This is a genomic window from Ignavibacteriales bacterium (genome assembly GCA_026390815.1).
In the GTDB taxonomy this organism is placed as follows: domain Bacteria; phylum Bacteroidota; class Ignavibacteria; order Ignavibacteriales; family SURF-24; genus JAPLFH01.
Window position 1 is genome coordinate 1 of record JAPLFH010000055.1, and the last position, 57,671, is coordinate 57,671.

A 57,671-nucleotide genomic window follows, 5' to 3' on the forward strand; every position below is an offset into this window, starting at 1 on the left:
GATAGCAAGTTTATAAAATTCTCAGATTTTTAAGATGTTTTTTATTACTAATAATTGTATACGATGTTTGCTAATTCTATATTACTAACAGTGCACGATGTCTTGCTTATTTTGTGTTACCGATGTTGTGCTTATTCTCAAATAATGATTACTGCAAAATACTGAGTGTAAAAGTTACTATCCGTAGTGGGACTAAAAATTAGTTGTTGAATAGCGAAGGTTTTAAACACATGCCATAATATCTCAAAGTTTTCAATTATTTTTGAAGAAAGGCTTAAGCCTTTCCTCTGAACTAAAATGTCATTTACACCAAATATTTTACAGACTCATCCAATTTGATCCGTTTTCGTTACAATTTCGAACTTTTTGAAAAAGCTTTGTCATAATTTTGTTCTGAAATTTTTCTAAAAATTTAGTTATAGAATTCTCATCGCCTTATATCCCAACTAGACATTTAAAATTAAATGGTTATTCTTCACAAGCTTTCGACCAAGTTGTTTTTTTTGAAGGTGTAATACTCATCATTGGAGGGAAAAAAGGTTTTAGTTTTTTCTCTAATTCTTTATAATCCTGAATTCTTTGATTCATCGCTTTCCACCTCTTTGATTTATTTTGCGATATATTTTTCATATATCAGTCTCCTTTAATATTAATGTTGCTATAGAAATGATCATTCTTGGATTCTATTACTTTTGCAATATCTCTATTTAGTAAATGATCTGTTCTTAAATATAGTTCCCATATCTTATGCCATTGTTCACTATCTAATTCAATTTCGCTAACTTTCAATCCACAATCAATAGCTTGCTTGAAAAATATAGGTCTTCCATGTGATTTGGTTTCAAGCGGTGAGAGAAAGGGTTTTATTTTTTTTCTAATATCCCTTACACCTTCTTTAGACATCATTCCAAGTTTAAGATACTTTATTGCAATACTCTCTGAAAGCTCTTGCGCTCGACGTAAATCCTCAATAAGTCTGGAATCATATCTCTGGAGCTGTTGTAAATATGGTTCAACTCTCCCATTTATTTCCTTAGTAGCTTTTTTTAATAATGTTTCGAAGCTATTAATTATACCGTGAACTGAAAACACTTTTCGTGTTCCATCTTCAACTATTGTTACTTGAGGATCAATAGGACCTAGTTCTGATGTTTTGCTCATATAAATATGATTACTACCCATACAAATCATAGTTGCTGCGGATTTTGCCATATTTGGAACAACTACTTCGAAACAATCGTTTGAATACGCACGACATACATTAATTATTCTCTCCGCAGCAAGACCCGAACCACCAGGTGAATTCAATATCAAAACTAACCCATTAGAATTTAGTTCAGTATTTTGCAGTACTTCCTCGATCATTTTCGCATCTTCATCCTCAATCATGACAGGGAATGTAAAAGAGGTAAAAAAAGTAATTACAGTTTTATTAAAATAATTCTCTAACTCCTTAATTAAAGCTTGACGGACTGGTGGTGTTTGATGAATTTCGTTTAATAATTTTTTATAAGCAGCACGATTTTCATTATTTTTTTTTGACATCTCCTCTCTCCGATATGAAAAAATGTGAATTCATAAGGAATAAATAAAAGTCAGGGTAAAAATAGAATGATGGTAATAAAAAAGCAAACAGAGACTTTTATTGAAAAATACAAAAAGTAGGTTATTTAACCTGCTTTGCTGTTGCGGAGAGTCAGGGATTCGAACCCCGGAAGGACTTGCATCCTTAACGGTTTTCAAGACCGCCGCATTCAACCACTCTGCCAACTCTCCGTTTTCGCTGCCCAAATATAAAAAATAGACCGCTCTTAACAAAAGCAATTCTGTTGTACTTCTTAATAAAATGTTAAATTTGTAAAACATATTTTAGGTTTTTTGATGAATGAATTTAAATCCTTTGCCAATCTGCTTGCAAATGAAAGTGGTAAAATAATTCGGGATTATTTCCGCACACAAATTTCGGTGGATTCCAAAGCCGATCAATCTCCGGTAACAATTGCTGATAAAAAAGCCGAAGAAATTATGCGCAAATTAATAATGAAAGATTATCCTGACCATGGAATACTTGGTGAAGAATTTGGGAAACATAATGGTGATTCTGAATACCAATGGATTCTTGATCCGATTGATGGTACAAAAAGTTTTATTTGCGGAGCAGTTACTTTTGGAACACTCATCGCACTTTTAAAAAATGGAGAGCCAATTCTTGGAGTTATTAATCAGCCAATCTTAAATGAATTTTTAATTGGAGATAATTTAACTTGTGAATTAAATAATGTAAAAGTATCTGTAAGAGATTGTAGCAACCTTTCAGAAGCTGTATTATTAACTACTGATCATTTGAATGTTGAAAAGCACCAGAACGCAGTAAAATTTTATAAGTTGATTAAAAAAGTTAAACTCTACCGTAATTGGGGCGATTGCTACGGTTATTACTTAGTTGCCACTGGCTTTGCAGATGTTATGATCGATCCGATTATGTCAGTTTGGGATTTAATGGCTTTGATACCAGTAATCCGTGGAGCAGGTGGTTTAATTACTGATTACAACGGAAATGATCCAGTTAAAGGAAATAGTATTGTAGTAGCACAAAAAAAAATCCATAAAGAAGTTATAAAAATTTTAAATTAAAAATTTATTACTTCTTCTTTTTTTTCTTTGTTGTTTTATCGATTTCACTCTTGTTTTCACTTACCAAAGAATCAGGTTTAATGAATCCTTCCTTTAAAAGATTATCCATTGATTTGAAGAAAGTTATTTTTACTTCAGTAGAATTATAATAGCCTGTAGATTCAATTCTAACTCCGTAAATCTCCTTTTGAAGTCGTACTGAGGAAACCAAAATATCGTTCGCAATCAATTGATTTTCGATTTCATTTTTTTTATTCGGAATGTTTGATAAACACCAGTATACGCCTCTTTTTGCATTCAAGAATGCGGAATCGAGTTTTAATTCCGAAAATTCCTGGGCAATTACAATTGTTGGAATGAGAAATATTAGCAATGTTCTATTCATTTTACCCCTCTTGATTTTTTAGTTCCAATTTATAGAAAAAATAAATTAGAATACAGGTTTTATTGTTGCAACCATTTTAATCAACGAACATCATATTAATCAGAAACAGCAAATAAAACTAAAAAGGATACAAAAATGAATAACAGTATAATAAACGGTACCGATCTGAATTTTGATTCTGAAGTTCTATCATCTAACACACCTGTGCTTGTTGATTTTTGGGCTCCCTGGTGTGGACCTTGCAGAATGGTTGCCCCAATTGTTGAAGAAATTGCAACCGAACTTAGCGGAAAACTTAAAGTTGTTAAAGTTAATACTGATGAAAATTTTTCAGTTGCAACACGATATGGAATTATGAGTATTCCAACACTTGGAATATTTAAAGGTGGTCAATTAGTGGATTCTGTTATTGGAGCGGTTCCAAAACATCATCTGATGAGTAAAATTAAACCGCATATTTCAGCGGTTAATTAAAATTGATTTATTAATTGTTCAGTCCCTATTTAGGGACTGAACATAATGAAATGACTTCGTTTATTATTGTGGTTCTACAATCGCATCAACTGCACAAACTTCGGCACAAGATTTACAATCATTGCATAATTCTGGCGCTATGAATGTATGATCTTCTGAAATAGCCGGTTTTTCTTCTTCATTAAATTTATAAGATTCTCCAGCGTTATAAATTGCATTATTCTCGCATTCTTCAATACAGGCAGCACAGCTAATGCATTCTTCGGTAATCACCATTTTATATTCTCCCGTAAAAATTTTTATTAAGATCACTATTTTGTATCGGTGAAATTACAAATACGATGCCATCATTTTTACTCAGTGCGCAAGAATTGTATTTTATCAAATTGCGTTGATAAACTTTATTTATAGCTTAAAATCGAATTACAAAAGAAAAGTCATGGAGAAAAAATATTCAACATGATTGATTGCTTCCTAAATCTAAGAAAAAATATTATTCAATTTCTAATTAGCGGAAAGTGCAGTTGGTTAAATATCTGCAAAATATTATAATTAATTCCAAATCCTATTTGATTGTAAGTTGGCTAAAAAGTAATTTGAGAAACAAAAAATAGCTTTCAAAATCCTATTTATAAAAAAATGAGTACTTCCAGTACAACACTTAATATTGAATCAACATCAAAACGTGCGCGTGCACTGGATGCAGTTAGAGGTTTTGCAATCCTAACGATGTTTCTTTCAGGAAGAGTGCCATTTGGAGTTCTGCCCGATTGGATGTACCATGCCCAGGTTCCTCCACCGCTTCATAAATTTATTGATACACTTCCGGGCATTACGTGGGTAGATCTTGTTTTCCCATTTTTCCTATTTTCTATGGGTGCAGCAATTCCGCTTGCTCTTTCAAAAAGAATTGAGGAAGATGTACCAAAGTGGAAAATCTATTTTGGAATTTTTGAAAGAGGTTTGCTGCTTGTTGGTTTTGCAATCTACGATCAACATATTCGTCCTTATTCAATGAATTCAAATCCCACAACGATTACCTGGCTTACATCGCTGCTTGGTTTTGTTTTGCTATTTCCCGTATTGTGGCGAATGCCAAAAACATGGAAACCAGTAATTCAAAATTACGTTAGAGCTGCCGGTTGGATTGGTGCAATTCTTTTTATGGTTTTAGTAAGATTTCCGGAAACGAGTTTTAATGGTCAGTTCTTTTCTCTTTTCCGAAGTGATATTATTATTCTTGTTCTTGCTAATGTTGCTGTAAGCGGTTCAATCGTCTGGATTTTCACTCGTTCAAATTGGTATTTAAGATTTGGTTTACTGGGGATTTTGTTAGCAGTAAGATTAACTCACTTAGAACCGGGTTGGATTCAATTCTTCTGGAATGGTTCAGCAAACTGGTGGTTTAGATGGATTGGTAATATTTATTTCCAACAATATCTTTTTGTTATTATCCCCGGAACAATTGCAGGCGATTTAATTTTGCGATGGATGAAATCACCACAAGAAAAAATTTCTACCGAAATTAAAAGTTCTAAATCAAAATTAATTTACATTACATTGTTGATGTTTGGTTTCATTCTGGTTCTACTCGTTGGTTTGAAAGGCAGATGGGTAGAAGCAACAACTATAATTTCCTTTTCAATGTGCGCACTTGGTTGGTGGTTTCTTTCAGATCCGAAGAATGAAATGGAAAAACTATTTAAAAATATTTATACCTGGGGAGCATTCTGGTTAGTGTTGGGACTCATCTTTGAACCATACGAAGGAGGAATTAAAAAAGATCATCCAACGATGAGTTACTATTTTATTACCTCCGGTCTGGCGTCTTTTCTTTTTATTGGCTTTTCTATAATTATTGATATATTTAAAAGAAAATGGTTAAACCTGTTGGTGTACAATGGGCAAAATCCTTTGATAGCTTATGCTGGAATTACTAATTTGCTTCCACCACTTCTTGCATTAACAATGCTTGGTGAGTTTCTTAATTGGATAACTCCAACCCCATGGCTTGGTGTATTAAGAGCTTTGTTCGAAACATTCTTGTTGGGGTACTTTGTTAGTTTATTTACAAAACGCAAAATTTTCTTAAGAACATGATTTATATTGCCTGAAACTTAAAATCAATTTGTAAAATTTTAATATGGAAATTATGCAACAAAAATCTTTGAGAAATAAAACAATACTTTTAAATGAAAAAGAAAAATCTCGTTTAAAAAAGAAATTGATAAATGTTTTACCGGAAAATCATTTACAGTCTCCAATAACCGGAACTATAAACGGTGATTGTCTTACCTGGGCTGAGTATCTTCCAAATGATTTTGTTGATTTACTTTTTTTAGATCCACCATATAATCTAATTAAAGATTTTAATGGTTGGAAGTTTAGCAAAAGGAAAGTGGATGATTATTCCGATTGGCTTGATAATGTAATTATTAGATTAAAGCCGATGCTAACAAAAACAGCCTCTATTTATATCTGCGGCGATTGGTACTCCTCAACTTCTATTTTCCAAGTTGCATCAAAACACTTTATTGTTAGAAACAGAATTACATGGGAAAGAGAAAAAGGACGGGGTGCAAAAGCTAACTGGAAAAACTCCAGCGAAGATATTTGGTTTTGTACAATGTCTGATGATTATACTTTTAATCTTGACGCTGTTAAAATGAAAAGAAAAGTATTGGCTCCGTACACCGTTAATGGTGCGCCTAAAGATTGGGATAAAACCCAAATTGGAAACTTCCGTGTTACACATCCTTCAAATTTGTGGACGGATATTTCTATACCATTTTGGTCAATGCCAGAAAATACAAATCATCCTACGCAAAAAAGTGAAAAGCTGCTGGCAAAAATAATTTTGTGCAGCACCAATAAAGATGATTTAGTTTTCGATCCGTTCCTTGGAAGCGGAACTACTTCAGTTGCGGCAAAAAAATTGGGGAGAAAATATCTTGGGATAGAGTTGAATGAAGATTTCTGCCTGTTTGCAGAGAAACGCCTTGAATTAGCAGACGCAAATAAAAAAATACAGGGACTTGCTGATGGTGTTTTTTGGGAAAGAAATACTTTTTCGCTGCAAACAAAGAAAAAAAGTTGTTGACTTATCAATTACAAAATATTAAGTTAAAATCGAGATTGAAAAAGAAAGGAATTTGCCACAAAAAAAATCATTTCACATAAGTTCTAATTTATCATTTCAAAAAACCATTTAGGAGGATCTATGAAGAAAGGTTTATTATTTGTTTTCGTTCTTTTATTGGCTTCCACTATGTTTGCCCAGTGGACAGAGCAAACAAGCGGTGTAACGACAACGTTACAGCTAATAGTTGCTGTTGATGATAACGTTTTATGGGCGTGCGGATCAAGTGGCGTTGTTCTTTTAACAACTGATGGCGGCACTACTTGGGTAAAGAAAACCCCCACAGATGCAACTGTTACAAATTATTCAGTTGCACCATTGGATGCTACAACAGCTTGGGTAACTGGTACAGTTGGCGGTAGCGCAGACTGTATAATATGGAAAACTACAGATGGCGGTACAACCTGGGTTCAGCAATATCGTAATCCTACTGGATTCACCAATGGTATGGTAATGTTCGATGCAAATAACGGTGTATGCTGGGGTGATCCAGATCCTTATCCGTCCACTGCATGGGAAATAGTAACCACCACAGATGGTGGAACTACTTGGACAAGGGTTCCTCGCTCTAATTACACGGGAGCAGATAGCGCTAACGGCGAATATGGTTCTGCACGTGGTATTTGTAAATCTGGAAATACCGTTTGGTTTACTGGATATAGTGCTGTTGCAGGTACACCAAATTCTATCTATAAGTCAACAGACAAAGGTCTTCACTGGACAAGAAGCACTTTAAACAAAGTAAGCGGTACTTCTGGCTCAGGTTATCTGGCATTTGCTAATTCTAATCAAGGTGTATTTGTGGGTTTAGATGGAACAAGAGCTGTTACTATTGACGGCGGAACGACCTGGACAGTAGCTACAAATACAACTCCAGCATTAAGAGCCTTAACCTATGTACCGGGAACAACTTCCTTTATTGCTACTGGCAGTTCAGGTGCAAGTCTAATCTCCAGAGATTATGGAGTTACATGGGAAGCATTAACCGGTGCACCGGCAGTGAGCCTTTATGGAGTTACTGCCACTTCTAACAATGCATGGACTTGTGGTGCCACGGGTAAAATTGCCAAATTAGCAGGTACTGCTAACGTTCCAGTAGAACTAAAATCCTTTTCAGCAAAAGTTGTTGATGGTAAAGCAAATCTTGAATGGTTTACAGTTACCGAAACAAACAATAAAGGATTTGAAGTTGAAAGGAATATTTCCGGTGTTTGGGCAAAAGTTGGTTACGTTGATGGCAGCGGAACAAAAACAACCGGCACCAAATATACATTTGTTGATGATATTGCAAACTTGAAATCGCAAAGTCTTTCATATCGCTTAAAACAAATTGATCTGAGCGGAACATATGAATACTCTGCAGAAGTTCAGGTTAACAATCTAGCTCCGTCCAAATTTGATATGAGCCAGAACTATCCAAATCCATTTAACCCGGCTACAACAATTAAATATGCGCTTCCATTCGAAAGCATAGTTAATGTTACAGTATACAATTCGCTTGGACAAATTGTAAGCGAGCTGGTAAATAAAGTACAACAAGCTGGTTATTACGAAGAAAATTTCAATGCTTCTAATTTATCATCTGGTACTTACATTTACCAAATTAAAGCAGTTGGTGTAAATGGCGGACAAGAATTCAGCTCTGTAAAGAAAATGATTCTTGTGAAGTAACTCAAACATTTTCTAAATTTCTTTTTAACAGTCCTGGCAATTGCCGGGACTGATTTATTTTAAACTGTTCAAATTTCATCTTTACTTTCTTCTAAAAAGTTTTTCACTTAAATTGCTGTCAGATTATTCTTTCAATTCTTTTAAGTTAGTTAATGATGAGAAATATTTTAACATTTTTCCTTTTTTCCATTTGCACTTTAATCGGCTTTGGCTTATTTGATCTGAACCATGAAAGAGAATCATTTAATTACCAGCCAGCCGATTGGTTTTATTACCAGCGTGCGTATCCAAATAAAGAAATTCCTTTTCAAAAATATTTAGAAGCCGCACAGAAAAAGCAACAATTACTTGCCAAAGAAAATTCAAGCTTTGATGGAGCCTGGAAACAGATTGGACCTTCAAACATTGGTGGAAGAATAACAGCGCTTGCAGTAAATTCATTGGGAATTAAAAATATCATCGTTGCCGGTGCTGCTGCTGGCGGGGTGTTCACATCCGGAGATGGAGGAGTGGAGTTTCATCCGACTATGGATAACTACGCCAGTCTTTCAATTGGTGCTTTAAAAGCAGATCCTGGTGATCCCAAAATAATTTATTGTGGAACTGGTGAAGCAAACACCAGCGGTGATTCTTATCCAGGGTTTGGAATTTATAAATCATACGATAATGGTTCCTCCTGGCTTCAATCAGGCTTAACAGATGCAAGACACATTGCAGAAATTGAAGTACACTCCAATTTAGTTTTTGCTGCTGTTGCGGGCGGACTTTATTCCAAAGATAGCAACAGGGGAATTTATAGATCGACTGATGCCGGAGCAAGCTGGGAAAGAGTTTTATTCATCAGCGATTCTACAAGTGCAATTGATGTTGCTATCGATCCGTCCGATATCAATATTGTTTATGCAGCAATGTGGGAAAGACAGCGTGGTCCTTCATTCAGAAAAGTTTCCGGTTTTACTTCCGGAATTTATAAATCAACTGATATGGGAAACACCTGGACAAAACTTACAAATGGTTTACCCGTTTCATCAAATTATATTGGAAGAATAAGCATTGCAGTTGCTCCATCAAATTCTGATTTTGTATATGCACTTTATAAAGTTTCTACTCCGAGTGATCTATCGGAAAATATTTTTGGTGGATTCTATCGTTCTACAAACAAAGGCACAAGCTGGGAAAAAATGCCCGATGGCAAACTTGGAAATGAGTTCTCTAACTTCGGCTGGTACTTTGGTCTGCTTGAAGTCGATCCGAAAGATTACAATACTGTTTACGTTGGTGAGATTGATCTTCTTAAAACAACTGATGGCGGAAATTCCTGGAAGAACATTACTAATTCATACTCTGGTTCATTCGATCAGCAGCATCCGGATCAACATGCCCTTTACATTGATCCTATCAATACAAATAATTTAGTTGTTGGTAATGATGGTGGAATTTTTACTTCATCAAACGGTGGAACAAACTGGAAAAAATTATACAATCTGCCAATAACACAATTCTATGCATCAACAATTGATTATCTTCATCCGGATATCAAACTTGGTGGAACGCAGGATAACGGAACAATGAAAACAAGAGCCAGCGGAATTGATGATTGGGAAGTAATTTATGGTGGAGATGGATTCCATTGTAAGGTGGATTATACTAATTCAAATATCATCTATACAGAATTTCAGTGGGGCGGTCTTGGTAAAAGCACTGATGGTGGAGCTAACTTTTATTATGGCTCTACAAACGGTATTGATCAAAATGATAGAAGAAATTGGTCAACTCCTTTTACTTTAGATGTACTTGATCCGACTATTCTTTACTATGGAACTTACAGGATTTATAGATCAACAGATGGTGCACAATACTGGAGCGCAATTAGTCCTGATCTTACAAGAGGAAAAAATGGTAAACAAGGAACGATTACCTGCATTTCAACAAACGTATTGCCGGATAATAACAGAGTAATTTATACTGGTACCGATGATGGAAAAGTTTCAGTAAGCACTAACACCGGCATAAGCTGGAAAGACATTACTGGGAATCTTCCGCGAAGATATGTTACTGATATTCTTTGCGACCGCAGAGATGCAAGTGTAGCTTATGTTACGCTTAGCGGATACAATCAGGATTTGAAAAATCCACATATTTTTCAGACGACAAACTTTGGTGAAAGCTGGACCGACATTAGCGATAACTTGCCTGATGTTCCTTTAAACTCAGTTGTTCTTGATTATGAAGAAGGTTTGGGAATTTATATTGGTGGTGATTTGGGAGTTTATTACAAAAGATATTTAACTGATGGTTGGAAGTTGCTTGGTTCCGGTCTTCCAAACTCACCAATCAGCGATTTAAATTATCATCAGCCAACTAAAAAATTAGTTGCTGCAACACATGGCAGATCGATGTTTGAAATTGATCTTACCAATATTGTTAAAGTTGATGAAGAAAGAAAAAATATTCCTGAAAGCATTACACTTTACCAAAATTATCCAAATCCATTTAATCCAAATACGGTTATTAGCTTTCGGTTATTAGCTAATAATTTTGTTACTCTAAAAGTTTTTGATAATAATGGAAAAGAAGTTTCTACATTGGTTGATGGATACAAACCAGCGGGAATTTACAATTATAAATTTTCAGCGAATAATTGTTTATTACCAAGCGGAATTTATTTTTATCAACTAAAAGCCGGAAATTATTCATTAACGAAAAAAATGTTGCTGCTTAAATGACATTTAATGAATGAACTGAATTAAAGAAATTCATTCCCAAATTAATAAATTAAGTTGATTAACTATTTCAATTCAATTAAATTGCACGCAACCTTTTTTAAATCAAGGAGGGGTTCGTGCAAACTAAAATAGTTATAACGGTTATAATTTTATTGTGTGGAAGTATTTATCCACAACAGAACTTAAGGACTGCTGCCATCCAGTTTAACTCATCTCTCGATTTGACTACAGATGCAAGAAGCATTGCGCTGGGCGAAGGTATAGTGGCAGATCCAGTTGGTTTATTATCTTACAAAAATAATCCGGCAGCTCTTTCTGGTGTACATAAAGCAAATATTTTTTATAGTAACCGGAATCAGAATTTATCGGGAATCAATTTAGAACAAAGTCATGAATCCCGTCTTTATAATGTCGGCGTTATCTTTCAAACAAATTTTGGCAATTTTGCATTCGACTATTCTAAGTTCAATAAAAGTTATTACGATCTTCCTTTTCAGGCATCATCATATTTTGGAAAAATCAATAGTTCCGACTATACATTTAATTTTTCCTTTGCAAGAAGTTTGGTCGGTAATTTATCTGGCGGAATAAACTTTAAAATTTTCAAGCGGGATAGAACTATTGAAGGTTATCCTTATATGAACTTTAATACTAAACGAACATATCTTGTGGATATTGGATTGCTTTATGGTATTATCAATCTTGCTGATAAAGCCATTGTTGATGACAAACTTAGTCTTGGAATATCTTTACAGAACTTTGGAACTGACTATACAGAAAATTATGCAAGTGATTCTTATAGCGACTGGTTTAACTCAACGCAGGGTGGTTCGCATATACCAAGATATTTAAGAATCGGATTTTCATATATGGTTGATGTGCCGCAAAAAGCTGCGTCTAAAATTCAGTTATCAGTTAATATGGAATACCGGAATTATCTTAACCCGCAAATAGAACGAAGAAATGGGTTTACCTTAATTGATGACAGTGCTTTTCGCGATTACTGGGGATTGGGAATGGAAGCAGTGTTATTCAAAATTATTGCTTTGCGTGTTGGTGGTTACTCGCAACCTTTATCTAATATGTATGGAGCTAAAAGTGATTTGAATATAAGATATGGTTTTGGTATTTATTTGCCGTTAGAAATTCTTGGTCCAACTTCACCGCTTACATTCCGTTTTGATTATACAGTTATTCCTATAAACAAATATGGAGTAAAGTACGATCAGAATTATTTTGATATGTTTAATGCTCAACTTTCATTTAATTATTAAACGTAATTAGGTAAAGCCAATTTATTTTAGGAATGATTTATCCTGGATGTAATTCATTTCTTTTCAATTCCCACTGTGGAGTTTTAATCATAAATTCATCATTTTTAAGACAGAAATTTTAATTTACTTATAAAGGAATTTTTTATGGCAGTTATCCGCCTGTTTAAAGCGCTACGACCTGAATCCAAAGTTGCTCATCTTGTTGCAAGTGTACCATATGATGTTGTTAATCGTAAAGAAGCGGCGGAACAAGCAAAAGATTATCCGTTTAGTTACTTAAGAATTACCCGCGCCGAAATTGAACTAGATGTAAAAATAAATCCTTATTCAAGTGAAGTATATCAACACGCAAAAGAAAATTTAGAGAGAATAAAAAAAGAAGCTCCGCTGTTAGTTGATGAGAAACCCCACTTTTATATTTATAGATTAATAATGAACGAACAGACTCAGGTTGGAATTGCCGCTACATTTTCTGTAAATGATTATGATAATGATGTTATTTTGAAGCATGAAAAAACAAGGAAAGAAAAAGAAGATGATAGAACTAACCATATTGTAACTACGGAAGCGCAAACGGGACCGGTGTTTTTAACTTATCACGGAGTGAAGGCAATAAATGATGTTGTTGATGAAACAGTAAATAAAGTTGAACCGATTTATGATTTTACAGCCTCCGATGGAATTAAACATACGATCTGGATTTTACCAGAAGAATATAATGCCGTAATAATTTTGGAAATTGCCAGTGTGAAAAATCTTTATATTGCCGATGGTCATCATCGTGCTGCAAGCGCCGGCAGAGCACAAAAAGTTAAGAAAGGAAATAATACAAATCATACCGGTAATGAAGAATACAATTTTTTTCTTGCAGTCCTTTTTCCGGCAGAGCAGTTAAGAATTCTTCCATACAACCGGGCAGTAAAGGATCTTAATGGATTATCCAAAGATGAATTTCTTGAAAAGATTGGTGAAAATTTTTATATCGAGATAAATAATTTATCAGCCCCGAATGAGAATAAAACTTTTTCCATGTATCTTGACAGCAACTGGTATTTTATGAAACCGCACAATATTAAATCCGCTTCTAACATTGGAGAAAATTTGGATGTAAGCATACTTCAGAATTATTTATTAAAACCAATACTTGCAATTGAGGATCCGCGAACAAGTAAGCGTATCGATTTTATCGGTGGTATAAGAGGAACAGGGGAGCTTGAGCGTTTAGTAAATTCCGGTAAAGCCGCAGTTGCCTTTTCGCTTTACCCGGTTTCTGTTGATGACTTGATGAACTTATCTGACGCTGGTGAAATTATGCCGCCCAAATCAACATGGTTCGAACCAAAACTAAGAGATGGTTTACTTGTACATCTGATATAAATTGAATGATTGGATAAAAAAACAAAACTCATAATATTGGCAGAAAAAACAGACAAGACATTTATAAAAAAATTAACAAAAGGGAATAGCATGGAAAAACGAATTTATAATCTAAGTGCGGGTCCCGCTATACTTCCGGAAGAAGTATTATTGGAAGCACAACAAAATTTATTTGCATTGCCAGGTGTTGGTATGTCAATCTTAGAAATCAGCCACCGCTCAAAAACTTTTGATGCAATAATTCAGGGTGCGGAAAATGGATTAAAAACATTGCTTGGTATTGATGATAACTACCAAATTTTATTTTTACAAGGTGGCGCTACTCTTCAATTCTCTATGGTTCCGCTAAACTTAATGCCGCCAAAGAATAAAGCGGATTATATTGTTACAGGTGGTTGGGCAAAAAAAGCAGCCAAGGAAGCTAAACGAGTTGGCGTTGTTAATATAGCAGCTTCTACAGAAGCAGAAAATTTTGTTCGCATCCCAAAACAGGAGGAATTGAAATTAGATCCGGATGCGTCCTATGTTCATTTCACTTCGAATAATACACTCTACGGAACGGAATGGAAAACTGAACCGGAGGTTGGTAGTGTTCCATTAGTTTGTGATGCCTCATCAGATTTTATGCACAAAAAACTTAGCGTGCAAAAATATGCTCTGATCTATGCCGGTGCCCAGAAAAATTTAGGTCCTGCTGGAGTAACAGTTGTAATAATTCGTAAGGATATGCTGGTAAGAAGTTCTGATAATTTGCACACTTATCTTAATTACAAAATCCATGCAGAAAATGGATCTATGTACAATACACCAACTACATTCGGTATATACATTATAGATCTGGTTTGCAAATATCTTTTAAAGATTGGTGGACTTGAAGAAATGTACAAACGTAATGTTGAAAAAGCCGAAATTCTTTACAAAGCAATTGATAATAGCGATGGTTATTACAAGGGAACAGTTCATAAAGAGAACCGTTCGCTAATGAATGTTTGTTTCCGTTTGCCCAGCGAAGAGTTGGAAGCAAAAATAATTAGTGAAGCGACTAAAGCCGGTTTCTCAGGGTTGAAAGGACATCGCTCTGTTGGTGGTTTGAGAGCATCAATTTATAATGCTTTTCCAAAGCAAGGTGTTGTAGATTTAGTTCAATTCATGCAGGAATTTAAATCTAAGAATTAAAAGACAACCCCAACTATAATCCTTCTTAAAAAGGAAGGACTTTTTATCGGAGGTATAAAATGAATTTTAGAATTACAGAATCGGTAAAATCGTTATTCAATTTTAAAAAAGCCCCTCTCCTTGGGAGAGCCTGCCTTGCCGTCAGGCAGGGGGTTGGGGTGAGGCTGTTTATTATTTTTTTATTAGTATTTATTTCCTGCGGAAAAAAAGAAGAAGTGAAGCTGCAGACTTTTAGTGCGGAAGCCTTTGCATTTAGTTTGCCGGAAGGCTGGGAAGTAAATGCAACTATACGTGTTAAAGGATTTATGCAGAATAAAGTAAAGGATACTTTCATTGCAAAACTTGAGTATTCAGTAGATCTTGTAAAACCAAATGGTGAATCCATAAAAGCTCTTGCAAAAGATATTGCTGATGAAGAGAACACAGAAGAGTTTTCCGATCTTCCCATCGAAGTGCAAATTAATTTAGATGCAAAATATCTTCCAGGTAAGTATAAACTTATTTTTAATATTAAGGATGAACTTTCCGGGCAACAAATAATATCTGAAAAGGAATTGGAGTTAATTAAACAATAAAATTAAGAAATGCCATATTGTATTGGTATGGCATTCCATTTTCAAAAATCAAATCCCAAAATTTGAAATGCAAAGTGCAAACTTAAAATCAAATTTAAGACTTACATGCTCAATTTAAGTTTAGAAATTAATATTCCTTTTTTTTAATTCTGTAACTAGTTGATTATAATTTTGGAATTGAATTCCATCCCATCCAATTGCTTTGGCTCCATCTACGTATTCTTTCACATCATCAATAAAAATATGTTCTGCTGATGGAACTTGAGTAAACCTTTCTACCGCTTTGTATATCTCTGGTTCTGGTTTTATTGCTCCAACTTCGTGGGAAAGAAAAAGTTTATCGAAGTGTTTAAAAAACTCATACTGCTTATATCCAAACTCGCGATGAATTGAATTTGTATTTGAAAGCAAAACTAGTTTATAATTCATTTTCAGTTTTGGAAGAAGAGAAATAACATCCTGATTCAAAGTGAATATTTCAGAAAAAATTTTACAAAAAGTAATTTCATCTACTGCACCTTCACATGCAACATTCATTTTAGAAAGAAAATCTTTTTCATTTATTTCGCCTTTTTCAAAACTACGGTGAATATGATAATTGTCTTTATAAAATTGAGTGAATCGTTTCCCCAGGTCTGGTTTAATCGCATCAAGACGCGCAATCATTATGCTGTAATCAAACGGTATTAAAACATTCCCAAGATCGAAAACTACAACGGAGTATTTGAATTGAATCATTATTCTATTATTTCCTAAATGGTGATTGAAGAAGGAACGCTGAGGGTGAAAATATTAAATCCCCAGTTTGAATTGATTTATTTCTCCACTTCAAATAATTTATCATCCAAGTTTTGATTTACTTTTATCGATGTTACTGTTGCTTCAATTTTTTGTGATCCCATAGTTTGAATAATTTTAAATGGATACTTTACTCCATCAACTAATTGATAATCACTGAAATCAGAAACCTGCTCTACAGAACCATTTTGTGATGCAAGAGTTTTAATCTGCTTTATTTTTAAAGCGCTTTCGGGATCATAGAATTCATAATATTTTTTACCACCTGGTAATTCCATTTCAAGCTTAAAAACATTTTTATCGTTAAGCTTTTCTACTCCAACAAGTGTTGCTTTTATTCCGTACCGGGCATAATCTACAACAGCATTTAGATTTGATTCTATCTTCATATCTTCAAGTGCAGCGCCAGAAATTTCATGTTTGCCGGCAGCGGTTACTTGAAATCCTTTTTCACCATTGAAAATTATTTTTATTTCCATTCCCCCCGAATTTATAACCTGCAATAATTTGTTTGGTTCTTTCTGATAAATAGTTAAGGTTAATTTTCTTTCTTGAACCGAAGCATTCATAAAAGTAGTTCTGTCTTTAACTTTAAGTATGTTTTCTTTACCGCCAATTGCAGAAATGTAATTTTGAATTACCGTATCTGCTGTAACACCCTCTGGAATTTTACTATATTGAGCTCGTAGAAAAGCCAATGGTGTGAATATAAAAACGATTATTAAAAATACTTTATTCATTGTTATAATCGGAAAAACTTATGAAAGACGGAATTTTACGCTGTTATTATAAGTATAAACGATTTTCTAAACAAATCGAAAACTACATCGATAATTTAATTGGAGAAAAATAAATTTTAGTTAATTAAAAGAAAGGAAATATGAATCCTGATTTACTTGAACAAAAACAAAAAACAGAAGCGACACTTAAATCGATTAAAAATCTACCGCTAATTCCAAAGGTTGTTTTTAATGTTACTAAGCTATTAAATGATCAAGCAGTTTCCACAACAGCTCTCACAAATGAAATTGGAAAAGACCAGGGATTAACTGCAAAAGTGTTATCAATTTCAAATTCCCCTTTGTATGGATTGCAACGGAAAGTTACTTCGCTTGAATTTGCAATTATAGTTTTGGGCTCCAAAGAAATATCAGATATAGTTACTGCAATTTCTCTTGCCGATGTAATGAAATTTACCAATGACAAATATTTTAATCAGGATGAATTTTTAGCACATTCTCTTTTAGTAGGAACTGCGTCTAAAAATATTTGCCAAACACTTGGCTACTTTGATATTGGCAGCGATGCTTTTGTGGCTGGTGTATTGCATGATATTGGGATACAAATCTTATATAAATTTTTTAATACGCAGTTTAAGCTTGTAGTTAATTTAGTAAAAGAAAAAAAAATAAAATTCGCTTTAGCAGAAAAAGAAATTTTTGGGTTAACTCATCAAGAGGTTGGAAAATTTTTAGGAGATAAATGGAATCTTCCCGGAAGTTTAGTTGATGTTCTAAATTATCATCATAATCCGGGTATTTCAAATAACAACAAAGCAATTCCAGCGATTGTACATCTTGCAGATTTCATGACTCAGAAATTTCAAATTGGTGGATTTTACTGGGACGAAGGAATAGAGTTGGATGAAAGTGTAATCGAAATTTTAAAATTTGAAAAGATGGATGGATTAGAAAGTTTTATTAAAAACTATCAGGATTTGTATTATCAATCAGCAGCAGCAAGCAGATATTAATTATCAATTAAAAAAAACATTCCGATCAACTTGATGATCGGAATGCTTGGTAATAAATAATTGATTTAATTATATAATTTAAAAGGCGTAGCTAACAGAAATATAACCGAATGTTGCTCCACCACCACCAATGTTGTTCAAACCTTGTCTAATAACATCTTCGTTAACAGTTGCATCCAAAGAAAAAGCATCAAACTTAAAGCCCAAACCAAGCGTAGCTCCGCTGATTCCTGACAAGGAAGTAATAGTCTCGTTAAATTTCTTTGAATCTGCTGCGGATTGAGATGTTGTTTTTCCTGATACAGCAAGGTAACCTAATCTTCCAGTTAACCAACTCGCAATTTTAAATTCAGCGCCAAGATTCCAAACAGGGAATAGGAATATAGAATTTGATAATTCTGGTGAAACATTGTTTACTTCGGGTGTGGTTACAGATTGCATTACCATTGCAATACCACCAGCTAAAAGTAAGTCGTCTGTTTTATAATTAATTCCAACACCACCAAGTATTTGAGATGTTGATTGGAGATCTGTAGATTTTGAACTGATTGTTCCAGTTATCGGATCAGCTACTGGAATATCCATAGAACCGCTTGTTAAATTTACTGCTACGATAGGAACCAAGGATACTTTTTCACTTAACCCTAAGAAAACCCTGCCGGTAACAGCAATAATTGTCTGCGAAAATTTAGTTTCTGTTCCTTTATCAGGTTTTACAGATGTACTTGGAAGAAGCAAAGAAGCACCAACATCAATTTTAAAATTTTGTCTGTTCATTAAAAAACCGAAGTTAAAACCAATTTGACTTGCAGAAGCTACTCCGCCGCCGCCTGCTGCTGGTTTACTTTCATTTGTTGATGAAGCATAAGAAACCCCAAAACCAAGTGAATTGCCACCACCAAAATTAAATGATCCTAATACTTCTAAATTATTGTTGATTGGAACAACTGTACCTGCACCTACAACGCTGTTTGTTTGACCAACAAGCGAGCTGCAGGCAGATAAGGATCCGATAGAAGCAAGTCCATTAAAGTCGCCTCGAGTTAATAATGCTCCAAGAACAAGCCTATCATTCAGCTTGAAATTGAAACCCGCAAATTGTCCAACACCACCTTTACCAAAATTAGTTCCAGTTGATGAGCCTAAATCGCCCCAGACAAAATCGCTATAAACAGTTGTCCAGGCTGGATTAGAAGTCATCTGGTAAGGATCTATCAAATATGGGTTGCTTCCCATACTTAGCAACCGCGCATATCCACCGGTTCTTTCAATCCCTTTTTGCTGTGCTAAGGATAGAGTAGAAATTGTTAGAATAACAAGAAATAAAGTAAAAATTTTTTTTAGCATATGTCCTCCTGCTGTAAAAAGTTTATAAAAACGGAGGTATAATAGAATAAAAGATACTTAAAAGCAAGTATAAACTAAACTTTAAGGGTTTTGAAATGAAAGAATTGCAAATTTGCCGGAAGTAAATGATTTTTATAAAACCTCAAGCATAATAATTTTTAAAAATTAAATTACCGCACCATGCAGATTCTTTTATCTAAAAGCGAAATCTATTCCGATTCTCATTATCACACCAGAAGAATTCAATGATGTGAATTGATTGTATTTTTCTTCTTTTTCAAAGTAAGCTGCATTATGAATTATTTCTAACATCAAACTGGAATTAGGTCCGATTCTATAGAGAATACCACCACCAACCTGCCATACGAATCCATTGTATGTTAATGAAATGGTTTCTGACTCATTTGAAAAGCTATTATAGGATTCATACGATATACGAGTTAATCCATAACCAATTCCCCCGACTACAAAAGGACTAACCGGTGCTCTATCCATAGGAAATTCTACTCTTAATTTAGCAGTAATTGGTAAATGCCAGCCGACCCATTCGTTCAACTTTTGACCGGTTCGGATTTTAACGCCAAGCTTTTCCTCATTATTCAGGTAGGAATCATTCCTGATGCTTCTGTAGTATAAATCGCCACTGATTAAAAAAGTAATATTTTCATTTAGAATTGTTCCGTAGTCAATGCCATAAATAGCTCCGTTTTTCAAATCGTATGGTGTATAAACACCGGCTTTAAAAGAAAAACTTTTCCATTGTGCAATAGAAAGTATTGGTAGTAAAAGTAAAAAAGTTAAAATTTTATTTTTCATTTTAATATTCCTTGTTCTATAATAAGTAGAATAGATTAGCCAAGGATTGTGCCATCGACTTAATTGCAATAAAAGAAATCATTTTAATTTCACTTGCCATATCTGTATAGTTTTGTAAACTCAAGTGGAGTTTTTAGACAACTATAAAATAGAGAGGCAGTTATCACTGCCTCCCTGAAAGAATAAATTAAAATTAGCTGGAAGGAAACTTGTTTGGGTTAAATGGAATTATTTACTATTACGGCATTTGTCGTTATTTAAGCAGAACCATCTTTTTTGCATCTGTAAATTTCTCTGTCTGCAATTTATAAATATAAATTCCACTTTCAGCATTTGCCGCATTCCATTCAACATTAAAATTGCCTGCAGGTAGGTTACCATTTACGAGTGTAGCAATTTCTTTTCCTAAAATATTATAAATCTTAATCGAAACAACACCTGCTTTTTTTATACTGAAATTGATCTGTGTAGTGGGGTTAAAGGGATTTGGGAAATTTTGTTTGAGAGTATAAGTATCTGGATTTAAAGAATTTTCTTTTTCTACTTCTGATGTATTTGGCCATTGAATATCGAAGAAGTTAGTGTTATGGGTAAAGTTCTCCACATAATTCCCCAGATTTCCAGAATTAATTGATAATCTCCAAGCATAATCAGTTGGTGGAGAGTCAAATAAACCATTGTTATTATTATCGGCAAAGAAATCAATTAAATAATCATGGTTTACCTCTAAACCAGGTAAACTGATTGCAAAATCTGAAGTTGGAACAGGAAACAATGCAAGTTTACTTATTTCTGATTGACTACCTGCATCTAATAATCGTATTCCCATCATCTCGCCTATATGAGGAACCATTTCGGAAAGATTAAGTGTAAATAGATATTTCCAATTGATGTTTGTAAAATTTGTATTATGTGCAAAGTTAACGGTTGCATCATTAAAGCTGTTGTTGAACTTTATCTCCCAAGCGTGGTCTGTGGGTAGTGCGTCGTACAAACCATTATTATTAAAGTCTACATAGAATTCAACTTTGTAATTAGCGCGGTCTGACCAGAGTACAGGAAGATTAATATTAAAGTCAGCGCTTGGTATAGATTCAATTCTCGTTCTACCAAATTCAATTTGTGTTGAATCATCAATAACACGTAATTCCAAAAGTTGACCAATATGAGGTGTCATTCCTGTGAATTGCATTGTAAGCAAATACTTCCATTTGATATCTGTAAAATTTGTATTATGAGCAAAGTTTATAACATCATTACCAACTGCATTGTTCAACTCAAGTCTCCAGGCATGATCTAATGGGGGAGCATCATATTTGCCATTATTATTGTGGTCCACATAAAAATCGATCCAGTAGCTATGACCAATTTGAATATTATTTATTGGAATATTAAAATCTGCAACTGAAATTGGATTTACAACCGAACGACTAACCTCCATAAAATCAGATTTATCAACAACACGTAGTTCTAATTTTTCTCCAATATGCGGAGTCATTTCTGTAAACTGAACTGTAAGAGTTGTGGTTTGCATGCTTGCAGGATCACCGGGTAAGGATATTAATGAAGAATTGCCCGGGTTCGATTGTCCGGTTGCCCATTTTCCGGAAGGATCCTGTAATTCGTCGCCGTTAGATATCCCATCACCATCGGCATCGTAACTTGCAAGTATTGGTCCCCACATTACTTGCCCGGTTGCACCCGGTATGGATAGGAATTTTGTTTCAACCATTTTTCCAAAAGAATTTCTTGGTCCACCTCCGTTTGGATCTACATGACAGTTTGCACAGGCATTAACGTTTCCATTTGGTATCTGGTCCACCCTAAACGGTCGCGCTAAAACTGGATTTATTAAAAGTAATGATACAACAATTATAATTAGATGCTCAGAAATATTCATTTATTTTCTTCCTATTTATGTTTTATTAAGTATTAAAATTTTAACAACCTTGTTATATTAAATCCAATATGCCAGTCCCCGGAGTTAAAGGAATTATCAGTTCCTGCTAAATATTGAGAAGGATTTAATTGAGAACTATTAGTTAATATAATTTTAAAGAAATGTCCGCCGGTATTTAATTCAAACCCAAAAGCAACCGGATTATTTTGTTGCCTGAATCCGGTAACAGTTGGATTCCATTCGAATAACAATCCGATGGAATTGGAAACATAATAAGTAATGTAAGTTCCAAATGTAAATGAATATTGTTTTGCATTAGTATAGATATAACTGTTATATAAATAAGATGGGACTAAACCTACGCCTAATTTTTTTGCAAAGAGAGTATTAAAAATCAACTGACCATAATATTGAAAGTTTTTAGAATCACCATCTGAGCGCCCTGGTACCGGGTTTTGCAGATTTGAATTCCAGGCTCCTCCAACCCTGCCTCCAATAATTGTTGGCAAGATATCATTTGGAATTTGTACAAAAATCTGCTTAACCCATAAATCAACATTGTTGTTTAAATTACTTCTTCCAAAGCAAATGAACATACTGTTAGTTGGTGCATAACCGAAAGCAATTCGCATATTTACAGGTCCATCAAATCCATAGAATTTTTTATATCCACTTTTAATAGTTGGAATAAATCTGTGCGATATTTCAAATTCAAAATCCCCTTTTTGCAATGTTTCAATTGTTGGAAGATTAATTGATTGAGTTGATCTGAACAAATGCAAATCAAGTTCTTCCTTTGGTTCACTCTTTTGCCAAGATGGGTGATCATCCTGTCCAAAACTAATTATTGGCAGGAGAAATAAAATTGTAAAAATATTTTTTAATAAAGAGAGAAAATTTTTCTGTTTCATTAATGTCTTTCCTTAATTTATTTTTTTACTTCCTTTATATAGAAATCCAGAACTAATTTCATTGTGTTACTTATTTTCATGAACATTAACTTGGGTACTTCAATATTGTAATCAGTAAGTTGAACTTCAAAGTAAGCTTTGACTCTGTACCCTCCATCCACAGGAAACATATTGGCATTAACCTTTAATGGTTTTGTAACGCCATGAATAAACATTGCACCATCAAGTGTAACTTTAATTTCATTCTCAGAAATCTTATCAACATAGACGATTGACCCTTTGAAACTAGTCATCGGAAAACGATCAGTTTGAAGATAATTTTCGCGCATATGCCTGTTACGCAGCCCTATTCCAGTATCGATAGTTCTTAAATCAACTTCAAAGTATAATTCGTTTTTGTTAAGAATATCTGATCCCTGGTAGAATAAATAGCCATCAATATTATTAGTTACACCTTCAAAGTCTTCAATGGAAGCGTTTGAAATAAACTTAACTAAATTTTTTTTCGATTTATCAACCTGATACTCGGTAGAAAAAATCGATGATGAAACTGCAAACAGTAAAATAGTGGTTAAGAGAGTTTTCATAATTTTTCCTTTATTCATTAAGAGCACCTTTATTTATCCATACCCCAAGTGAATCAATTAAATACTGATTTATTTTTCCTGCTGCCGGCATTTGAAATGAATAGTTGTAGCTAAGCGCTCTATAAACAAGGCTTCCGTCTTTGTTGCCGGGTACTACTCTTTTAAATGAAGGGTAGAGAACACTCAATTTGTTTACTAGGTTTGAATACGCCTTACCTTCAGACAGATCTAAATTTCCCTGGGGATTTAATCCTGCATGGCAGCCTGCATAAGCACACAAAGGAGTGAAAATATTTTTTTGTAATTCGCTGAACTTACTTAGCTGAACGGTTTGTGGGATAACTGGTTTCATATCATTTTCAGATACAATTTTATCTGCGCAGCCTGAAAAAAACAAAGTAATAAGGCTGGTAAAAAACAAGGAGCTGAAGATATTTTTTTTCAGTAGCATAATTCTCCATTCTAAGTGATTAAATATTTCCTTTAGGAAAAATGTATTTGTATTATAAAACAAAATGCAAGTGATATTTCTATAACAATAATAATTCCCAAAAAGTTTGATAAAAATATAAGTTGTGATAAATATTGATTAAGCTAACATTAGCAGCTGAAGTAAATTTATACTTTAGCCACAAAAATAATTCTGAAGTTGAATCAAATTTGTTAACACAAATCCGAGAAAAAATCTGAAATTAATTTTAAATAAAAAAAAGAAATGCTTTACAATGTAAACTTCATTTACTAATTTGCCGTACCGAAAATTATATTTCAATGTTAAATTGAGGATGAACGGAAATTAGAAACTGGTTAATTGCTTAATTAAGCATAAGAACTCTTAATACTCCAAAATTAAAAACAGTTGAAAATTCAAATAATTTATGAATTAATTAAGCAAAGAAGATACTGAACGTTCACAATTTTTTTTCTAAAAAACTCTTGCGAATGATTTTCTTTAAATCTATTTTTAAGCCATCTAAATTCTATTATATCAAATAAGGAATTTACAAAATGATGAAAAAGCTACTACTGGGTCTTACTGTTCTACTGTTTGTTTTTGCTGGTTGCAAGAATAATGATTTGAGCACATCGAACGATACTGATTTTGATTCTGATATTGTTCTTAATCTTCAAAGCATCCCCACCTTAAATGACACACTTAAATACCAGGTATGGTTTTACTTTGATGATAATGGAGCGACCAAACCTGTAAAAATTGGTGTACTAAAACCTGATGCAAATGGAAATGTTACGGATGCAGCTTTCTCTGCACATTTATATGATGTAAAGAGAGCAAAGTATTTTGTTCTATCTGTTGAACGAAATGTAAATGATACCTTAATAACATCTCCAAGTGCCACACGTATTTTAGGTGGCACTATGCTTGGTAATGATGCTGAACTTGTTTTTACCAGCAACCTCTCAACTCTTCCTAATTTTAATAATATATTAGGTAAGTACACATTGTTTACTCCAACCGATGTAACTAAGAATAAATTAAACGGTGTTTGGTTTCTTGATTACAAAAGCGACAGCTTAAAAGAAGGTTTAAAACTTGCAAAGTTACCTGCTGGTTGGAAGTATGAAGGTTGGGTTGTTAAAGATTCCAAAGTATTATCAACTGGACCATTCATTGCATCTAATGCTAAAGATGATAGCAATAAGTATTGTGGTGCTGGAACAGTACCATCATTTCCCGGAGAAGATTTCTTAACCAACGCTCCTGCTGGATTTACTTTTCCATTAGATTTAAGCGGTGCATCAATTTATATTTCTGTTGAAAGCGGTATTAAACTATTTGCACCTGGCAGCATAAAGATTTTAAGTGCAGATGTTCCAACCTCTGCAACACCGCAAACTACTTATGATCTGAAGGTAACCAAGGTTAATCTTCCAGCGGGAAGTGTTAAAATAAAAGTAAAAATATAGTTTTTGTTTTTACGGTTTTAATTTGAAAATAATAAATTTTAGGTCGATGCAGAATTTTTTAGAAAAATCTAATTTAATTAAGCCCTGTTTCCAAAGATTCTGCCAGAAATAATCTTCTTATAAATAGGAGAATGAAAAGATGAGATTATTGTTACAAACCTTGTTGATCGCACTCATACTAATAACTGCTGATGTATTTGCACAATATGGAAAGATAGCCGGATATATAAAGGATGGTAAAACCGGTGAGGCTTTGGTTGGTGCAAACGTTATTGTGGAGGGCACACCATTAGGTGCTGCTACTAATCTTGATGGATATTATGCAATAGTGAATGCTACACCGGGTACTTACACAATAAAAGTTTCACTTATTGGATATAATTCATCATCAGTGGTTGGAACCAGAGTCAACATCGATCAAACAACAGAATTAAATGTTACGTTAAATGAATCTTCAATAACAACTGCAGAGGTTGTTATTGTAGCAACTCAACCTGTTGTTCAAAAAGACGTTTCTTACAGCAGAGTTAACTTAAATATTGAAGAGATCCAAAACCTGCCAGTAGTTAGTGCAGCAAGAATAATTGGTTTGCAGGCTGGTATTCAAGCTGGTGCTTCTGGTCCACTTATTCGTGGTGGCTCAGCAGATCAAAGTGCATTTATGTTGAATGGTTTAACTCTTAGAGATGAAAGAGATAACACACCATATACCGGTATTAGTTTTACTTCAATTGAAGATATTCAAATCCAGACTGGTGGTTTTAATGCTGAATATGGAAACATCAGGGCTGGTCTAATAACTGCAACAACTAAAGAAGGTAAAAAGGATAGATATTCGGTAAGCATTCTTGGAAGGTATAGCCCGATCGCACAGAAACATTTTGGACATTCGCCAAATGATATCGAATCCTACTGGGTTAAACCTTACGTGGATCCATCAGTATGTTGGACGGGGACTCAAAACGGTGCCTGGGATGAATTTAAACAAAAACAATTTCCACAATTTGAAGGCTGGATTTCTATTGCAGAAAAAACTTTAAAAAATAATGATCCTAATGATGATCTTACTCCTCAAGCTGCCCAGCGTGTTTATCTTTGGCAGTTTAGAAGATTGATTGATATCAGACAGCCAGATTATGATATTGATGCAACAGTTGCCGGACCTGTGCCTGGTGGAAAATATTTAGGCGATCTTAGATTTGCCGCCTCTTACCGTCAGTCTCAAAACATGTTACTAATACCATTAGCAACAGATTGGTACAGAGACTTTAACTTCCAGGGTAAAGTAACTTCTGATATTTATAAAGGGATGAAGTTATCATTCGACATTTTATTTGGCGAACAACGCGGAACCAATATTACTCGATCCGGTGGTCCTGGTATTTTCTCTTCAACCAGCGGTGTTGCTTCTGTGATGAATAACGAGCAATATACAAATTCCAGAATTTTTTCACCTTCATATTTTTCCCCTTCGGTAGTTAAGAGAGATATGCAAGGACTTAAATTTACACACGCACTTAGCTCTACAACATTCTATGAATTTTCTTTAAGCAGATTTGCATCTAACTACAGCACAGTTACTGATAGATGGCGCGATACTTCTATGATTTACAAGTTTGGAAATAATTATTACATAGATGAAGCTCCATTTGGAATGTTTGATGGATCTTACAAAGTTGCAACTGGTATAAATGGATTGAGAACTACAATCGGTTTTGGAGATTCCAGGGACACCAGTAAAACTGCAACTTATACTGCTAAATTCGATTTTGTTAGCCAATTAGATAAATATAATCAGATTAAAACTGGTTTTGAATTTGTATATAGTGATAACAATGTTAACTATTGGACTTATGATAAATTTTTGCCAACATCAATCTCTCAATCCACCTGGCATAAGTATCCTGTTAGAGGTGCTATTTATGCACAGGATAAATTGGAATTTGAAGGTATGATTGCCAACGTTGGTGTTCGCTTGGATTACGCAAATGCAGGTGGCGATTGGTATGATTATGATACTTTTACAAGCGCCTTTTCAGCAGAAAATTCAAGCAATATAAATGAATTATTAACTAAATCTCCCACAAAAAAAATACTTAATGTAAGTCCGCGTTTAGGTGTTGCATTCCCTATTTCAGAAAACAGTAAATTATTCTTTAACTACGGACATTTCCGTCAAATGCCGGATCCAAACAACTTGTACTTATTAAGAATTCCTGCATTCTTAAAAAATGTTACCCGTATTGCAGATCCTAATAATCCTTTACCAAGGACAATTCAATATGAGTTAGGTTTCGAACAAAACTTGATAGATCAATTCTTAATTCGTCTGGCTGGTTTTTATAAAGATAATTCACTTCAATCATATTTAGTTAGTTATGTTAGCAGAGATAGCAAGGTAAGTTACTCTGTTTCCAGACCAAACTCTTATTCAGATATTAGAGGCTTTGAAGCTACAGTAACAAAGAATAGAGGTAATTGGATCCAGGGTTTTGTCAATTATACTTATCAGGTTACTACTTCTGGTCATTTTGGTTTTGCAACTTATTATCAAAATCAAACCGCACAAAGAGCTAATGAAGCTTCATCGCTTGACAGTTATGTAAGTAAACCAAAACCATCTCCCTATGCAAGGTTTAATGTTGATCTCTTTACTCCACGCGAATTTGGACCAAAGTTCGCCGGTTTCTATCTTTTAGAGGATTGGAGATTGAATTTGCTTGGTGTTTGGAACTCTGGTGGTTACGATACTTGGGTTGGTGGAGGATCTCTTCCAGGAGTTGTTAATAACGTTCAATGGTTAGATTTTTACAACCTTGATTTAAGATTGAGCAAGACTTTTAATATTGGTCCCGCTAATATTCAATTCTTTGTTGATGTGAGCAACGTATTTAATTATAAAGATATGAATGATTACGCCTGGTTTAATGGTAATGATAGACAAACATATTTCAACTCATTACATCTTTCTAAAGATGCATTTGTTGATTTTCCTAAAAATGCTGATGGTACGGCAAAGGTTCCCTGGACAAATTGGACCAGTAAATTAGAAGACGGAACTCCTACTGCGGGATATGAATATGGTGACGACAGACCAGGCGATTATCGGAAAGGACCTTACATTCCATGGGATCCGAATGCATCTGGACCACAAAAGGAAGAATGGAAGAAAAATAAATCTTATATCGATATGCCTAATCAGGAATATCTTACGTTCTTAAATCCCAGAGACATTTTCTGGGGAATAAAAGTGAACTTCGAAATATTTTAGTAACCTCCCCTTCAAACCCTCTTATCATAAAGAGAGGGTTGGGGCGGTAAGTAAATATAAAGTTTGAAAAATTGTAGAGGAAAAAATGAAAATAAGTTTTACTAAAAGAATTATCCCGATGTTAAGTTTGTTGCTATTAGCTGTATTCTTAATGCCGGTTAGTTCCAAAGCTCAAACCGTGGAAACCAAATGGTTAACGGCTGGCTCGCTTCATAACTGGTATTCATCTATTGGATGTGAAATTGAAGAAGGGCTGCGATTGGAACAACAATATGGAATGCGCTGGCCTGCAGTTTATGAACACACAGATAACCAGGCTGCAAAAGCATTATGGATAGCAACTACAAATTTTACAGATGAAACCGGGGATGTTTATCCCTTCAAAGTAGTTCACGTTGGTCCTCGTGTTAAAGGTTTTGTAGAATTTACTCCAATAAAATTTGAGTTAGTAAGTAAATTTGAAGCACCACAAGCTTATACAGATGGGCTATTGAGTGAAATTGAACCATCGGATGTAAACCGTGTCGATCCAACGCTTCCGTGCGATAGAATGCTGATTAATGTTACTAATACAAAAACCGGCATTACAATGACACGAAAGATTATGCAATGGAGTCAGGAGTTTAATGATAACTACCATATTTTTGAATATACATTAAAAAATACCGGCAATATAAATGCGGATGATGTTATTGAATTACCGGGTAAAACTTTAACTGGTGTTTATCTTTATCTTCAATGGAGAATTGCTCCTTGTGCAAACTCCAGATACGAAATTGGAAACGGCACTGGCTGGGGAATGAACACGATGATGGATGCCAGGGGCGATGGTGTTAAGGTTGATCCGGATAATCCGGATGGATTAAGAGCTCAATTTGCATGGCATGGTCCTTTCCCTGCATTTACAACGTATGATAATTTAGGTGGACCGCTCTGGACAAAAGCTGTTGATGTTTCTGCAGCAGATACAATTGGAAGACTAGCAGCTCCTCAGTTTGTTGGTGTTGTTACTATTCATGCTGATAAATCAGTTACAGATAGATCAGATGATCCTAATCAGCCATCAACAACTTCCTACGAAGGTTCAGATGAACCAAATACATCGGGCAATAATGAATATGATAAAAAGAAAAATGAAAGTGAATATGGTTGGATATCCAAAGGACACAAATCACCTCGTCATGCAGATAAAGCTGATGCTGATGGTGATTTTTCAACAGGAGCTGGAGTAGATCCTGCACTTGGAACACCTGGTGGTTTCTCCTATGCTAATGGCTACGGTCCATATACTTTAGCACCTGGTGATAGCGTTGTAATTGTAGTTGCAGAAGCTGTAAATGGATTAAGCTGGAACAAATGTGTTGAATATGGAAGAGAGTATAAAAAAGAATTTACTGCTGCAGGTAGCAACCAGGGATTAAAAGATGCGGCTAACTTGAAAAAAAATAAAAGAGTTCTTTGGGGAAAAGATTCTTTATTTCTTACTTTTCGCCGTGCAATTGCAAACTACAAATCCGGCTACAATATTCCGGCTTCTCCATTACCTCCTAAAATATTTAATGTAAGCTCAGGTGGAGATAGAATTATTCTTAATTGGGAAGTTTTTGAAAGTGATCCGAACCTGCGTGGTTTTGAGGTTTGGAGAGCAGCCGGTAGATACGATAGCATTTATACAAAAATATTTGAAACATCAGATGTAAGTGTTAGAAGCTACAACGATTTAACTCCGGTTCGCGGTTTTTCTTATTATTATTATTTAGTTTCAGTCGGAGATGTAATTCCAGCGGATCCTAACTTAGGAATATGGGCTAAGAAGTTGACAAGCAGCCGATATTATTCTCAAACATACGATCCCGCTAACCTAAAAAGACAAGCTGGTACAAGCTTAAGCCAGATTAGAGTTGTTCCTAATCCATTCCATTTATCATCAAGTATTAACGACAGACTTAGATTTAGTGATCTTGAAAGAGATAAATTGGCATTCTATAACATACCTGGTGTTTGCACAATAAAGATATACACAGAATTAGGAGAATTGATCGCCACCATCGAACATACTGATGGAAGCGGTGATGCTTACTGGTATTCTAATACGTCATCAAACCAAATTGTGGCTCCTGGTGTGTATATAGCCATAGTTGAAGATAAAACTACAGGCGAAAGAGAAATTATTAAATTCGTTATTGTTAGATAAAGAGAAATTTTCACTATTAAACGGGTGTGAAATAATGAGAAAATATATTATATCAATTGGCATTAGCTGTTTATTCTTTACAATTCTAACAACAGCTACATTCGGTCAGCAACAAAAATTAGCCCAGACCGGAATGAAATTTTTAAGCATTGGCAGCGATGCACGAGCAAGTGCAATGGGCGATGCAGTAACAGCGCTTGAAGGAACTTCCTCCTCTATGTTTTTTAATCCTGCAAGCATGGCGCGTTTAACAGATCTTGTAAGCGCATCTGTTGGCAATACAAAGTGGATAGCAGATATAAACCATTTATATGGAAGTATCGCTTTTAGTCCATCCCAAGGACAATATGGTGTGTTTGGATTTTTCTTCCAGACAGTCGATTATGGTGATATGGTTGGAACAATCATTGCTGATAATGAACAAGGTTTTATTGAAACTGGTTTATTCAGCCCATCTGCTTTTGCGTTTGGAGTTGGATATGCCAAAGCCTTATCAGATAAATTTGCTGTTGGTGGAAACGTTAAATATGTGTATCAGGATTTAGGAAGCGGACTTATTGGTTTAGCAGGTGATGGTTCTAAAACAGTAGTTAATGCTCGTGCTAATACCTTTGCTTTCGATATCGGAGTGTTATATCATACTGGTTATAAGAGCCTTAATTTTGCAATGTCTATTAGAAACTTTTCTAAAGAAACAAAATTTGAAAAAGAAAATTTTGAGTTGCCACTTACTTTTAAAGTAGGTATGTCTTTTAATGCGATGGACCTCATCGATGTGAATCCGGATATGCACTCCTTATCCTTAAACATAGATGCCGTTCATCCAAGGGATTTTGATCAACAGATTAACATTGGTGCTGAATATTTATTTATGAAAACCATTGCTTTAAGAGCCGGTTTTTCAACTCCAAATGATGTTCATGATTTTACAGCAGGATTTGGAGTACAGCAAAGAATTTCCGGTATTTGGTTAGCAGCAGATTATGGTTATACTCCGTTTACAGATGGTTTCAAAGACGTTCACAGAGTTACAGTGCAATTTGCATTTTAGTGTTTAATATAATAGTTGTAATTAATATATAAATTAGCAACAAATATTTTGGTAAAAAAAATGAAAATGAAATTTTACAATTCAAATTTGATGAAAGTATTGAAAAGCCTTGCAGCAATAGTTTTGCTTACAACCTTTATTATCGGTTGCAATGAAGAAACAACTGAAAGCCTTTATAAAACTCAACAACCACCGCTGGGCGCCCAGCCAAAAATTACAACGCTCAATCCTCCAAGCGAATGCCTTGCAGGTGTTGATTACGTTGAAATCACCGGGGAAAATTTTTCTACGGTGCTTGATGAAAATCTAGTTTACTTTGGATCTGCAAGGGCTAAAGTACTGGAAGCTTCTCCCACAAGATTATTAGTAATCGCACCTAACAATCCGAAGGACACCTTGTTTATTAAAGTTACAACACTGCATTCTGATTTTTTTAATGATAATCCCCCACAATATAAATTAAGAGTAGCCGCAGGTAATGTGTTTGTAAAGAAGAATAGAAAAATTTTCGCTCTTACATTTGATAAAGCAGGGAATGCTTACGCATCTAAAACAGAATTAGGTTTAGGTAAAGGCATTGTTAAAATTGAACCGAATGGTACTGAGACAGAGTTTGCGGATAAAGGAGCTGAAACATTCTTCACATCATTAAAAATAAAAGGAACTGATTCTTTAGTTGGAAGTTGGGGAAGAAAAAAAGCTTTGTTTCTGGTACTTAAAGGTATTAAACCAGCAGCCTGGATTACAACTGGGTTAGGTGAAATAATTGATTTTGATTTTGATAATAAAGGATACATTTGGGCTGGTGGAAGTAAAGCCAATAATAATTTATACAGAATAAAAACCAGTGATAAAACTGTTACACCATTTGGTTTTAGTGGCGAAGTTATTGCATTAAGAGTATTTCAAGGTGCCGTTTATGTGGCTAACAAGCGCGATGATGTTATTAAAATTTTTAAATATCCAATCACCAATAATGCATTAGGTGCAGAAGAACTTTATTACGATTTTACACAGTATTCTACAACAAATTCTATTACAGGAATGACTTTCGCGATAGATGGTACGATGTATCTTACTACTGATGATTTAACCAAACCTATTGTTATGGTAAGTTCAGATAAAATTGCTTCTGTATTTTTTGAAGTAATTGTTCCTGATGCTATTTTTGCCGGTCCTGTAATTGGTTTAGCATATGGAATTGCTGACGATCTGTATTTTATAAGAAATGAAATTACTGATCCCGCTACACCAACTACAATTCTTCAAGCGCAGGAAGTAGTTAGAGTAATTACCAAAAAACTTAGCGCTCCATATTATGGACGCGGCGATCTGTAATTACTGATATCTTTTATTAGTTTTTAAACCCCAAGGTAATGGCTTTGGGGTTTTTTATTTTTAAACAATCAGGAAATATTTTTGCATTTTGAAAACCTGTAAAAGGAATTATCCAAAACACAAACTTGATAGGCAAGAGCTTATGATAAGATCCCGAATACATTTTTAGATAGATTTAATCTTATTTACCTGCTCTGCAAATATTTTATAACTGGCGATAAAGATTGGAAAAACGAAAGCATGCAATTGATGCTGTTTCTTTATTGATATCATTCTAATCATTCAATTCCCCGAGCGATTACTTTATTAGTGGAATATTACATTGCTGATAGATATCTGCTATTCTTAATGATGCTAAATCATATTAAGCTTATTAAAGTTAATGTTTTAAAACAGAACAGACATTCATCAATGAAAGTATTATTTATTTCGGCGGTAATTAACTAAGAAAGAACTAAAATAAAAAAGGCACCCATATCGGATGCCTTTAAATAATGTAACTTAATGTTAACTCTAAGCTTGTTCTTCAGGATAATCTGATTCTCTTTTACTTTGCCATACTGCCCAGCCAATTGCACCTGCACAAACTATAACTATTAGAATGCCGATTACAATTGAACCTGATTTTGGGGAGATTATATTAAAGTTTAATACCAAACCTAAAGTAAGCAAGCTAACCATATTCATAACTTTTATTAAAGGATTGATAGCTGGTCCAGCAGTGTCTTTCAAAGGATCACCTACTGTATCACCAGTAACTGCAGCTTTATGAGCTTCCGAACCTTTGCCGCCATAGATACCATCCTCAATCATTTTCTTTGCGTTATCCCAAGCCCCACCTGCGTTAGCCATAAATACTGCAAGTAATTGTCCAACCAGAATCATTCCTGCAAGGAATCCACCAAGTGCATATGGACCCAATAAAAAGCCAACAAAGAGAGGTGTTGCTATTGCAAGGAATCCGGGACCAATTAATTCTTTTTGAGCTGTCTGTGTACAAATATCAACAACTCTACCATAATCCGGTTTTTTTGTTCCAGCCCAGATTTCTTTATCGCGGAACTGAATTCGGCATTCGTGAACGATATAAAAAGCTGCTCTTCCAACCGCACGGATAAGCATACTGCTGAATAAAAATGGAACCGCGCCGCCAATTAAGAACCCGATAAATACAACCGGATTAGCAACGGTTATTTTTCCAGCTTCAATTAAATATTGAGTGACGTTCATATCTCTAATTTTATCTTCACTGCCAACTGCTATTACTGCAATAAAACTTGCAAAGAGAGATACAGCCGCAATTACAGCGGAACCGATAGCGATTCCTTTTGTTTCTGCTTTTGTTGTATTACCAACTGCATCAAGATCGGCAAGAATTTGACGAGCGCGTTTGTAACTGCCTGGTTGTTCTTTTTCCATTTCATCTTTATCGTAACCCATTTCACCAATTCCATTTGCATTATCAGCTACAGGTCCAAATACATCCATCGAAATTGTATTTCCAGTTAATGTAAGCATTCCAATTCCTGTCATTGCTACACCGTAAGCGATGTACAATGGTGGCGTGCCTGCATAAGTTAATACTGAAAGTAGAATTGCAACAGCTATTACTACAATTGAAACTACTGTGCTTTCATAACCAACAGCAAACCCTTGGATGATGTTAGTTGCGTGTCCTGTTGTACAAGCTTTTGCAAGGCTCTTTACAGGCGAATGACTTGTATGAGTATAATAACTTGTGACTTTGTTTAATCCAATTGCTAAGAAAACTCCAATTAAACAAGTCCAGGCTGGACGCAAATCAAGTCCAATAACTCCAAAGTTTGCAAGGAAAGGCAGGTTCTTTGGATCTACAGCCCAGAAACCTTGTTTTACCATATCTGCAATTTTGGTAGCATCAAAGTATCCTTCTGGAAAATGAAGATAGCCAAATCCAAGTAAGAAAAATCCTAACACGGAAATGACCGAACCAATCCAGAAACCACGGTGAACACTTTTAAGTGCTGTATCCGAAGTATCGTTTGGACCAGCTTTAACCGTGTATGTAGAAATGATAGAACCAAGAACACCAATACCGCGTACGAGCAGCGGAAAGATTACTCCTTTATGACCGAAAGTAGCCATACCAAGAATCATTGCTGCAACAATTGTAACTTCGTAGCTTTCAAAAATATCTGCAGCCATTCCTGCGCAATCGCCTACATTATCGCCAACGTTATCTGCAATAGTAGCAGCATTACGTGGATCATCTTCAGGAATATCTTTTTCGATTTTACCAACAAGGTCAGCACCAACATCAGCAGCTTTAGTATAAATGCCTCCACCAACTCTCATAAATAAAGCTAGAAGTGTTCCGCCAAATCCAAAGCCAAGAAGAGCTTCGTAAGCAACATCGCCAAAGATCATAAAGATCATTGTGCCACCCAACAAACCAAGACCATCGGTTAGCATACCTGTAATTGTTCCGGTTCTATAACCAAGCTGCATTGCTTCGCCATAGCTTCTTTTAGCTGCCGCTGCAACACGTAAATTACCTTGAGTAGCAAGGCTCATTCCATTATAACCTACAGCCCAACTGAAAAGTGCACCCACCAAAAATGCAGCGGCACGTCCCCAGCGGAATGCATTTTCTGCACCAGTGTAAGTTACAAAGAGCAAGATTGTGATTATAATGATTAGTGGACCAATCCGTTTAAATTGAGCAGAAAGATATGCATTTGCGCCTTCGCGAACTGCGGCAGCAATTGCCTGCATCTTTGGTGTGCCCTGATCAGCTTTTTTTACTTGTTTAACAAGCATTAAGGCATAAAACAATCCTGCAATTGCAATTACTAATACTGTCAGCAATGCAAATATTTCCAATGTAGTATATTTTGGATCGAAAAATAATGCGAATGGTGAGAATCCTTTTTCTGCTGTTCCTTTAGCAGATTCACCAGAAGCCTGACCTGGAAACCATAGATATATGGCTGCAAATAAAAACATCATAAAGAGTAAATAATTGCGCCGGACTGAGTTCGAGGTCAGAAATATTTGTTTGATTTTTTTTATCATACTATTCCTATTTGTTTATTATTGAAAAAGTAAAATCTATGTTTAATAAAAACTTGCTAAAGAAATAATGAACAACTACGAGTTTGTTTTCCGGAAAGATTTTATTGCTAATTGAAATTTGGATTTCCGATTCCCAAAGCTTTTTAAAAGAATATTTCACTTAAAACATTACAATAAATATACTTTTGAATTTTTTTTTCAAGTGTAAATGTATGATTTCAGCAGGTTTTTTCCAAAGAAAGACTCAAACAAGTTATACCTTATTACCCAATCATTTTTACTTCAAATCGCTAAAGCAGGAGGATTGTAAAAACTTCATCCAGTTTTTATTTTTGCTGATAACATCGTTATGACCGAGTTGTGAATAAAGGAAAATCAATTTGTTGTTTTTTAATTCATCCGCGGTTATTTCTACTTCATCTTTGGCAATAAAAGGAATTCCCCATCCTTTTAAATCTTCAATTAAATTTTCACTTTCCCATTTAGTACCGCCATCTTTTGTATAAATGTTTATCAATTTCCCATTGTATTTTGTTAACCAATAAACATACTTTTCAGTCTGTCCGTATAAGGCATCAAAAAGAAAAACCTCTTTTATCTTTTCCGTCAATCCGCCACGCAGCAGCATAAATGAAATAGCATGATAAGCGCCGCTATGACCGGCAAGAATTATATTACCAATTTCCTGCTCTTTTATTTTTTTCTGGATAACAAGATTTTCAACAATCTCTTTCATCAAATTAGCAAAACCATTTTCATCTTCTAATTTGCCACCAAAGGAATCTGGTGCATCTTTGGGACCTTCTGGAAAAACAAGAATTGCATTTTTATTGCTGGCACTAAATTGCTCAGTTATGTTGAACTGCTTGCAGGCTGAATCAATGTTATTATACCAACCGTGAAAATATATTATAAAGTCAGTCGGTCCTTTTGGTTGAAATCCTTTTGGAATAAATATTAAAACAGTACTATCAGAATAATGCTTATCGGCTGGATAGAGTTTATTATCATAAGTATGTCCCTCTGCCCGGTTTGGATGTGGAAATGGTGCTGATGATAAATGCAGCTTAATTACCTCTCCATATTTTGGATAATCCTGTGCAAAACAATTACTAACAATTGTTAAAAAGATAACTGCACTTGCAACAAATAATTTATTGGATGATATCATATTTATCTCACAAATATTTTTTTAATCGCTGGACATATCCAGGTTTTTATCCCACAAATATTTTTTTGTTTCTGCAACCAATACTCCGCTTAAAGCAATAAGAGAAATAAGATTTGGAATTGCCATTAAACCATTTGCAATATCAGCAAATGACCAAACAATTGGAAGTGATAAGACTGAACCAACCATTACCATAACAACCCAAAGCCATCTGTAAGGTTTGATTATTTTAACACCAAAAAGATATTCCGCCGCCTTTTCACCATAATAGGACCAGCCAAGTATGGTTGAAAAAACGAATGTTAGTAATCCTACCGTTAACACAATTGGTCCAATTACCGGCATATCGCTGAATGCTGCTCTTGTTAAGGAAGCTCCGACGAGTCCTTTTGTCCAATCGCCAGAGTTAACTAATACTAAACCGGTCATTGCACAAACAACTACTGTATCCCAAAATGTACCGGTTGATGAAACAAGTGCCTGGCGAATTGGATTTTTAGTTTGTGCAGCGGCTGCAACAATTGGAGCACTGCCTAAACCCGATTCGTTTGAAAACAATCCTCTTGAAACTCCATAACGTAATGCTTCCTTAAATGTTGCGCCAAGGAATCCGCCCAGGGCGGCTTGACCTGTAAATGCCGAACTAAAAATAAGTGATATAGTATTTGGAATAGCTGAGTAATTCATAAATAATAATATCAAACAGCCAAGAACATAAAAAATTGCCATAAAAGGAACGAGTTTTTCACAAACACTTGCGATAGATTTAATACCGCCAATAATTACTATGGCTGTTAGAATAGTCATTAGAATTCCAGTAATCCAAGGTGAAATATTGAAAGTTTCTTTTACCATCATGGAGATTGAGTTTGCCTGCACCATATTGCCAATTCCAAATGCTGTTACCGCAGTTAATGCTGCAAACACAACTCCCAGCCATTTAGCTTTAAGTCCGTGTTCAAGAACGTACATCGGTCCGCCAGCCATCATTCCATCTTTAGTTTTGATTCTATATTTAACGGATAAGAGAGCTTCTGAATATTTTGTTGCAATTCCAAAAACCCCTGTTAACCACATCCATAATACTGCTCCAGGACCACCGGCAGCAACTGCAGTTGCAACACCAACTATATTTCCGGTTCCTATGGTTGCTGCAAGTGCGGTAGTTAATGCACCAAACTGGCTTACATCTCCGGCTCCTTCACTGTTCCGTTCCAGAGAAATTTTTATTGCTGTTCCTATATACTTTTGGATGAAGCGAAGTTTTATTGTTAAGAAAATGTGGGTGCCAAATAGTAATATCAAAAGCGGGTAGCCCCAAACATAGTTACTTACCTGCGATAAGAAATTTTCAAGAACTTCCATGCTTACTCCGATAGATTATTGGAATGCAGTTAACGAACAATTATTGTGAGCAATAAAAACTTTCCGCAAACTAAAAAAAATGTTTGAATTATCATAGCTGTTTTTATTGATTTTTTACAGACGCAATATATAGAATGGAGAGTGCAGAATGTAGAACGTAGAATGAAGAATTAAAAACAACTTTTGACTATTTATGAATTATCTCTCTTTTTAACTTTTTGCATTTACCTTTTACCTTTTTGACTTTTTCTTCGCGATAAGTATAATTCATCAAACATTTTTGTTACTCTTTGCTATAAAAATATTTATTTTCATTACTGATAAATCTAAAGTCTTTAACAAATTAGTGAGACTAAAATGAACAAGATAGTTTATTCCCCATTATTAATGCTTTTCATGGTTTCGTTTTTATATCCACAGTATCCCGATTATTACATTAAAAAAAATACATGGTATGAAACATTATTTCAATCAAGAGAAAAACTGCTGCTTACACAATTGCAGATGAATAAAACTAATCCGGTGGAGCTTGGAGTATGGTATAGTGTAAGTCCATTTGCAACATCACCCAATACTTCTTTTTCAACATCATTTGAACCGGAAAAAGAAATTGATTTAAAGAGATCATACTTAGATGGTAAACTGAAATGGAGTATAAAGAATGATTGGAAGGATGGAAAGGTAAATTATTTTGAACAGGTGGATAATTGTGTAAACTATCTTTTCCGTTTAATTACTACTAACAGAGATACTACAATTAAAGTTTACCTTGGTAGCGACGATGGAATTATTGTTTGGCTAAATGATGGAAAAATTTTGGAACATAATGAAAACCGCGGTGCGGCTCCAAATCAGGAAGTGATCGATCTTAATTTAAAAAAAGGGGAGAATAAATTTTTAATGAAGGTTAGCAATAATGCTGGACCAACAGCCTTTTATTTCTCAACTATCGAAAAAGATCCAAAGGATATAATTTGGGAGTTAATACAAAAAGATTTTAATTCAGGTAATGTTGTTCAGGAAATCACGTGGGAAAAAAGGGATAAGATTTGGGATGAAGATTGGCTCATAGGTGATTACAAGGAATTTGCAATGCGTTACGCAAATTCAATTATGAATGATTATTCTTTGCAATATAGTAAGGCAGAAAAAATATTAAACAAAGTAAAAAGTTTGAATGATATGTGGAAAGTGAGAGATATTTATACGAAAATCCGTACAGAAGAATATGTTGTACTTACACCAACAGCTTCTTCCAAACCCAAAATAAATGGAGCGAAAATATTCGGTGTTCGCCCTGATTCACCATTTCAATTTACAATTGCAGCAACCGGAAATAGACCAATAGAATTTTTTGCTGATGGTTTACCTTCCGGTTTAAAGTTAGAAAAAAAAACCGGCATTATAATCGGTTTGCTTAAAGAGAAAGGAGAATATGATGTTACACTAAAAGCAAAGAACCAGCTTGGTGTAGATGAAAGGAAATTAAAAATTATTGTTGGAGAAAAAATTGCATTAACGCCGCCGCTTGGATGGAATAGCTGGAATTGCTTTGCGGATGCTGTCGATGAGCAAAAAGTAAAAGCTGCTGCAGATGCGATGGTTAAAAGTGGATTGGCAAATCATGGCTGGACTTATATAAATATTGATGACTTCTGGGAGAATAAACCAGGTTCAAGTAACCCCGAACTTATGGGACCGGAAAGATTAACCGATGGCAGGATCATCACAAACAAAAAATTTCCGAATATGAAAAATCTTGGGGATTATATTCACAGCAAAGGTTTAAAGATGGGAATTTATTCTTCTCCCGGTCCTTTAACCTGCGGTGGTTGTGTCGGAAGTTATCAGCACGAAGAGCAAGATGCTTTTAGCTATTCAGAGTGGGGCGTTGATTACCTGAAGTATGACTGGTGTTCTTACGATGATATTGCAAAAGATGAAAGTCTAACCGAGTTGAAGAAACCTTATGAAGTGATGCGCTCAGCGTTAAATAAAGTAAACCGGGATATTGTTTACAGTCTCTGTCAGTACGGAATGGGAAATGTGTGGGAATGGGGTAATTATGTTGGAGGCAACTGCTGGCGAACTACAGGCGATATAACAGATACATGGGAAAGTATGTCATCAATTGGATTTAATCAGGTTGGGCACGAAAAATATGCAAAGCCTGGCAATTGGAACGATCCGGATATGCTTGTGGTTGGAATGGTTGGCTGGGGACCAAATCTTCATCCAACCAGGTTAAGTCCAAACGAACAATACACGCACATCAGTTTGTGGTGCTTGCTATCTTCTCCGCTCCTGATAGGCTGCGATATGACTCAGCTTGATGATTTTACTCTCGGATTATTAACCAATGATGAAGTGCTTGATGTAAATCAGGATATACTTGGAAAGCAGGCAGCAAGAGTGTCTAAAGTTGGCGATTTAGAAGTGTGGGTAAAAGATTTGGAAGACGAATCGAAAGCTGTTGGATTATTTAATCGAGGAACAAAGAAAGCGGAAGTAACTGCAAACTTTTCTGAGTTTGGATTAAATGGCAAGTGTTTAGTAAGAGATTTATGGCGGCAGAAAGATGTTGGAGTATTTGATAGTGCATACAGAAGTTTCGTTCCGAGTCACGGAGTTACTTTAGTAAAGATAAAGAAGATTTGATTCTAGGAAATCCCGTCATTTATGCCGAGATTTTTTTTATTCAATTCCAGAATTTTTTGATAAGTGCTTTCATCTTTTTATAATGTGAACCTTTCCAAAAAATTCTTTTACATACCGGGCATTGGAAAAATTCATTTTGAATTTCTTTTACCATTGGCGGCAGTTCGTTTTCAATATCAGATTTATGTACTTCTGTAAGTAAATTGTTGCATTCCAGACAGCGGGTGAATTCCTTTATTTCATTTTTCAAATCGAACCGCAGGATAATTTCTTTTACTTGTTCTACTGGATTATCATTTCTAATCCAGTAACCGTGAGTAATTTCATTTCGCTTTAAAATATTTCTATCCTTAGTAAGAATTGTTCTTTTTTCTTCCAAAGAACTATTTACCAATTCTTCTTTAAGGAAATTATTCCGATAGCTCGCATCAATACCAAGCATTCTTAAGTGCCGGGCTAACTTTCCAAGATGAACATCCAGAATAAACTTTGGCTCTCTTAATGGTTTATTACGAAGGTGTTGAATGCCAGAAATATCAATAGATTCAAACACCGGGTAAACACTGATGTCATCTTTATCCTGAACTAAATATTCAAAATCAACCGAGCAGCTATTAACAAGAATAAGATCAATTTGCGTATGAGGAACACCAAGAGATTCAATCATATCTTTAATAGAAGTTTGGTCTATGAACTCGTGAGTGAATTTGATTTTTCTTTTTTCGGCTGGAAGGAAATCATTCAGTTCTTCATAAAATCTAAAATAGGCTTTGTGGATCATCTTTATTTTAATAAAATAAATTTCTTTACATCAACATAATTGCCCGCTTTCAATCTGTAGATATAAATACCGCTTGGTAATCCCGCTGTGTGGTAGCTGGCATCGAAAGTTACTTTATAACTTCCCGATGATTTCTTTTCATCAACTAGTGTTGCAATTTCTTTTCCTAAAATATCAAATACTTTTAAGGATACATTGGACATTTCATTTCTGGCGTTTAATGGAACAGAATATTCTATTATTGTTGTCGAGTTAAATGGGTTTGGATAGTTTTGTGAAAGAAAAAATTGCTTTGGAGAAGATGAAATAAATTCCTCATCAACTTTAGTTGTAAGATCAAAAAAGTCAATAATCTTTTTTGCAACTTCCGTTCTTTTGCTTTGCGGATAGACGGTTTCGAACGGGAATCCGAAACAGACAAGTTTGCCAGGTGTGCTTCCACCTGTAAAAACTCCTTCAAAATAAATTCCTGCATAGCCAGCAGAAGTATCAACTCCAACATATTTTAGCAAACCAATCCCATTATTTACCGGCTTAACTACGTCCGGATATTTTACGTTTATTGTGCCCTGTGTTCCATTATCAAAATAAAAAGAGCTAATTCCGCTAAAGATGGAATTGATCAAAGGCTCGGTTTGATAAATCGTTCCGGCGGCACCATTAGGCGCATCTGCCGCATATTTTATTTTAAGAAAATTGTTGATGAAACTTTTATCGCTGGTAGTTCCTTTGTAATCCAGATCCCAGGCAACTTCACTTCCGGTAACAAATAGTTTTCCACCGTTGGAAAGAAAACTTTTTACTTTGGTTTGTTCTGCTACGCTGAATGTTTCATCAACTGTGCTTTCTTCTCCAAGGATATAGTCTGCGGCTGAGTAATCATTCAAATTAAATAATCCATCGATAATTGCGTTGTTGGTAGCTGAACAAAACGATTTGAAATTATTTTGATGAAATGCCGTTGCATGTTGCCGGATAAAATTAAATGTGTTTCCTGTAGAAGCTCTGTCGAATCCGTTAACAATAATCAACTTTGCATTAACTTCAGTTGAAGGAACGCCGGCTAATACCTCAGATGGGGGAGAATCACCGGCAGAATTGCTTGCAACAATTTTGATGAAGAATAAAGAATCGGTTTGAAGATTGGTGACTATTAAATTATCCGGTTGAAGTGTAACAGTTTTACCAAAGGTTAATCCATCTTTACCGATTTTTACTTTGTAAGTTTTTACTGATGTATCCGGTTTTACAATAATTCTTAAAGCAGTGCTTCCTTCAGTTTTAATACCGAATGATTGCGGTGTATATGGTATATTCAATTCCCTAAAATAACTTGGTTGATACATTTGTCCGGACTCATTGCTAAGAATTTTATATTTAACGGAATCTCTTAAAACATCTGAAACTGTAGTGAGCAAACTATCTATTATAATTTCCTTACTCAGGAGCCGAATACCGTGGCTGTAATCCACATAACTATCAATGTGTCCATTATAAACCGGTTGGATTGGTGTACCATCCAATTTATGCCAGCCGTAAATTACAACGTGGTTTGGTTTAGCTGGATCAACAATCTTGTTACTGATTACAACATCTTTTTTAATTCCTCCCACCACAACTCCAAGTGGTTTACCGGAAGAAATTCTTTGTTGTTCAATTGCCTGGTTGTGTTCAATAAATTTTGTTACAAGTTCGTTTGCATTACCAACCGGCAAGTAAGAAACTGGTGTAAGTTTTAAATCAGCGTTCAAATAAATATCATCAACAAGTTTTGGAGTTGGCATTGTTGCACCAAAAAGAGTAGCGAGTTTCTGTGCAGTCTTTGGTCCCATAGGTACCCGGCAGAAATCATCGTTTGAACCGATTGCAAGATAATCCGGCATTACCTGGTAATAACATTTATGCAAAGCTCCGTTTACATCATTAAATGAAGAACGATTTGTTCTTAAAATCCTTAGAAAGTCCGGAATATTTCCTTTAGATATTTCATTAAAAATTTCAGTTTCTCTATCATCAAAAGACATATTATTTACAAACTGCATAAACTGCGTACCGGTTTTTGCTCCAGCGGGACGCGCAGGAATTGTTAATTGTTTAACCTGATAAAGATTTGATTGAACATATTGTGTGTAAGCCCGGCTGCCATAATAAACATAATCCACACCTTCCAATGATGTTCCGGAAACCATTCCCTGGATGAAACCATTTAGCTCAACCTGAACTGTGTGAAGAATTTTTCTTTCCGGATTATGTTTAAGAATAAATTTTATCCTTCCATCAAGGGCGGTATATTTTATAAAATCGGAATTCTCCTCGGATGTAAATTGAAAATAATTCTTAAAATAATTCTGCATCAATTTACTGCGATACCATGTTCCACCGGTAGGGCTAACCACCGGCAATCCATTGTACAAAGCTATGCTATCGTTGTATGCAAGCACACTTAGGAAATGTTTTGGAGAGGCGTTCAGCCAGGTAAGAAGTTTTTCTCCATAATTGTTATCATAATTGTAGTCGCTATCAAGGAAAGAAATTCTTTCAATATAATCCGGTATAGTTGAGCCGCCATTCATAAATCCAAAAGTAAAACTACCGCCACCGCTATGCCCGGTTAGTACAACAAATGGATTATTATCCGCAAAAATATTTTTAATGGAATCAACAATGTTTCTTATGAGTGCAGCATTATTAGAATGATTTGATCTCCACGTGGGCCAACTTAGCTGGGTTGTTTCCAGATAAACTGTTACCAGGTTGTAATCAAGATTATGTTCTCTAAGAAATCTTGTTTGTGCACCAATGTGCTGTATATCGTAATGCCAATCATCACCAGCTTTAAGTTTCTTGCCAAATGTCCAATCAGTGGAATTACCATTTGGTAATGCAAATAATGCTATACCAACTGGTTTGTTTATATCAAACTTTTCTGGTGAAGGAGCATTGATTTGAATTTTTACTTCAGGATCATATAAAAAATTTTTTACTTGTTCATCAAAAGGTGGAAGGACGGAAAAACCTGAAAGGTAAATTGAATTAATTTCTCTAATTGAATTTTCTTGTGAGAAAAATTTTGTAGCGGTGAGCAACATAAAAACTGAGAATACCAATTTAAAATTGATAAGTAATTTTATCTTCACGGTTCAATTCCTTAAAACAGTTATTATTTTTTCTTGCGGAATTTACAAATAAATAAGAAGGATTAAAACCAGTAGGAGTTTAATTTTTCTATATGTTATTTTTTATTTAGAGGAAGTTTTTTGAAGCAAGGATGATTTATAAACGATATAGGGAGACAGGAAGGTGAACAACAAAACAAGAAGCCACAATCTTCCTTCCAAAATATTATATTCCTGGAAAAGCTGTTCCAATGTTTTTCGCGCAAGATAATGACCAAAGCCAAATTCAAAAATCAAAGTCATAAAAAGCCATATGGTTCCAATAATTAATGCTTGCTTTGATGATTCAAGTTTCCATCTAATATTAAATAGCCGCGTTGCTTCAAATATCAGAATGATTAAAATTAACGAGGAAATTTGATGCGCCAGAAATTGACCAGTAAATCCTGCATAAAGAAATTGTCTTGCTGTACCGTTTAAAATTGCCAGTACCGGCAGAAATAACCAGAGCAGGGAATATTTTTTATACATTTTCAAAATTAATTTGTTATGAAAATAATCTGGCAAAACCATCGTACGGAATCAATGGAATTACTTCAAAAGAAATCAATCCTTCTTTTACCAAGGGAAAAGTTTTTAGAATTTCTTTTGCTTCATTAACATCATTGCACTCCATAATTAATACCGCTTTATGCTCATCTTCATTAAAGTACAACTCACGGATTACTCCATTCTGGTGGAGTTCCCACACTTTTATAGCTTCGTCTTTAAGAATTTTTTCAGTGAATTGTTCTGCAGTTATTTCGGAGTTTTCTTTTTCAATTGCTAAAATTTTCATAAATTTTTTTGGATATAGGATAATATATTGAAATTGATTTTAGCTGGTTATAAATTCAATTTATTATAAAATTATTATAGTAAATTTTCTGTTTTTTAGTTGTATGCACTTTTTCTATGTAAGATTGCAAGAATAGTTATTATATTATTTTCAACATCAAAGATAATTCTATAATCACCGACTCTTAGACGATAAAGACCTTTAAATTCTCCTTTTAGCATTTTAATATTGTTAAGTTCTAAACCTTTTATTGAAAGTTTATCGATTTTGTTTTTGATTGTGCTATGGAAAGGATCATTGATTTGGTTGTAATCTTTTAATGCAGTTGGAGATATTTTAACAATGTATTTCATTTTACAAGATTCCAGTCAAGCATCTTTCCTTCTTTCTTTTCTTGTAATCCTCTTTTTACTTTCTTATAATCTTCTTCAGTTGATAAAATTTCTAAAGTTGGGTCTAATTTTTCTCTGTGCTTTAAATATTTTATAAAATTAAAGACTTCTCTAAGCTTACTTTGATCTAAAAGCGAAGCCTCTTTCTTTAGCTGTTCAAGAATTTGTATTCGGTCCATAATTAATCCTTATAAATTCCTTAATCAATATGCAAAATAAACTTATAAAATTCTATTTAGTTACCTTGTAAGTGAATATGACATGAACCTTTTAACTTTAAAAAATCAACAGGGAAATATTTTTTATTCGGGCAATTTATTGTTGCCGGCTCGCCGGAATCAATACAAAGTTCTATATCTTGTATTGATGTTGGTCTTGTAAATTCTGTACCATAAAAACCTGTGACTTTTCTTGAAATATCAGACATCATTCTTCCCCAGATTGGTGCAGCCGCAGAGCCACCATACTGAAATCCACCATTTAATTTCCTTTTTGCATTGTCATAGCCTGTCCAGATGGCAGTGCTTAATTGAGAATTATAACCTACAAACCAGGCATCCGTGTAATCTTGAGTTGTACCGGTCTTGCCTGCGGCAGTTCCCTTGTAATATCTTCTAACTGAAGCCGCTGTGCCGCTATCAACCACTGCCTGCATTGCTGTTGTTAGTAAATAACAAGTGGCTGAATCCAGAACAGTTACCGTATCAACATTAGCGCTGTAAAGCAGTCTTCCATTTTTATCTTCAATTTTTAATATTGAAAAAGGTTTGGCGTACTTTCCTTCCGAAGCGAATACGGCAAAGGATGCTGCCATCTCTAACGGTGTAACTTCTCCGGTTCCTAAGGCGATTGATGGATATGGTGGAATATAAGATTCGATCCCAACTTTTTTTGCAAACGCAACCACCGAATCTGGTTTTGTAAGTTCAACAATTGCATGCGCTGCTGCTGCATTAACAGAATATTGAATAGCGCTTATCATTGGAATTGTATCATTTGTAAAAACTTCGGACGAATTTTGTGGTGTCCAAACCTGGTTGGTAATAGTGTCCACAACTGAAATGGGAGTATCGTAAGTTGGTGTTGCAAGTGTAAATCCTTTTTCCAGTAAACTTCCGTAAAGAAATGGTTTGAATGATGAACCGGGCTGGCGGTGAATTTGAATTGCACGATTCAAACCTCTTGCTTCGGAACCTGGATTTCCTCCAACCAATACCCGGATCATTCCTGTTCCTGGTTCAACGGAAACTAATCCAACCTGTGCTTCTTTCATAGAACCTGGAAAACTATTCCATTGAATTTTCACTGCATCCTCAGCAGCTTTTTGCATATCGTAATTTAGAGTTGTTGTAATCTTAATTTGATCTCTGTTCAGATAAATTCCTCTTTGGTTTAGGATTGCTGTTGCTTCACGTCGGACTTGTTCTAAAAAATGCCTGCCAAGATTTTCGTGCAGTTTTATTGATAGTGGCTGCTTTTTATATTTATTAAAATCACCATTGGAAAGTTTTCCAACTTCCACAAGATTGTATAAAACTTCATTCCTACGTGCCAATGTTTTTTCTGGATTCCTCGCCGGATCGTAAGCGCCGGGTGATTGAAGCAAACCAACTATTGTTGCTGCTTCTGTAATAGAAAGTTTATCTGGTGTCTTTCCAAAATATTCCTGGGCTGCTGCCCAAATGCCCCAAGAACTGTGTCCAAAGTAAACGGTGTTTAAATACAGTAATAGAATTTCATCTTTCGAAAATTTCCGTTCTAATGCTTTTGCTAATTCAATTTCACGCAGTTTCCTGGAGATTGATTTTTCAAAACTTAAGAAAAGATTCCGTGCTAACTGCATTGTAAGTGTGCTTCCACCCTGGGTGGAACCGGTAAGAGTTTTTAGAACAGCTCTTCCCAATCCTTTGTAAGAAACTCCATCGTGATTGTAAAAATCTCTATCCTCGGTTGCAATCAAACTATAAATAATCCATTTGGAAATGTATCCGGTGCTTTTAATATCAACTCTGTTCTTCTCTCCAAAATAACCAAGCAATTTTCCATTTTGAGTAACAGCATAAGAAGCATAACTAATTTTAATCGGGGGAAGATCCTGCGGAAAAACTATCGTCTGTAAGTAAATAATAAAAAAAGTTAATAAAGAAAATCTTGTTTGCAGTAATTTCATTTTGATATTTAATTGAGCCCAAAATTATTTGTGTTAAACCTTGTTTGATGATGAATTGTTTCAGAGCTACTTTTCATTTCTTGAAGTAACAATGTTACTCATATAAAAAAGCAACGGGAATTAATACCGGAAGTGTTTAATTTGTTCTCCTTTAACTCCAATTTCTGTCATTGCTTCAATTCCAATTTGAAGATGAAGATCCACATATTTTTCTGTTACATGCCGGTCAGATTCTTCAGTCTTTACACCTTCTGGAATCATCGGCATATCAGAAACAAGCAGCAAGGCACCGCGTGCAATTTCGTTTACATGTCCAACAATAAACAAAGTTGCTGTTTCCATGTCAATTCCAATAACCGAAAGTTTTTGAAGGTAATTTTTAAAATCTTCATCCCATTCCCATACACGGCGGTTTGTTGTATATATAACCCCGGTTCTGTAATCAAGATTATGAGAAATAATTTTATCTGAAACAAACTTGTGAAGTTTAAAGGAGGGAAGTGCGGGTACTTCTTTAGGAACATAGTCGTTACTTGTACCTTCTCCACGGATAGCCGCAATTGGAAGAATAAAGTGACCGATTTCCGTACTGGTTTTTAAACCTCCGCATTTACCAAGAAACAAAACTCCTTTTGGTTCGCGTGCAACTAATAAATCCATAACCGTGGCGGCATTTGCAGAACCAATTCCAAAATTTATAATTGTTAATCCAGCCGAGTTTGTAACAGTTTGCATTGGTCGCCCAACACCATTAATATCGCAGCTAAACTGATCTGCAAACTTTGTTAGGTAGTTATGGAAGTTTGTAAGAAGCATGTAATCTCCGAAATCATCTATTTGTGTTCCGGTGTAACGCGGCAGCCAGTTTTTAGCAATATCAAGTTTTGTTTTCATTATTCTTCTAACCAATTTCTAAATTAAAGTTGAAAAAATCACATGCTAATTTAAAGAATTTTATCCATTGATCTAAGTTCGATAACTTCTCCCGGTTTCATTTTTTCAAGTTTCAGTTTTCCAATTCTAATTCTTATTAAACGCAATGTTGGAAAGCCAATATGTGCGGTCATCTTTCTTACCTGGCGATTTCTACCTTCAATTAAAGTTATGCTTAACCACGAAGTTGGAATATTTTTGCGATAACGAATCGGTGGAATTCTTTCCGGTACATCAGGTGCAAATTCAAGTAGCTTTGCTTTTGCCAGAAGAGTTTTCTTTCCTTCAATAACTACACCTTCCTCTAATTTCTTCAAATCATATGTTGAAGGAACTCCTTCCACCTGAACTGAATATTCTCTTTCATGTGCATTTTTTGGGTTTAGCAATTGATTCACCAATGTAGTGTCATTGGTTAATAACAATAAGCCTTCGCTGTCCATATCAAGCCTGCCAACAGGGTACACATCTTTTGGAAAAGAATAAAGATCGCCAAGCGTTGGTCTTGCTCCCTTATCGGAAAATTGTGTTAACATTCCGTAAGGTTTGTAAACGATAAAGTATTTGATTTTTTTTTTATTGAAGGAATACATTTTTCAATCAATCTTTGATACCATTAATCTTTTGTTGCTGGTTTGTAATACTATCCAATACATCGCGATGATATATGTAGGTGGGGAATTCAACTTTATTAATACTGAATATTTTTTCAGCTCTTTCTAAAAAGTCGGAATCTTCACTGTAAGTTATATTTTTAAACCCATCAAGCTCTATAAATATTTTTCTTTTGGCAAAGAATGTTCCGCCTATAGTGCATTGGTTTAAATGAATTGTTTTATCAGGATTATATTTATCAACTACGTACGGATTACCAATTACCTGTACTCCACCATGGATCATATCTATTAGAGGATGCTCTTCCATATAATCAAATCTTATTTTTAAATGATCAACTGAATATTCATCATCGCTATCCAGAAAAGTTATGTATTTGCCCACGGCGGCTTGAATTCCAGCATTTCTACTTAATGCTAATTTTCTGTTTTTATGTTTGATGTATCGGATATTTTCGTTCAGATTTAGATATTCATTTAAAATTTGAAATGTATTATCATTACTCCCGTCATCAACAAGCAGCAATTCCCATTCAATAAAATTCTGCGCAAGTAAGGAATTAATACTTCTTTTAAAATATTTTGCCCGGTTAAAGGTAGCCATAATAACAGAAATTTGCGGTTCAAAATCTTGATATACACGGATCATGTTTTTATGATTTTTATCATTTTTAAGGGTTTTAACTTATAAATTCAAATTTTAATAAAAGCCGTTTTTTATGTCTTATAGTTTACTTATTTTAAAGCCATAATTTCCAGCTATTTTTTTTATAAAATACTAAATCTGCTGGGAGGTAAAATTATGTCATATAGAGATCAAAGTAAATATTTCGAATGTTTAAAAAGATTTGAAAGAAAATTTGATTGGAGAGAATTAGAAGATTACAAAATTCTTTTAGAAAGACATAAAGATGAAGAGGATTTTGACAAAGAATCGCTTGAATGGTTAAAAGAGCTTTACGTAAAATACTTTGTAAATAGAGAGAAAAAGAATTTTGATGACATTTTCAAGAAACCAACCAAAGATGGTAAATAGTTGACCAGATACTTAGAATGTTTTCTTTTCTAATCAAAATGATTTTTGTTGGAACAACCAACCGCCAATTTTCGTATAAACTTGTAATATTTTCCAGAGGATTTGATGAATTATAAACTTACTCATAAAGTTACTGCCGCATTGGTTTTTTTAATCACATTTATTCAATTCCTAATGACTGTTCAACCTACAGTTTCCTTTTGGGATTGCGGTGAGTTTATTGCTTCGGGTTATTCACTCCAAGTTCCTCATCCTCCTGGTGCACCGCTATTTTTATTGCTGGGAAGAGTTTTTTCTATGATTCCTTTTGGTGCAAATACTGCATTTAGAGTTAATATGATTTCTGTTTTTGCAAGTGCTTTCTCTGCACTATTCCTTTATTTGATTGCAGTTAAAATAATTGAGAATTATAAAGGAAAAGGACATAAGAATTTTTTAGATGGAATTTCCACATATATTGCTGCTGCAATTGGAGCCCTCTCTTTGTCATTTAGTGATACTTTCTGGTTCAATGGTGTAGAAGCCGAAGTTTATGCCGCAAGCACCTGCTTGTTTGCTTTTATTGTTTGGCTGATGATGTTATGGAATGAAAAAGCCGATGAAAAGGATAATGAAAAATATTTAATTATGATTGCGTACTTAGTTGGGCTTTCAACCGGAGTTCATCTGATGAGTGTTCTTGCAATTGTTCCGGTAGTTATGGTAATTGTTTTTAGAAAATATGTACAGGATGATGAAGCTTGTAAAAAAACAGGATATATATTTCTTGGGCATACAGCAGTTATTCTTTTAATTGCAATAGTTTTATGGGCTGGACAAAAAACTACAATTGCCCCAAGCCCGGAAGAGTATCAAGCATTTGATACAAGATTTAAATGGATTATGGTTGGAATAAGCGGTGTGGTTTTAGCAGTGTTCCGTAAAAAATTATTTAACAGGAATTCCTTTTACATACCGTTACTGGTTGGTGGTGCTGCACTTACTATCACTTATCCCGGTGTTGTAAAAGTGTTTACAGAGGGAGTTAAATATATTGGTGGAGACAGAATTGCTATCGATATGCTTGTAATAGTTGCAATATTTGCTATACTTGGTTTTGCAATCTACTGGTCGGTTAAAAACAATAAAGCAACTTTAAATCTGGCTTTCATTTCTCTTCTTTTTGTTATACTCGGTTTTACAACTTATTCAATGGTAATCGTTCGTGCTAATAAACAGCCACCAATGAATGAGAATGAACCGGATAATTTTACTGAATTAGTGTCTTACCTAAACCGTGAACAATATGGAGATTTTCCGACGTGGAAAAGAAGATTTACTGCTGAACCTCATCAGCAAATGGTTTATACAAATTATAAAAGTGATCTGGACTTCCTATTAAAGTACCAAATGGATCATATGTTTAACCGGTACTTGTTCTGGAATTATATTGGCAGAATTGGCTGGACACAGGATGATGGTGCGACCTGGAAACAATTATTTGGTATTCCTTTCCTGATTGGATTATTTGGAATTTATTTTCATTTCAAAAAAGATTGGAAAATGGCTTCTGTGTTTATGGTTATGTTTATTTTTATGGGATACCTTACAGCATTCTATCAAAACCAACAGGAGCCGCAGCCAAGAGAAAGAGATTATTTTTACGTCGGGGCATTTTTTGTTTTTTCAATCTGGATTGCCCTTGGTGTAAAAGGTTTGGTTGAACTTGCATCGGAACACATTAAGAAAGAATCACTTGCTAAAACAGCTTCTTATGCTGTTCTTGGTGCAGCATTTATTTTGGTGCCGGTAAATATGGCTAAAACAAATTGGTTTACACACGATAGATCCAACAATTATGTCCCTTGGGATTATTCGTATAATCTTTTGCAAAGCTGCGCTCCAAATGCAGTTCTTTTTACTAACGGAGATAATGACACATTCCCACTTTGGTATTTACAGGATGTAGAAGGTGTAAGAAGAGATGTCCGAATTGCAAACCTAAGTTTGTTAAATACTCCCTGGTACATTAAGCAGTTAAAAAATACAGAACCTTACAATGCGTTAAAAGTTGCAAGCAATTATACGGATGCAATGATAGAAAAACTTGAACCCATCAGATGGGAACCTCAAAATATAAGTGTTCCTGTTCCACCAGAAGTTTTGAAAAATTATACTGTAAAAGATTCTTCAATTGAACAACCAGTCCCAAGAACATTTGTAGAAAGATATGGTATGATGGATTCAACAATAATGCGGACTGGTAATCTAACTTGGAAGATGGATAATACAATTGCTTACGGTGAAGTAAAAGCAGTTAGGGTTCAGGACTTGATGGTTAAGGATATTATTGAAGCGAATAAATGGCAGAGACCAATTTATTTTGCAGTAACATGTGCTGAGGATTCAAAAATCGGGTTGGCGGATTATTTAATAATGGAAGGATTAGCTTATAAACTAATTCCTGTTAAACGTAAACCAAACCAGGAATTTATAAATGAAAATGTTATGCGCAGACAACTGTTTGATGAAAATCCTGGTTTCAGTAAAAATTATAAGATTGGTTTCAAATTCCGTGGATTGAACGACAAAAGAATTTTCTTTGATGAAAACCACGAAAGATTAACACAAAATTATAGAAGCTCATTCCTCCGACTTGCTGTTTATTACCTATATAATGAAAAGAACAAGGAGATGTGTATTAAGGCTTTGGATGAAATGGAAAAGAAAATTCCGGCGGATGTGGTTAACATGCCGTATGGACTTCAATTTGAAATGAGCAATATTTATTATGCTGCCGGTGCCAATGATAGATATTTAAAACTGGCGCGTAAAATTGAAAAGACAGCACTTAAACAATTGGAAACCAATCCAAATGATGTAAGCGGTTACTACAATCCATACAGAGTTTTAAGTGAAATTTATGATAACCTGAAGGAATATAAGAAAGCGGTTGATTTGTTCAGCCAACTTCAAAAATTATATCCTGATGATCCAGGAGTTAAAAGTGAACTTCAGAAAAACCAGATGCTGTTAACCAAACAGGACAGCATTTCTAAAAAATAATTAATTTTTTAGCAGAGACGCATTACAGTGCGTCCTTGCATTTGCAAACCATGAAGATTTTAATCATAGCTCTCTCCGGTATTGGTGATGCTTTAATGTTTACACCTGCCCTTAAGCTGCTAAAAATAAATTATCCTGATGCTAAAATAGATGCCTTAGCAATGTTTACCGGTGTTAAGGACATACTTTCCAGGAATGAATATATTAATGAAGTATTATTTTACAACTTCCTTAAACAAGGTACAGTTAAATCCTTTTTGTATTTGCTTAAGCTTAGAAATAAATATGATGTATCAATTAATGTTTATCCATCGAATAGAAAAGAATATAATATTTTTAGTTTTCTAATTGGGGCTAAGAAAAGAGCCGCAGTAAATTACTTACGGAAAGATTTTAGTAACCTGGGTTTTCTTAATAATGTTACTATCGCAGAGAATGATAATCTTCATAACGTTGAAGAAAATATTAAATTAGTAGAAAAGATTTCGCAAAAAGAATTTAATCTAAAACCAAGTCTGGAATTACCGCTTTCTAACGAAGAAGAAATTTATGCTGAGAAATTTTTCCAGAAGGAAAATATTTCAGCAGATCAATTTGTTATTGGGTTTCATCCTGGCTGCGCAACATTGAAGAATCATATTAAACGGAGATGGGAACCGGAAAAGTTTTCTGAACTTGGGAAAAAACTCATTAAAAATTTTGATGCAAAGATTTTAATATTTGGCGGACCGGAAGAAATAGAACTAAAAAATGAAGTGCTACGTGGAATAAATTCCACTAATGCATTTCAAGTGGAAACAAAGAACCTTGCTCACTCCGCAGCCATAATGAAACGATGCAACCTCTTTATTACAAATGATTCGAGTCTTATGCACGTTGCCGCAGCTCTCCGGTTAAATGTTATTGCCATTATTGGACCAACAAACACAAACTATATTCGTCCCTGGCAAACAAAACATAAAATTATTTCGCTTAACCTGGAATGCGCACCTTGTTTTTATTATTCACCCAAACCGCTTACTTGCACCAGAAAGGATGTGCAGTTTAAATGTATTAAAGAATTGAGTGTTGATATGGTTTATAGCACCGCAGAAAAATTTATTTCAGAATAACAGTTTCTAAATTCTAATTTCTTTCTTCTAATTTTTTAATAACATATTCCGTGCAATCTTCAATCGATTCAAAATATTTTACCAAACCTGTTTTTCTTTTTTCATTGATAAGCTGATCTTCCATTGCGTCAATGATTGGTTTCCAGATTTTGCCGTGGCAGGCGAATGGTTTTACTTCTAAAAGATTTTTATTCATTAATTCCCACGCAGCAGAAAGCTCTACAAGAGTTCCGGTACCACCTTGCAAAGCAATGTAAGCATCACCTGTTTCTATAAGCTTATTGATTCTTTCGAAATAAGTTGAACATACAATATGTTCAGTAAGATATTTATTGTGCTGATTAAACACGCCTTCCAGTGTAATACCAATTGCTTTACCACCAAACTCCACTGCACCTTTGGATACGGCTTCCATTGTTCCATGGTTTCCACCGGTACAAACATCAAAATTATTTTTGGCAAGAATTGTCCCAAGCTTATATGCAATCTCAAATTGTTCTTCACCTTCTAAAGGAATAGAGCTTCCGAAAACCGTTACAATTTTTCTCATGCATTTGCTTTCATTATCAATTTAAAAATTCCCACGCAACACCAAGCCGCATTCCTCTGCCTTGCTTTGTATAGAAAGGAACGATGTAATATACTTTATCCAACAAATTTTCAACTGTAAAGTAAATTGTTGCCCGGTTTTGAATTGTTCCGACTAAAACAAAGTCGAAGACAAGTGACGGTTTAAGTTTGCTAATAATATTTTGAGAAGTAGAACCATTTAAATATGGATACCTATTTAAAACGTTACTCCTTTCAAAATCATACGAATAAAGGTCCTGGGTACCAACAACATTTGCAGATATTCCTACTTTTAGGTTCAGGTTTGAATCGAAAAGAATATCTTTATAGAAAATTCCTCCCCTAAAAGTAAATTCCGGCAGTAAGTAATTTCTTGCATTACTATTTGCAATGTTATTTTCGATTTTATTATAATAAGCAGCAGCGTTGTTTTCGATAAAGATTTGCCAAATATTTAATCCAAGATTTAAACCGATCCCAAATGTTTCCATATTTATTGAAGGAATGTCTTTTACTATTCTTTTATAAAAAAGATTTGTGGAAACCAACATGTTTTCATGTTTGAACTTTAATCCTGCCTCAATATTTGTAATTTTTGAATAACGCTCGCCACAGTCACAAACAGGCTCGTTCAAATTCATCGGTTTTTGAAAATAGGAAGCTCCACCATATAAAGAGGCTGAGTTGGAATAATTGATTGTAGCGTCTCCACCAAAACCGTAAAGGGACTGATTGTTATAATAAAGAAACCTCCCAAATACAGATGGAATAATTTTACTATCGGCATTCCTAAAACTTACTTTTCCCGCCAGGGAAACGGAGTTATCTTGGATTTTATTAAACCTTAAATCAGTATTTACAAATATCTTTTCGTAGTTAGCAATTAAATCTGCAGAAAGAAATTCATTATTATAAGTTTCTCTAAATGTACTTCCAAGCACTTTGGTAATGTGGTTGCGGGAAATTAACGCTTCATTTTTAACGATTCCTTTTTCATTTTGTCGGTACTCTAAAAGGTTAAATCTATAATAAGCGCTCAGCTCTCCAGAAAAATTTGAAGAAAGATTGTTCAATAGTTTTAAATAAATATTATGATCTGTACTTTTCTGATAACGAGTTAGACTTATTACCGGATCCTGATATTCAGAGGTAATCTCTGAGGTTGTCCGTTGAAGAGAATCCAAATCAATACCGCCGAACAGTTGTACTTCTGATTTTGAATAAAAATAATTTCCTATAAGATTAAAATTTTCTGAGATGAGGTAATTCAGTTTTGCTGTAGCTTTCCAGGCGCCATAACTGCTGTTCTGAAATCGGTTTCCAATTGTGTTGTTTGTAGCTTCAAAAAAACCAATTAACCTTCTTGATATGTTAGTACGGAGAATTGCATCCACCATAGCCTCTTCATACGAAGCTTGATAATACCTGAGCCGGCTGTAAGGTGCTTTCTTTCCTTCAATACTAAAATCATTTCTCGAAATAAAATTGATCGA

Annotated in this window: 47 protein-coding genes and 1 tRNA gene (1 of these 48 running past the window's edge); 20 read left to right on the forward strand and 28 right to left on the reverse strand. The window is 34.7% G+C overall.

The window, feature by feature from the left end; genetic code table 11:
* Nucleotides 1-468: 468 nt before the first annotated feature.
* The 3 genes from NTX22_16645 to NTX22_16655 all read right to left on the reverse strand — a co-directional run bounded on the left by NTX22_16645 (nt 469) and on the right by NTX22_16655 (nt 1,776).
* The gene (locus tag NTX22_16645) at nt 469-630 is read right to left on the reverse strand and encodes a hypothetical protein (GenBank protein ID MCX6152157.1); all 162 of its coding nucleotides are present in this window, start codon (nt 628-630) and stop codon (nt 469-471) included.
* Between the two features lie 3 nt (nt 631-633).
* Nucleotides 634-1,545 (reverse strand): hypothetical protein, encoded by a 912-nt coding sequence (locus NTX22_16650; protein ID MCX6152158.1) that lies wholly within the window; start codon nt 1,543-1,545, stop codon nt 634-636.
* Nucleotides 1,546-1,689: 144 nt separating this feature from the next.
* Nucleotides 1,690-1,776 (reverse strand) — tRNA-Ser (locus NTX22_16655).
* Between the two features lie 105 nt (nt 1,777-1,881).
* Between NTX22_16655 and hisN the strand changes: the two genes are divergently transcribed.
* Complete coding sequence (hisN, locus tag NTX22_16660) at nt 1,882-2,634, forward strand: histidinol-phosphatase (GenBank protein ID MCX6152159.1); 753 nt, start codon at nt 1,882-1,884, stop codon at nt 2,632-2,634.
* A 7-nt stretch (nt 2,635-2,641) separates the two neighbouring features.
* Here the strand turns inward: hisN and NTX22_16665 are convergent, their stop codons facing one another.
* On the reverse strand, nt 2,642-3,019 hold the full coding sequence (locus NTX22_16665; GenBank protein ID MCX6152160.1) for a hypothetical protein: 378 nt from the start codon (nt 3,017-3,019) through the stop codon (nt 2,642-2,644).
* A 135-nt stretch (nt 3,020-3,154) separates the two neighbouring features.
* Between NTX22_16665 and trxA the strand changes: the two genes are divergently transcribed.
* Nucleotides 3,155-3,493, forward strand: coding sequence for a thioredoxin (trxA, locus tag NTX22_16670; GenBank protein ID MCX6152161.1), 339 nt, complete (start codon nt 3,155-3,157; stop codon nt 3,491-3,493).
* Nucleotides 3,494-3,556: 63 nt separating this feature from the next.
* Here the strand turns inward: trxA and NTX22_16675 are convergent, their stop codons facing one another.
* Nucleotides 3,557-3,769, reverse strand: a complete 213-nt coding sequence (locus NTX22_16675) for a 4Fe-4S binding protein (GenBank protein ID MCX6152162.1) — start codon at nt 3,767-3,769, stop codon at nt 3,557-3,559.
* Between the two features lie 363 nt (nt 3,770-4,132).
* On the opposite strand from NTX22_16675, the gene NTX22_16680 reads away from it, so the two are divergent.
* The 8 genes from NTX22_16680 (at nt 4,133) to NTX22_16715 (ending at nt 15,431) form a co-directional block, all read left to right on the forward strand.
* Nucleotides 4,133-5,593, forward strand: a complete 1,461-nt coding sequence (locus NTX22_16680; protein MCX6152163.1) for a DUF5009 domain-containing protein — start codon at nt 4,133-4,135, stop codon at nt 5,591-5,593.
* 52 nt (nt 5,594-5,645) lie between these two features.
* Nucleotides 5,646-6,593, forward strand: coding sequence for a site-specific DNA-methyltransferase (locus NTX22_16685; GenBank protein MCX6152164.1), 948 nt, complete (start codon nt 5,646-5,648; stop codon nt 6,591-6,593).
* A gap of 120 nt (nt 6,594-6,713) precedes the next feature.
* Nucleotides 6,714-8,303, forward strand: coding sequence for a T9SS type A sorting domain-containing protein (locus tag NTX22_16690; protein MCX6152165.1), 1,590 nt, complete (start codon nt 6,714-6,716; stop codon nt 8,301-8,303).
* Between the two features lie 152 nt (nt 8,304-8,455).
* Nucleotides 8,456-11,029 carry a T9SS type A sorting domain-containing protein gene (locus NTX22_16695; protein ID MCX6152166.1) on the forward strand — a complete coding sequence of 858 codons (2,574 nt, stop codon included), beginning with the start codon at nt 8,456-8,458 and terminating at the stop codon, nt 11,027-11,029.
* A 116-nt stretch (nt 11,030-11,145) separates the two neighbouring features.
* Entirely contained in the window at nt 11,146-12,303 is a 1,158-nt protein-coding gene (locus tag NTX22_16700; GenBank protein ID MCX6152167.1) for a hypothetical protein, read from the forward strand.
* Nucleotides 12,304-12,447: 144 nt separating this feature from the next.
* Nucleotides 12,448-13,680 carry a DUF1015 family protein gene (locus NTX22_16705; protein ID MCX6152168.1) on the forward strand — a complete coding sequence of 411 codons (1,233 nt, stop codon included), beginning with the start codon at nt 12,448-12,450 and terminating at the stop codon, nt 13,678-13,680.
* Nucleotides 13,681-13,770: 90 nt separating this feature from the next.
* Nucleotides 13,771-14,856, forward strand: a complete 1,086-nt coding sequence (gene serC, locus NTX22_16710) for a 3-phosphoserine/phosphohydroxythreonine transaminase (protein MCX6152169.1) — start codon at nt 13,771-13,773, stop codon at nt 14,854-14,856.
* Between the two features lie 59 nt (nt 14,857-14,915).
* Nucleotides 14,916-15,431, forward strand: coding sequence for a hypothetical protein (locus NTX22_16715; GenBank protein MCX6152170.1), 516 nt, complete (start codon nt 14,916-14,918; stop codon nt 15,429-15,431).
* A 120-nt stretch (nt 15,432-15,551) separates the two neighbouring features.
* Here NTX22_16715 and NTX22_16720 read toward each other — a convergent pair whose 3' ends face one another.
* Both NTX22_16720 and NTX22_16725 read right to left on the reverse strand, forming a co-directional pair.
* Nucleotides 15,552-16,169 carry an HAD family phosphatase gene (locus NTX22_16720; protein ID MCX6152171.1) on the reverse strand — a complete coding sequence of 206 codons (618 nt, stop codon included), beginning with the start codon at nt 16,167-16,169 and terminating at the stop codon, nt 15,552-15,554.
* 77 nt (nt 16,170-16,246) lie between these two features.
* Nucleotides 16,247-16,969, reverse strand: a complete 723-nt coding sequence (locus NTX22_16725; protein MCX6152172.1) for a hypothetical protein — start codon at nt 16,967-16,969, stop codon at nt 16,247-16,249.
* Between the two features lie 140 nt (nt 16,970-17,109).
* On the opposite strand from NTX22_16725, the gene NTX22_16730 reads away from it, so the two are divergent.
* On the forward strand, nt 17,110-17,982 hold the full coding sequence (locus NTX22_16730) for an HDOD domain-containing protein (GenBank protein MCX6152173.1): 873 nt from the start codon (nt 17,110-17,112) through the stop codon (nt 17,980-17,982).
* 78 nt (nt 17,983-18,060) lie between these two features.
* Here NTX22_16730 and NTX22_16735 read toward each other — a convergent pair whose 3' ends face one another.
* The 6 genes from NTX22_16735 to NTX22_16760 form a co-directional block, all read right to left on the reverse strand.
* Nucleotides 18,061-19,329 (reverse strand): hypothetical protein, encoded by a 1,269-nt coding sequence (locus NTX22_16735; GenBank protein ID MCX6152174.1) that lies wholly within the window; start codon nt 19,327-19,329, stop codon nt 18,061-18,063.
* 192 nt (nt 19,330-19,521) lie between these two features.
* Entirely contained in the window at nt 19,522-20,145 is a 624-nt protein-coding gene (locus tag NTX22_16740; GenBank protein MCX6152175.1) for an outer membrane beta-barrel protein, read from the reverse strand.
* Nucleotides 20,146-20,398: 253 nt separating this feature from the next.
* Complete coding sequence (locus NTX22_16745) at nt 20,399-22,045, reverse strand: T9SS type A sorting domain-containing protein (GenBank protein MCX6152176.1); 1,647 nt, start codon at nt 22,043-22,045, stop codon at nt 20,399-20,401.
* Nucleotides 22,046-22,077: 32 nt separating this feature from the next.
* Nucleotides 22,078-22,956 (reverse strand): DUF5777 family beta-barrel protein, encoded by an 879-nt coding sequence (locus tag NTX22_16750; GenBank protein MCX6152177.1) that lies wholly within the window; start codon nt 22,954-22,956, stop codon nt 22,078-22,080.
* 17 nt (nt 22,957-22,973) lie between these two features.
* Nucleotides 22,974-23,543: a YceI family protein gene (locus tag NTX22_16755; GenBank protein ID MCX6152178.1), complete on the reverse strand. Its 570-nt coding sequence runs from the start codon at nt 23,541-23,543 to the stop codon at nt 22,974-22,976.
* Between the two features lie 10 nt (nt 23,544-23,553).
* Nucleotides 23,554-23,994 carry a hypothetical protein gene (locus NTX22_16760; GenBank protein MCX6152179.1) on the reverse strand — a complete coding sequence of 147 codons (441 nt, stop codon included), beginning with the start codon at nt 23,992-23,994 and terminating at the stop codon, nt 23,554-23,556.
* A 557-nt stretch (nt 23,995-24,551) separates the two neighbouring features.
* On the opposite strand from NTX22_16760, the gene NTX22_16765 reads away from it, so the two are divergent.
* From NTX22_16765 to NTX22_16785, 5 genes are all read left to right on the forward strand, one after another.
* Nucleotides 24,552-25,469 (forward strand): hypothetical protein, encoded by a 918-nt coding sequence (locus NTX22_16765; GenBank protein MCX6152180.1) that lies wholly within the window; start codon nt 24,552-24,554, stop codon nt 25,467-25,469.
* 139 nt (nt 25,470-25,608) lie between these two features.
* A complete protein-coding gene (locus NTX22_16770; GenBank protein MCX6152181.1) occupies nt 25,609-28,740 on the forward strand; it encodes a carboxypeptidase-like regulatory domain-containing protein in 3,132 nt (1,043 codons plus the stop codon).
* Between the two features lie 85 nt (nt 28,741-28,825).
* On the forward strand, nt 28,826-30,934 hold the full coding sequence (locus tag NTX22_16775; protein ID MCX6152182.1) for a hypothetical protein: 2,109 nt from the start codon (nt 28,826-28,828) through the stop codon (nt 30,932-30,934).
* 34 nt (nt 30,935-30,968) lie between these two features.
* Nucleotides 30,969-31,985 (forward strand): PorV/PorQ family protein, encoded by a 1,017-nt coding sequence (locus NTX22_16780; protein ID MCX6152183.1) that lies wholly within the window; start codon nt 30,969-30,971, stop codon nt 31,983-31,985.
* Nucleotides 31,986-32,045: 60 nt separating this feature from the next.
* A complete protein-coding gene (locus NTX22_16785) occupies nt 32,046-33,323 on the forward strand; it encodes an IPT/TIG domain-containing protein (protein MCX6152184.1) in 1,278 nt (425 codons plus the stop codon).
* Between the two features lie 513 nt (nt 33,324-33,836).
* Here NTX22_16785 and NTX22_16790 read toward each other — a convergent pair.
* The 3 genes from NTX22_16790 to NTX22_16800 form a co-directional block, all read right to left on the reverse strand.
* On the reverse strand, nt 33,837-36,377 hold the full coding sequence (locus tag NTX22_16790) for a sodium-translocating pyrophosphatase (protein MCX6152185.1): 2,541 nt from the start codon (nt 36,375-36,377) through the stop codon (nt 33,837-33,839).
* A 277-nt stretch (nt 36,378-36,654) separates the two neighbouring features.
* Nucleotides 36,655-37,548, reverse strand: a complete 894-nt coding sequence (locus tag NTX22_16795; protein MCX6152186.1) for a hypothetical protein — start codon at nt 37,546-37,548, stop codon at nt 36,655-36,657.
* Nucleotides 37,549-37,569: 21 nt separating this feature from the next.
* A complete protein-coding gene (locus tag NTX22_16800; GenBank protein MCX6152187.1) occupies nt 37,570-38,913 on the reverse strand; it encodes a sodium:alanine symporter family protein in 1,344 nt (447 codons plus the stop codon).
* Nucleotides 38,914-39,270: 357 nt separating this feature from the next.
* On the opposite strand from NTX22_16800, the gene NTX22_16805 reads away from it, so the two are divergent.
* The gene (locus tag NTX22_16805; protein MCX6152188.1) at nt 39,271-41,571 is read left to right on the forward strand and encodes a putative Ig domain-containing protein; all 2,301 of its coding nucleotides are present in this window, start codon (nt 39,271-39,273) and stop codon (nt 41,569-41,571) included.
* 40 nt (nt 41,572-41,611) lie between these two features.
* On the opposite strand, the gene NTX22_16810 is transcribed toward NTX22_16805, so the two are convergent.
* The 10 genes from NTX22_16810 to NTX22_16855 form a co-directional block, all read right to left on the reverse strand.
* Entirely contained in the window at nt 41,612-42,352 is a 741-nt protein-coding gene (locus NTX22_16810) for a twitching motility protein PilT (protein MCX6152189.1), read from the reverse strand.
* A 2-nt stretch (nt 42,353-42,354) separates the two neighbouring features.
* The gene (locus NTX22_16815) at nt 42,355-45,489 is read right to left on the reverse strand and encodes a T9SS type A sorting domain-containing protein (GenBank protein ID MCX6152190.1); all 3,135 of its coding nucleotides are present in this window, start codon (nt 45,487-45,489) and stop codon (nt 42,355-42,357) included.
* 102 nt (nt 45,490-45,591) lie between these two features.
* Entirely contained in the window at nt 45,592-45,999 is a 408-nt protein-coding gene (locus NTX22_16820; GenBank protein ID MCX6152191.1) for a hypothetical protein, read from the reverse strand.
* Nucleotides 46,000-46,015: 16 nt separating this feature from the next.
* Nucleotides 46,016-46,306, reverse strand: coding sequence for a hypothetical protein (locus NTX22_16825; protein MCX6152192.1), 291 nt, complete (start codon nt 46,304-46,306; stop codon nt 46,016-46,018).
* Between the two features lie 95 nt (nt 46,307-46,401).
* Entirely contained in the window at nt 46,402-46,659 is a 258-nt protein-coding gene (locus NTX22_16830) for a type II toxin-antitoxin system RelE/ParE family toxin (GenBank protein ID MCX6152193.1), read from the reverse strand.
* Nucleotides 46,656-46,877, reverse strand: coding sequence for a hypothetical protein (locus NTX22_16835; protein MCX6152194.1), 222 nt, complete (start codon nt 46,875-46,877; stop codon nt 46,656-46,658). The genes NTX22_16830 and NTX22_16835 overlap by 4 nt, the downstream gene beginning before the upstream one ends.
* A gap of 56 nt (nt 46,878-46,933) precedes the next feature.
* Nucleotides 46,934-48,868, reverse strand: coding sequence for a transglycosylase domain-containing protein (locus NTX22_16840; protein ID MCX6152195.1), 1,935 nt, complete (start codon nt 48,866-48,868; stop codon nt 46,934-46,936).
* A 120-nt stretch (nt 48,869-48,988) separates the two neighbouring features.
* Nucleotides 48,989-49,762, reverse strand: coding sequence for an AMP nucleosidase (locus NTX22_16845; protein ID MCX6152196.1), 774 nt, complete (start codon nt 49,760-49,762; stop codon nt 48,989-48,991).
* Nucleotides 49,763-49,812: 50 nt separating this feature from the next.
* Entirely contained in the window at nt 49,813-50,394 is a 582-nt protein-coding gene (locus NTX22_16850; protein ID MCX6152197.1) for a pseudouridine synthase, read from the reverse strand.
* Nucleotides 50,395-50,401: 7 nt separating this feature from the next.
* Nucleotides 50,402-51,064: a glycosyltransferase family 2 protein gene (locus tag NTX22_16855; GenBank protein MCX6152198.1), complete on the reverse strand. Its 663-nt coding sequence runs from the start codon at nt 51,062-51,064 to the stop codon at nt 50,402-50,404.
* Nucleotides 51,065-51,217: 153 nt separating this feature from the next.
* Here NTX22_16855 and NTX22_16860 point away from each other — a divergent pair, with 153 nt between their 5' ends.
* From NTX22_16860 to NTX22_16870, 3 genes are all read left to right on the forward strand, one after another.
* Nucleotides 51,218-51,451: a hypothetical protein gene (locus NTX22_16860; protein ID MCX6152199.1), complete on the forward strand. Its 234-nt coding sequence runs from the start codon at nt 51,218-51,220 to the stop codon at nt 51,449-51,451.
* A gap of 105 nt (nt 51,452-51,556) precedes the next feature.
* On the forward strand, nt 51,557-54,496 hold the full coding sequence (locus tag NTX22_16865; GenBank protein ID MCX6152200.1) for a DUF2723 domain-containing protein: 2,940 nt from the start codon (nt 51,557-51,559) through the stop codon (nt 54,494-54,496).
* A 50-nt stretch (nt 54,497-54,546) separates the two neighbouring features.
* A complete protein-coding gene (locus NTX22_16870; protein ID MCX6152201.1) occupies nt 54,547-55,608 on the forward strand; it encodes a glycosyltransferase family 9 protein in 1,062 nt (353 codons plus the stop codon).
* Nucleotides 55,609-55,621: 13 nt separating this feature from the next.
* Here the strand turns inward: NTX22_16870 and NTX22_16875 are convergent, their stop codons facing one another.
* Together NTX22_16875 and NTX22_16880 are read right to left on the reverse strand one after the other, a co-directional pair.
* Entirely contained in the window at nt 55,622-56,158 is a 537-nt protein-coding gene (locus NTX22_16875; GenBank protein ID MCX6152202.1) for an LOG family protein, read from the reverse strand.
* A 16-nt stretch (nt 56,159-56,174) separates the two neighbouring features.
* Nucleotides 56,175-57,671: the 3' portion of a TonB-dependent receptor plug domain-containing protein gene (locus tag NTX22_16880; protein ID MCX6152203.1), read on the reverse strand. It continues 552 nt past the right edge of the window; the window shows 1,497 of its 2,049 coding nt (coding positions 553-2,049); its start codon lies beyond the right edge, outside the window — the gene reads right to left on this strand; its stop codon occupies nt 56,175-56,177.

What these genes read in the sequence shown, in the direction of transcription:
- NTX22_16865 (MCX6152200.1), top strand. Translation starts at nt 51,557, where the DNA reads ATGAATTATAAACTTACTCATAAAGTTACTGCCGCATTGGTTTTTTTA.
- NTX22_16765 (MCX6152180.1), top strand. Translation starts at nt 24,552, where the DNA reads ATGATGAAAAAGCTACTACTGGGTCTTACTGTTCTACTGTTTGTTTTT.
- NTX22_16735 (MCX6152174.1), bottom strand. Translation starts at nt 19,329, where the DNA reads ATGCTAAAAAAAATTTTTACTTTATTTCTTGTTATTCTAACAATTTCT.
- NTX22_16830 (MCX6152193.1), bottom strand. Translation starts at nt 46,659, where the DNA reads ATGAAATACATTGTTAAAATATCTCCAACTGCATTAAAAGATTACAAC.
- NTX22_16750 (MCX6152177.1), bottom strand. Translation starts at nt 22,956, where the DNA reads ATGAAACAGAAAAATTTTCTCTCTTTATTAAAAAATATTTTTACAATT.
- NTX22_16790 (MCX6152185.1), bottom strand. Translation starts at nt 36,377, where the DNA reads ATGATAAAAAAAATCAAACAAATATTTCTGACCTCGAACTCAGTCCGG.
- NTX22_16820 (MCX6152191.1), bottom strand. Translation starts at nt 45,999, where the DNA reads ATGTATAAAAAATATTCCCTGCTCTGGTTATTTCTGCCGGTACTGGCA.
- NTX22_16665 (MCX6152160.1), bottom strand. Translation starts at nt 3,019, where the DNA reads ATGAATAGAACATTGCTAATATTTCTCATTCCAACAATTGTAATTGCC.
- NTX22_16840 (MCX6152195.1), bottom strand. Translation starts at nt 48,868, where the DNA reads ATGAAATTACTGCAAACAAGATTTTCTTTATTAACTTTTTTTATTATT.
- NTX22_16695 (MCX6152166.1), top strand. Translation starts at nt 8,456, where the DNA reads ATGATGAGAAATATTTTAACATTTTTCCTTTTTTCCATTTGCACTTTA.
- NTX22_16795 (MCX6152186.1), bottom strand. Translation starts at nt 37,548, where the DNA reads ATGATATCATCCAATAAATTATTTGTTGCAAGTGCAGTTATCTTTTTA.
- NTX22_16720 (MCX6152171.1), bottom strand. Translation starts at nt 16,169, where the DNA reads ATGATTCAATTCAAATACTCCGTTGTAGTTTTCGATCTTGGGAATGTT.
- NTX22_16845 (MCX6152196.1), bottom strand. Translation starts at nt 49,762, where the DNA reads ATGAAAACAAAACTTGATATTGCTAAAAACTGGCTGCCGCGTTACACC.
- NTX22_16755 (MCX6152178.1), bottom strand. Translation starts at nt 23,543, where the DNA reads ATGAAAACTCTCTTAACCACTATTTTACTGTTTGCAGTTTCATCATCG.
- NTX22_16800 (MCX6152187.1), bottom strand. Translation starts at nt 38,913, where the DNA reads ATGGAAGTTCTTGAAAATTTCTTATCGCAGGTAAGTAACTATGTTTGG.
- serC (MCX6152169.1), top strand. Translation starts at nt 13,771, where the DNA reads ATGGAAAAACGAATTTATAATCTAAGTGCGGGTCCCGCTATACTTCCG.
- NTX22_16875 (MCX6152202.1), bottom strand. Translation starts at nt 56,158, where the DNA reads ATGAGAAAAATTGTAACGGTTTTCGGAAGCTCTATTCCTTTAGAAGGT.
- NTX22_16775 (MCX6152182.1), top strand. Translation starts at nt 28,826, where the DNA reads ATGAAAATAAGTTTTACTAAAAGAATTATCCCGATGTTAAGTTTGTTG.
- NTX22_16740 (MCX6152175.1), bottom strand. Translation starts at nt 20,145, where the DNA reads ATGAAAAATAAAATTTTAACTTTTTTACTTTTACTACCAATACTTTCT.
- NTX22_16805 (MCX6152188.1), top strand. Translation starts at nt 39,271, where the DNA reads ATGAACAAGATAGTTTATTCCCCATTATTAATGCTTTTCATGGTTTCG.
- NTX22_16675 (MCX6152162.1), bottom strand. Translation starts at nt 3,769, where the DNA reads ATGGTGATTACCGAAGAATGCATTAGCTGTGCTGCCTGTATTGAAGAA.
- NTX22_16650 (MCX6152158.1), bottom strand. Translation starts at nt 1,545, where the DNA reads ATGTCAAAAAAAAATAATGAAAATCGTGCTGCTTATAAAAAATTATTA.
- NTX22_16705 (MCX6152168.1), top strand. Translation starts at nt 12,448, where the DNA reads ATGGCAGTTATCCGCCTGTTTAAAGCGCTACGACCTGAATCCAAAGTT.
- NTX22_16810 (MCX6152189.1), bottom strand. Translation starts at nt 42,352, where the DNA reads ATGATCCACAAAGCCTATTTTAGATTTTATGAAGAACTGAATGATTTC.
- NTX22_16825 (MCX6152192.1), bottom strand. Translation starts at nt 46,306, where the DNA reads ATGAAAATTTTAGCAATTGAAAAAGAAAACTCCGAAATAACTGCAGAA.
- NTX22_16680 (MCX6152163.1), top strand. Translation starts at nt 4,133, where the DNA reads ATGAGTACTTCCAGTACAACACTTAATATTGAATCAACATCAAAACGT.
- NTX22_16645 (MCX6152157.1), bottom strand. Translation starts at nt 630, where the DNA reads ATGAAAAATATATCGCAAAATAAATCAAAGAGGTGGAAAGCGATGAAT.
- trxA (MCX6152161.1), top strand. Translation starts at nt 3,155, where the DNA reads ATGAATAACAGTATAATAAACGGTACCGATCTGAATTTTGATTCTGAA.
- NTX22_16835 (MCX6152194.1), bottom strand. Translation starts at nt 46,877, where the DNA reads ATGGACCGAATACAAATTCTTGAACAGCTAAAGAAAGAGGCTTCGCTT.
- NTX22_16725 (MCX6152172.1), bottom strand. Translation starts at nt 16,969, where the DNA reads ATGAATAAAGTATTTTTAATAATCGTTTTTATATTCACACCATTGGCT.
- NTX22_16730 (MCX6152173.1), top strand. Translation starts at nt 17,110, where the DNA reads ATGAATCCTGATTTACTTGAACAAAAACAAAAAACAGAAGCGACACTT.
- NTX22_16870 (MCX6152201.1), top strand. Translation starts at nt 54,547, where the DNA reads ATGAAGATTTTAATCATAGCTCTCTCCGGTATTGGTGATGCTTTAATG.
- NTX22_16690 (MCX6152165.1), top strand. Translation starts at nt 6,714, where the DNA reads ATGAAGAAAGGTTTATTATTTGTTTTCGTTCTTTTATTGGCTTCCACT.
- NTX22_16785 (MCX6152184.1), top strand. Translation starts at nt 32,046, where the DNA reads ATGAAAATGAAATTTTACAATTCAAATTTGATGAAAGTATTGAAAAGC.
- NTX22_16685 (MCX6152164.1), top strand. Translation starts at nt 5,646, where the DNA reads ATGCAACAAAAATCTTTGAGAAATAAAACAATACTTTTAAATGAAAAA.
- NTX22_16715 (MCX6152170.1), top strand. Translation starts at nt 14,916, where the DNA reads ATGAATTTTAGAATTACAGAATCGGTAAAATCGTTATTCAATTTTAAA.
- NTX22_16780 (MCX6152183.1), top strand. Translation starts at nt 30,969, where the DNA reads ATGAGAAAATATATTATATCAATTGGCATTAGCTGTTTATTCTTTACA.
- NTX22_16855 (MCX6152198.1), bottom strand. Translation starts at nt 51,064, where the DNA reads ATGATCCGTGTATATCAAGATTTTGAACCGCAAATTTCTGTTATTATG.
- NTX22_16850 (MCX6152197.1), bottom strand. Translation starts at nt 50,394, where the DNA reads ATGTATTCCTTCAATAAAAAAAAAATCAAATACTTTATCGTTTACAAA.
- hisN (MCX6152159.1), top strand. Translation starts at nt 1,882, where the DNA reads ATGAATGAATTTAAATCCTTTGCCAATCTGCTTGCAAATGAAAGTGGT.
- NTX22_16760 (MCX6152179.1), bottom strand. Translation starts at nt 23,994, where the DNA reads ATGCTACTGAAAAAAAATATCTTCAGCTCCTTGTTTTTTACCAGCCTT.
- NTX22_16770 (MCX6152181.1), top strand. Translation starts at nt 25,609, where the DNA reads ATGAGATTATTGTTACAAACCTTGTTGATCGCACTCATACTAATAACT.
- NTX22_16860 (MCX6152199.1), top strand. Translation starts at nt 51,218, where the DNA reads ATGTCATATAGAGATCAAAGTAAATATTTCGAATGTTTAAAAAGATTT.
- NTX22_16745 (MCX6152176.1), bottom strand. Translation starts at nt 22,045, where the DNA reads ATGAATATTTCTGAGCATCTAATTATAATTGTTGTATCATTACTTTTA.